This is a genomic window from Bacillus sp. REN3 (genome assembly GCF_017912555.1).
Taxonomy (GTDB): Bacteria; Bacillota; Bacilli; order Bacillales; family Cytobacillaceae; genus Mesobacillus.
In genome coordinates this window covers 115,344-173,014 of record NZ_JAERSD010000005.1, presented here as the reverse complement: position 1 = coordinate 173,014, position 57,671 = coordinate 115,344, and the positions used below count along the sequence as shown (strand labels likewise).

Sequence of the window (57,671 nt, the reverse complement as noted above, 5' to 3'; positions counted from 1 at the left end):
ACTTGCGGCCTTCCTTGATCGCATAGTTGATCGCTGAACGTACAAGGCGTTCTGTTCCTTCCTTGGAAACCGGCTTGATTCCGATACCTGATGTTTCTGGGAAGCGGATTTTTTTGACACCCATTTCTTTCTGAAGAAAATCAATGACTTTCTTGACTTCTTCAGAACCGCTCGCATACTCGATACCCGCATAAATATCTTCTGTATTTTCACGGAAAATAACCATGTCAGTATCCTGAGGACGCTTTACTGGAGAAGGCACTCCTTCGAACCAGCGTACTGGACGCAGGCAGACAAACAGGTCAAGTTCCTGGCGCAGTGCCACGTTCAGGGATCTGATACCGCCGCCAACCGGTGTGGTCAGAGGCCCTTTGATCGCGATCAGGTATTCATTGATCAAATCAAGTGTTTCACTTGGAAGCCATTCGCCAGTCTTGTTGAACGCTTTTTCGCCGGCAAGGACTTCCTTCCAGACAATCTTGCGCTCTCCCTTGTAAGCTTTCTCCACTGCAGCATCCAGGACGCGGACAGCTGCTGCCCAAATATCAGGGCCTGTTCCGTCACCTTCGATAAACGGGACGACCGGATTGTTTGGTACATTCAATACTCCATTTTTAACCGTGATTTTTTCACCTTGCATTTTTTTCTCTCCCTCCAATATCATTCGCCTAACATTCGACACAATCAAAGGTTAGCAGGCGATGTGCCACTAACCTTTGATAGCCGGAAATCCGGCCGCTTCCTTACATGGATTTCACCAGCAGGGGAAGCAGGCCGAACTTTCTCCACTCTTCTATTACAGCAATTTTTTACCGAAAAGTAAAATCTGCTCTCTTTTTTTATCTAATCCCTTGCCTCAATTGCCACATATTCCTGTTTTCCAGGGCCAATATACTCGGCACGAGGACGGATGAGGCGGTTGTTGTCATACTGCTCCAGGATATGGGCAAGCCAGCCTGACACACGGCTCACAGCGAAGATCGGCGTGAATAAATCATGGTCGATTCCAAGGCTGTGATACACAGAAGCAGAGTAGAAGTCGACATTCGGCGGCAATTTTTTCTCGCCGGTTACGATTTCTTCGATCCTGGTGGACATTTCATACCAGTGAGGCTCCCCAGTAAGTTCGGTCAGCTTCTTGGACATCTCCCTCAAATGCTTGGCGCGAGGGTCTCCCTGGCGATATACGCGGTGTCCAAAGCCCATGATCTTTTCTTTGTTCGCCAGCTTGTTGCGGACAAACGGCTCGACATTTTCAAGTGAACCGATTTCAGTAAGCATCTTCATAACCGCTTCATTCGCACCGCCATGAAGTGGGCCTTTAAGCGCGCCAATCGCTGCAGTCACCCCGGAATAGACATCCGAAAGAGTCGCGACACAAACTCGGGCGGTGAATGTGGATGCGTTCAGCTCGTGATCAGCGTGCAAGACGAGCGCCTTATTCATCGCTTCTACGGCGATTTCATCCGGCTCTTCGCCTGTCAGCATATAAAGGAAATTAGCTGCGAAGCTGAGGTCTTCCCTCGGCGCGACAGGTTCAAGGCCTTTCCTGACCCTTGCGAACGCGGTTACAATGGATGGCATTTTCGCCTGGAGGCGAATGGCTTTTTCATAGTTCGCTGATTGTTCCATTACGTCTGCTTCATCATCATATAATCCTAAAAGAGATACAGCCGAGCGAAGTGCAGCCATAGGATGGACTTTATCGATCGGGTACATCTTGAAATGATCAAGAACTTCTTTTGGCAGTGCAGAGTTTTGTGCAAGCTGCTGCTTCAACTCTTCCAATTCCGCTTTATTAGGAAGTTTTCGATGCCATAGAAGATAGATAACTTCTTCAAAACTTGCATTTTCAGCGAGGTCATCGATATCATAGCCAACATAAGTCAGCGTATCATCGATGATTGAGCTGATGGAAGAGGTTGTAGCGACTACCCCTTCAAGTCCCCGTGTTACTGTCATACAAAATCTCTCCTTTGTAGTTAATTTTCCCCTATCCCATTTGTCTGCTTTTTATAGAGCTGTTGTTCAACAGCAATCAGAAAAAAATTCTGACAGATTATTAGCCCGGAGGCTGTACAAAGCTGGATGGCTCCCCAGCGACAGACCAATCATCAATGGATGCTTCCTGCCCAGTTGCCGTTCATCGAGCGCTTGCTCAGACAAATGGCAAAAAGAAAATGCTTACATTTCACTATAAGGAAAAAACAACCGCAGACTCCTGTCCGCCCATCCTGTAAAAGGATGGGAACAGTTACATGTCCTATTATAAACAATTATCAGACTTTTGTGAACGAAAAGAACTTAAAACAGGGGAAAATATTATTTTAAAAAAAGGCTACTTGAACAATTCGAATATTTTCATTGCTGCAAAAGCGATTCCCGCGCCAATCAGGGGGCCTACAGCAACCCCTTTGAACAGAGAGACGGCAAGGATGGTCCCTAATACAAGCGCCGTCGTGATATGCGGATCTTCAGCAAGCAATGTCACCCCGCCTTTCGCAAGCAATGCGACTGCCATGCCTGATATTAAGGCAATCCAGGCATATGGCGACTTAAAAGCCCCTGACAAATCTTTGAAGCCGATATCCCCACTGGCAATCGGGGCAAGGACTGCGATCGTTATGATTGTCACGCCCCAATTGATCCCCTTTCCCTGGATGAATGAAAAGGTCTTCGCTTCAAAGCCCGCCAGTTTCATCACAAGCAAAACGAGCACGGCAATGATCAGTGATTGGTTCTTTGCCACGAAGGCAATTCCCAACAGGATAAACAGAAACAATAAAGGTTCAAGCATTCATCTTCCATCCTTCCACGGTCAAAGCTATTTTAACATAATGAAAACCCATCTCCAAATCAGGATGCTCCCTACCAATCCTTCTCCCTCTTGACTGAAATATCGAAGTCATGAATGAAGCTGTCATGAACATTTCCTCCTTAAAAAGGATTTTTAAGATTGCCAGTCGAATCTTTTTTATAAATGCTCCGTATATTACTGTAAGCTTTCGGAGACGTCTGCCAGCTGGTATGATATAAAAATATGGCCCTTCCAGCCGGTCAAGATTAAAAGGAGGAAATTTGCTTGAATCACGTATACATTAACAGGGCATTAAGATTCATCCTGGTCATCGGCTCTGTCATAGCCGGGGCACTGGCTTTGTTTTATGTTTCAAAGGTTACATACCCATTCATCATCGGCTTCATCATTGCATTCATGATGAATCCCCTCGTCAATTTCCTTGTTGCCAAAGCAAAGATGCCTCGGGCCCTTGCTGTAATTGTAGGCTTGACCCTGATCTTCTCGGTCTTTGCAGGGTTGATCACTTTGCTTGTAGTAGAAATTGCTTCAGGAGCCGAATACCTCGCCCGTGTCGTTCCTGAACATCTCGTCACCTTGATCGATTATATCGAGCATTTATTCGCCGCGCAGATCATCCCGCTCTACAACCAGCTGACCGGGCTATTTCAGAACCTTGAAACAGGCCAGCAGGATACGATTGTGGAAAACATCCAGAACGTCGGGGCGACCATCGGAGCGACTGCCGGAAATTTCATCAAGAATTTTTTTGAAAAAATCCCCAATATCCTGTCATGGTTCCCGAATGCGGCAACCGTCCTGATCTTCTCCCTTCTCGGGACATTCTTCATCAGCAAAGATTGGTACCGGCTGTCGGCATTGGGGACCAGGCTGTTGCCAGCAAAAGCGAAGCACAGCAGCAAAACTGTATTCGCAGATTTGAAGAAAGCACTTTTCGGATTCGTCAAAGCCCAGGCAACCTTGATTTCGCTTACGACCGTAATCATCCTGATCGGCCTTTTGATCCTGAGGGTCGACTACGCTATTACAATCGCACTTATAACTGGGATTGTTGATATCATTCCATACCTCGGGACTGGAGCAGTTTTCGTTCCTTGGATTATTTATGAAGCGATTGCCGGGGAAATGAGCATGGCGATCGGACTTGGGATCCTTTACATAGTTGTCCTGGTCCAGCGGCAGGTGATGGAGCCGAAAATCCTGTCATCCAGCATCGGGCTTGATCCGCTTGCAACGCTGATTGCTCTTTTTGTCGGCTTCAAGACGATTGGATTCCTTGGGCTCATTGCCGGCCCTGTCACTCTCGTCATTTTCAAAACCCTGCAGCGCGCGAATGTCTTCCGCGATCTGTGGGCCTTCATCAAAGGAAATAATCAGCCTGTCATAAAGTAGAAAAACGCCAATCCATGTTGGCGTTTTTCTAACGAATGACTTTGATTGTTCCTTTGTTGATCCAATTCCGGAACAGCTTCAGCATCAAAGCCTTGAAGAATTTCCTCGTTGGCGGAGCGAGCAGCAGGAAACCGGTGGTATCGGTCACAAAGCCAGGCGTCAATAGCAAAGTGCCGCCAACCAGGACACTTATGCCATCAAGAATCGCATCCCCAGGCATCATTCCTCTTCGTAATTGCTCCTGTGCCCTCCTGATTGTCTCCAGCCCCTGCTGCTTCGCAAGGTAAGCTCCAAGGACACCAGTGAAGATGATGAGAAGGATGGTCGGCCAAACACCGATCAGCTGGCCGGAAACAAGCAGGATGCCAATTTCGGCAGCTGGAACTATGATTATTAACAGAAAAAGATACTTCATGCTACACCTCTTATTATCTGCCTGTCACTTTTAATTATATTTGCGGTTTTCAGCCGAAACAAATTTTTGGTCCAAGAAAAAGCTCTTTGAAGAAGGTGCATATGCCACTGCGACATCCCTGCGGCAAGTCTGGGGGATGAAACCAGCAGCGATCTTGCCGTCTCGGATAGGGCCTGCCCAGGAATCCCCCCTGGATGCTTTGCGGATGCAGGCGGCGCAGGGCAGAATCACCCCCTGCTTCAAAGCTTCAATACCGGCTTCTCTAACTATATTTTCCCCTCAAGGGCACCTCCTGGAAGCGCAACAAGGGTTGAAGCGGATGAATGTTTGAACTGGAAGAGGCGCCCGTGTGCAATAACCAGTTGAAAAGAAGGATGGGATTGCCCCACCCTTCTTATATTTTTCTGTTAAAGAACACTTGCATGCCCGTTATAGATGACACCTCTGGCAGAATCAACAGTGATTTCCTGCCCATCGCGGAACAGTTTCATCGCATTTTCGACACCAACGATGACGGGGATGCCAAGATTCAGGCCGACAACAGCCGCATGGCTTGTCAATCCGCCTTCCTCTGTGATCAGTGCGCTGCACTTCTCGAGGGCTGGCACCATTTCACGGTCAGAGCCTATCGTCACCAGGATGCTGCCTTCCTTGACTTTGTCCAATGCTTCCTGGGCATCCTTGGCAATGACGACCTTCCCATATGCTGATTTCCTGCCGATTCCTTGTGCTTTCGCAAGGATATCACCAACTACGTGGATCTTCATCAGGTTCGTTGTTCCGGCTTCACCGACAGGGACTCCGGCTGTGATGACAACCAGATCGCCATGTGAAACAAGACCGCTGTTCACACTGACATCAACTGCCAGATCCAGCATTTCATCCGTTGTTTCAGCCTTCTGGCCAAGAAGCGGATAAACGCCCCAGACAAGCGCAAGCCGGCGGACTACATGATCGTTAGATGTGGAGGCAACGATTGGCGCCTTAGGACGATATTTAGAAATCATCCGGGCTGTATGCCCGCTCTCTGTCGGAGTGATGATTGCATTGACGTCAAGGTTCAACGCTGTATGCGCAACCGATTGTCCGATCGCATCGGTCATATTGTGATCTGATTCCTTGCTTCTCGCTGATAATAACTCTTTGTGGTCAAGCGCCTGTTCTGCCCTTGAAGCAATGCTATGCATTGTCTGTACAGCTTCAACAGGATACAGGCCTGCTGCCGTCTCACCTGAAAGCATGATTGCATCAGTACCATCGAAGATTGCATTTGCAACATCGCTTGCTTCCGCACGGGTAGGTCGTGGATTGCGCTGCATGGAGTCTAGCATTTGCGTTGCCGTAATGACCGGCTTGCCTAGTGCGTTACATTTTTTGATCAATTCTTTTTGGACAAGAGGTACTTCTTCTGCAGGAATTTCAACTCCAAGGTCCCCACGCGCTACCATAAGTCCATCGGAAACTTCAAGAATTTCATCAATGTTGTCTACGCCTTCCTGATTCTCAATCTTTGGGATAATCTGGATATGAGTGCCGTCATGCTCTTCAAGCAACTGGCGGATTTCAAGGACATCCGAAGCCCTGCGGACAAATGATGCCGCAACGAAATCAATCCCCTGTTCTATTCCGAAAAGGATATCCTGGGCATCCTTTTCGGTGATGCCTGGAAGCTTGACTGAAACACCAGGAACGTTGACACCCTTCTTATTTTTTAACGTCCCGCTGTTCAAGACCTTTGTTCTAATTTCATTATTCGCTTTATCAATACTAGTCACTTCAAGACCGATCAAGCCGTCATCGAGGAGGATTTTTGCACCGGTATGGACATCTTCAATCAGACGATCATATGTTACAGAGAATTTTTCTGCTGTCCCGAGTACTTGTTCCATGGAAACGATGGTTTCCTGTCCTGTCTTAAGCTCGATAGCTCCGTTTTCCATTTCGTGTGTACGGATTTCTGGCCCTTTTGTGTCCAGCAGGATCCCGATGCTTTTTCCTGTCTTTTCGGCAGCTTCCCTGATGTTCTTGATACGGGCTGCATGCTCCTCGTGGTTTCCATGCGAAAAATTCAGGCGGGAAACATTCATGCCTGCTTCCATTAATTGAATTAGTTTTTCTACATTTTCACTTGCAGGGCCAATCGTACAAACAATCTTCGTTTTGCGCATAGCTCGCAACCTCCTGGTTCACTATAAAGAAATTATATCGATAATTCTTTCGATAATTTATATAAGTTAATATCAACAGTATGTTCTTTTGACAAAGCTTCGATGATGTCATAATCAACCAATTCATTTTTCTCGATGCCTACGGCCCGTCCGCCTCTGCCATCAATCAAAAGTTCAACCGCCCTCGCTCCAAGCCGGCTTGCCAGTACGCGGTCAAATGCTGTTGGAGAACCTCCACGCTGCACATGCCCCAGAACGGTGACCCTGGTATCGAAGTCTGTAGCTTCCTTAAGTTGTTTCCCGAATTCATATCCACTCATTACACCTTCGGCAACAATGATGATACTGTGCTTCTTGCCACGCTCATGGCCTTTTTTCAGCCTATTTGCAATATCCTCCATATCAGGATTGTCCTCAGGAATCAAAATTGTTTCCGCTCCACCGGCTAGTCCTGCCCACAGGGCTAGATCACCTGCATCGCGGCCCATCACTTCAATGATGAATGTCCTTTCATGTGAAGAAGCGGTATCACGGATTTTGTCGACGGCATCGATCACAGTATTCAGCGCGGTATCAAAGCCGATTGTGAACTCTGTTCCAGGAATATCGTTATCGATGGTTCCCGGAACGCTGACACACGGAAAGCCCTGTTCGGTCAGCGCCTTGGCTCCTCGGTATGAACCATCACCGCCGATGACGACCAGACCATCAATGTCAAGCTTTTTAAGCTGTTCGATTCCTTTTTGCTGCCCGTCTTTTGTTTTGAATTCGTCACAGCGCGCGGAATAAAGGAACGTGCCTCCACGGTGGATGATATCACCAACTGAACCTAATTCAAGCTTCTTGATATTGCCGTTGATGAGTCCTGCATAACCGCCGAAAACTCCATACACTTCCATCTCATGATAGATTGCCTTCCTAACGACCGCGCGAATTGCCGCATTCATGCCAGGGGCGTCGCCTCCGCTTGTCAAAACCCCAATCCTTTTCATAACCATCACCTCATTCAATTTCATCTATGTACATTTAAAAAATAATTCTCTTATGCTGGATAACCTGCCATCCTCCAGACGGGAACAGATTACCGTGAGTAGTTCTAAAATAACATGTACCCTCTAGTATCTCAACTGAATCCTCCATATTGACATAAAGACGGAATTATCGTATAACTGGAAGCGCTTTTAACCCTTTTTCCAGTTGAGGAAATGAATCAATGTCGTTCATTTCCTTGAAAGACGCTTCCCTTGCTTCCCTTCTGGAAGGAGCTGGGGCTCCCTGTCATGGAGCCGAAGCCGTCCCAAGAATGTCCACGATTCTCTATAAAAAATAAAACGTGCAATCATGCACGCCCTATTTTACTCCTATAAATTCGTTAGGAACCGAGTACTCGCCAATTCGTTTGTATTTTTGATATCTTTGTTCGATTATATCTTCTTCATTCATCGACAGTAAACTGGTCAATGATTCTTTTAGAATCTTATCCATATATTTGGCTTGCTGGGCCACATCTTTATGTGCGCCTCCTTTGACTTCGGGGATGATCTCATCGATGATTCCCAGCTCCTTTAAGTCAGGGGCAGTGATTTTCATTGTTTCTGCAGCTTTTTTCGCCTGTGATGCATCCTTCCAGAGAATGGCGGCGGCACCTTCTGGTGAGATGACGGAGTAGGTCGAGTTTTCCAGCATATGAATGTGATTTCCAACACCGAGCGCAAGGGCACCACCGCTTCCGCCTTCCCCGATGACGACGCAAACGACTGGTACCTTCAGCCCCGCCATTTCAAACAGGTTGCGGGCAATAGCCTCGCTCTGTCCGCGTTCTTCTGCCGCCTTTCCTGGATAGGCACCCTTTGTATCGATGAAGCATAGGATCGGACGCTTGAATTTCTCAGCCTGCTTCATCAGCCTCAAGGCTTTCCGGTATCCTTCCGGATGCGGCATCCCGAAGTTCCTGCGAATATTCTCCTTCGTATCCTTTCCCCTTTGATGGCCAATCACGGTCACCGGCACTCCATGGTATTTCGCAATCCCGCCTACGATGGCCTCATCGTCGGCAAATAGCCTGTCCCCATGGCATTCGAAAAAATCAGTGAAAAGCAGGGAAATATACTCAAGAGTCGTAGGCCTGCTTGGATGGCGGGCAATCTGTACACGGTCCCATGGTTTCATGTTATGGTATATTTCTGCCTCAAGCTTCTCCAGCCTGGCTTCCAGTTTGTTGATTTCAGCTGACAAATCGACATCTGTATTCTTCGTGAATTCTTTCAGTTCGCTGATTTTCTTGCGAAGCTCAATTACTGGTTTCTCAAATTCTAGTTCTCCTGCCATGCGAATCTCCCTCCTGGCTGATGGATTTCAAGGATCCCTGCGACCTTTTCCTTTAAATCAACCCTGGAAATGACCGCATCCAGCTGTCCGTGTTTCAGAAGGAACTCAGATGTCTGGAAATCTTCAGGCAGTTCCTCACGAATTGTCTGTTCAATGATCCTTCGGCCTGCAAAACCAATCAACGCTCCCGGCTCCGCGAGATTATAATCACCAAGCGAAGCAAAGCTCGCAGATACCCCACCGGTAGTTGGATGGGTCATGATCGATATGATCAAACCTCGATTGTCACTTAACCTTTTGAGAGCAACACTTGTTTTCGCCATTTGCATAAGGCTCAGAACGCCTTCCTGCATTCTTGCCCCGCCTGAAGCTGTGAAGATGATAAAAGGGATTGAAAGCTCATCGGCTTTTTCAATCGCTCTTGCTATTTTTTCACCAACAACAGAGCCCATGCTTCCCATCCTGAAGTTTGCATCCATGACCGCGATGACGACATCGTGGCCATTGACACTGCCAACCCCAGTCACGACAGCCTCATTCAGCTTTGTTTTCCGGCGATCCTTCTCAAGTTTTTCGGCGTATTCCGGGAAGCCCAATGGGTTGCCGGAGACAAGTTCATGGTCAAACTCCCTGAAGCTTCCTTCATCAAGGAAGCTTTTGATCCGTTCGGCTGAATCCATCTGGTGATGATACCCGCACTGGATACATACCTTGTTATTCTTATTCAATTCTTTTGTATACATAATCTTCTTGCAGCTCGGGCATTTTGTCATGATTCCTTCTGGGACATCCTGCTTCGCTGCTTCAGATGGGATCGTAGCGTATTTCTTCTTTTTTGTCTTAGTAAAAAGTTCTTTCAGCAAACAAAAACCCCCTCCGTCTTTTTGCTTATCTTATCCATAACCCTTTTAGTCCTATCAGACTAGTGGCCAGACCACTTAAGTGAAAAAGAAAGACCTGCAGCCTTCTAAGTTTTTGCCGGGCATGTCCTAAACTATATAACATCCTTTTTGCAAAAGATGCTGGATGCTGTCATCCATTCGCCGACATTTTCCGCAGCTTTCGATACTTTTCCAGGATCAGCTCTTCTTTTTTGCTTTCAAGCGCCTCAGCAAGATGATAATAATCTTCCTTTGCCGCAGGCGAGATTTTCAAATTAAGTGATTTATAATAATCATTCAGTATGTTCCATATCCGGTAAAAAAGATGATTATCCGCATATCTGGCAATTTTTTTGAAAAATTCCTCATCCTCAAAATGTTCCCCTTTTATCCAGTCCTTTAGAAGCTGGCATTCGCCTTCATGCATTTTAGCAGCAGAAAGGTATAAGCAATCTATTTCAATCATGTATTTTGTTTCGACCACGTCCAACTTTGCTTTTTCATCCTGCAGGATGAAGGTGCTTAATAATTGGACAAGCTGATTTCCCCGAAAATCCCTGATGAAGGTCCCTTCTCCCCTCCTAGTTTCAATCAGTCCGAGGAGTTCCAGCGCCCGCAGGGCCTCCCGAACGGAGGAGCGCCCTGCATTGAGGCGCTCTGAAAGTTCACGTTCCGAAGGAATCTTATCTCCGATTTTCAATCCATCTTTTTCAATTATTTTTCTTAGCTGCCTGACAATCTCCACGTATACCTTTGTGTTCTTTTTAGGTTGGACCACTCAGCGTTCACTCACCTTTTCCAATGGCCGCCAATCGCCTTGTACGTTCTTTTACTTCGTTGGGATCCACTTTAATCCGTGCAACTCCTGTTTCCATAGCTGCTTTTGCCACAGCGGCTGCCACTTCAGGCGCCACTCTTGGATCAAATGGACCCGGGATGACATAATCGCTTGATAGCTCCGAATCATGGATCAGGCCGGCAATTGCGTTAACGGCCGCAACCTTCATTTTCTCATTGATATGGGTTGCCCTTGCGTCAAGTGCGCCGCGGAAAATGCCCGGGAATGCCAGAACATTATTTACCTGGTTAGGGAAGTCGGAACGGCCTGTTCCTATCACCTTCGCACCTGCCGCCTTCGCTTCATCGGGCATGATTTCCGGAATTGGATTGGCCATCGCGAAAATGACCGGATCACGATTCATTGTCTGGATCATTTCTGTTGTCAGCGCCCCTGCGACTGATACGCCAATGAAGACATCAGCGCCTTTGATTGCTTCAACGAGGCTGCCTTTTACACTATCCCTATTTGTGAATTTAGCGACTTCATCCTTGATAGCGTTCATGCCGTTCGGCCGGCCTTCATAAATGGCGCCCTTCGTATCGCACATGATGATATCACGGACACCATAAGAATATAGAAGCTTGATGATGGCAATTCCTGCCGCACCTGCACCATTGGCCACCACTTTGATTTCATTCATTTTCTTCCCTGTAATCTTAAGGGCATTCACAAGCCCGGCCACTGTCACGATTGCCGTTCCATGCTGGTCATCATGGAAAACCGGGATATTCGTTTCCTTTTTCAGCCTTTCCTCGATCGCGAAGCAGCTTGGAGCCGCGATATCCTCCAAGTTGACGCCTCCAAAAGTAGGTTCAAGAAGCTTGACAGTATCAACAATCTTATCGATATCCGTCGTATTCAGGCAAATCGGGAATGCGTCAACCCCTGCAAAGCTCTTGAACAGTACGGCTTTTCCTTCCATTACAGGAAGTGCGGCCTCAGGTCCGATGTTCCCAAGGCCCAGGACAGCAGTTCCATCCGAAACAACCGCGACCATATTGCCTTTCATTGTATAATCATAAACAGTTTCCGGTTTATCATAAATTTCCTTGCATGGCTCTGCAACCCCAGGGGAGTAGGCAAGGCTTAAATCCCTGGCGTTCGTTACAGGCACTTTTGATTTTGACTCTAATTTCCCTTTATTTATGAGGTGCATGTGTAAAGCTTCTTCACGTAAAGTCAAGTTAGGTCCACTCCTTAATTTTGAAAAGTCGCCGTTTAAAGTGGTCTGACCACACATATTCTTTTCCAATATAACACAATTCTTTCCTTTGTAAAGGACTAATTTTTCAGGACTACATTGTTTTCGCCTAATTTCTTTCTAAGCATTTCCATGCTGCTGTCCGCTGCATCTGCCATGGACTCCCTGCCGAGAAAGAGCGTCTTTCCCGCTCCTTCATGATAGACAATGACAGGTATGTCGCCTGGATGCTTTTGTAAAAAAGCTTTAAGTTCATTCATCTTTTCCGCAAAATCCGCTTCCTTCTCGATCCTTACATAGAGAGCCGGCCTTTTCCCCTGAGATTTTGCTGCTTCTTTTTTCAGGTCCGGCACAGCGCGGACAATGAATTGGCTGTTTCCCTCCCTCGTTTCAAACCGGCCTTCGACAAGCGTGATTGTTCCTTTAGTCAATAAATGGCCAACCTGTTTGAAAACAGTCGGGAAAACGACCCCCTCAATCTCTCCGCTCGCATCACTTAAGGTTAGGAAAGCCATGGCTTCGCCCTTCTTCGTACGGATTTTCTTCTGCTCGGTTATGTAGACCCCGAGCCTTGCCCTTTGGCCTGCAGTGTGCGATGCGACCGGTTTTACGCCTGCAGCTTTGAATTCCTGTTCAAAGATAGATGCCGGGTGTTTCGATAAATATACTCCAAGCACTTCTTTTTCCATAGAGAGCTTATCTTCTATCCTCATTGGATCGACTTCCGTATATTTTGGCTTGAGTGAAAATTCGTCATCCTCAAACATATCGATTTGACCAGAACCCTCAGGAGCGACAAGCTGGGCGTGTTCAATCGCAACATCGATTGTCGCTAGCAGGACAGCGCGATCTTTGCCGAATTCATCAAAGGCGCCGGAATACACAAGGGCTTCAAGGACTTTTCTGGATGCTGCTTTATGCGGCACGCGGATGCAAAAGTCGAACACATCTTTAAACGGATGGTTCCTTCTTGCCTGGAATATCTCTTTAAGGGCTGCGATGCCGACACCTTTGATACCAGCAAGGCTGTAACGGACCCCGCCTCCTTCAGGAAGGAAGCTGAACGCACTTTTGTTGATTGATGGCGGGAAGAGTTTAATGTCCATTTGCTGCAATTCCCTGGCATATTGGGCGATTTTCGAATCGTTCCCGATTGCGGATGTAAGGAGTGCCGCCATGAAATATAGCGGATAATTAGCCTTCAAGTATGCAAGCTGATAGGCAATCATGCTATAGGCCACGGCATGGCTGCGGTTAAATCCATAATTCGCGAACCGGACGATCAGGTCATAGATTTTATTCGCCGTTCCCTCGTCATATCCTTTATTAAGCGCACCATTGATAAAATGGTCCCTTTCCTGTGACAGGACTTCCTTTTTCTTCTTGGAGACAGCCCTGCGGAGCAGGTCAGCTTCACCGAGCGAGAAGCCTGCCATGACAGATGCGATTTGCATGATTTGCTCCTGATAGACAATCACGCCATAGGTATTGGCCAAGACGGATTCCAGGTCTTTATGGTAGTAATCGATTGGTTCATTTCCATGCTTTCGGTTAATGAACAACGGGATATTTTCCATCGGCCCAGGGCGATAGAGTGCGTTGACTGCCACGATATCCTCGAAGCGGGTCGGCTTCAGTCTTGTCAGCACTTTTCTCATTCCCTCGGATTCAAGCTGGAAAATCCCGCTTGTCTCACCCCTGCTCAGGAGGCGAAACGTTTTTTCATCATTGAACGGAATATCATGGATATCGAACTTCCTTCCCGTCTTTTTATAAATCGAGGTAAGGATTGAGTCAATCAGGGTCAGGTTCCTCAATCCAAGAAAGTCCATTTTAAGCAGCCCGATTTCCTCAAGATGGTCCATTGAATATTGGGTCAGAAAGACATTGGACTGCCCTGACTGGATTGGAACGACATTCGTCAGCGGTTCCTCACTGATCACCACACCAGCGGCGTGCGTCGATGTATGGCGCGGCAGCCCTTCAATCTTGAGGGCAGTTTCGAGAATCCTTCTGTTTGAAAGGGATTCCTCCATGAAATTCCTGAGACCTTCCGATTCGGCAATCGCATCTTTGAGGGTGATGCCAAGCCGTGACGGCACAAGCCTGGAGAGACGGTCAAGCTCCTTTGGATTCAATCCGAAGGCTCGTCCGACATCCCTGACGGCTGCTTTGGCCGCAAGTGTCCCAAATGTGACAATCTGGGCGACGTGAAGCTCCCCATATTTCCCGGCGACATATTCAATCACCTCGTCCCTTCGATTGTCGGGGAAGTCGATATCAATGTCCGGCATCGATATGCGCTCTGGGTTGAGGAAGCGCTCAAACAGCAAACCATGTTTGATGGGATCGACATCCGTTATGAACAATACAAATGATACGATCGACCCAGCAGCCGAACCTCGTCCCGGTCCTGTGAGGATGCCTTTTTCCCTTGCGTATTTCATAAAGTCCCATACAATGAGAAAGTAATCACTGAAGCCCATTCTTTTGATGATCGACAGCTCATACTTTAGCCTGCCGATGTGTTCTTTGGAGGGTGATCCATAGCGCTCCCTAAGACCCTTGAAGCATAGGTCCTCCAATAATTCCCCTGCCTGTTTGCCTTGTCCTGCAGGATATTTTGGGAGATGCCTCGTTTCAAAGTCGAGCATGACATTGCAGCGTTCCGCGATGTCCAGCGTATTTTCGAGAGCTTCAGGATAATCTGAAAATAACTCGCACATTTCGGCGCTCGTCTTTAGGTAAAATTGGTCGCTTCCTAGCATTTCTCTTCCATCATCGCTGAGTTTATCTCCATTTTTGATCGCCAGCAGGCATTCCTGAGCGAACGAATCATCCCTTTTCAAATAATGGACCTGGTTTGCAGCCACGAGCGGTGTATCCGTCTCCGTTCCCAGCCGGGCAAGGCTCTCCATTAATTCCTGCTGCCCTGCAAGTCCGTGGTCCTGCAAGGACAGATAGAAATTCTCCCTTCCGAACATCTTCTTATACAATTCTACTGCCGCAGCGGCATTTCCTGTTTGGCCAGTTGATAAATAATACTCTATTTCCCCTTCGTTTCCTGGGGTTAAAGCAATAAGTCCTTCTGCATAATGCTTTAGCCATTTGATCGGGATTCCATCCGGAGATTTCGTCTGTACTGCACTCGAAATCTTGATCAGGTTTTGAAACCCCTGGTTATCCCTTGCGAGGAGGACAAGCGGAAACGAATCTCCTGCTGAAATATCGCTGATAATATCCGCAGTCAGTCCCATCAAAGGCTTGATCGAGTTCTTCAAGCACTCTTTATAAAACGCCACAGCCCCATGCATGACATTCCTGTCGGTCAGCGCCAGAGCGGGAAATCCTTTTTCCCTGGCATCGCGGACGAGCTGCCCGACTGTGGCAGTGCTTGTCAGGAGGCTATAGGCACTATAAACATGAAGGTGAATAAATGGCATCTTTCTCACACCCTTATGGTTTCTACTAGTATTATAGGCTGTAAGACAGCAAAAAGAAAATACGTTCTCATCCAATCCGCAACTTTAAACATATTGAAGGCAGGATGTCCATATGATGGAATTACAAGGGCATCAGACTTTTATCCAGAGGGTGGTTTCGATGAATCAGCCATTTGTTTCCCATCTTTTCGAAAGCTATTTCATTGCGCTTGGCGTTTTACTTGGCGGTTCTCTGGTTGGAGCGATCGCTTCCTTCCTGACAGGCCAGCCATTGCTGACAGAAATCAGCCGACTGTCGAACTCCATCCGGATCTGGGCGATCATCGCTGCGATTGGGGGCACGTTCGATACAGTCTACAGCTTTGAAAGAGGACTGCTCAATGGGGAAACGAAGGATATCTTCAAGCAATTTTTACTGATCCTGACCGCAATGGGAGGCGCGCAAACTGGAGCGCTCCTCATCAGTTGGCTGACACAGGAGCATGTCTGAAATGAGGATTCCTGCTTATTACCGCAAGCCTGCATGGCAGCGTTTCTTTTCCGGTATGGCTGTCGGTGCGATCTTGAGCTGGGTCTTGTTTTTATATATCAATGGCGTATGGATGGAAAAGAATGCGAAGAAGATCCATGAACAACAGGATAAAATCGCTGAACTCGAAAGCGATATAAAAATCTGGCAGGAAGATTATGCGGAACTGAACAAAAAAAACGAGGAAAAGCTGACTGTCCAGGAGATAAAAGTCAAAATCGCGAATGATAAAAAATACAAGCAGTACCTCGATGCGTTAAGCATCTATGAGATTGAAGAACAGACAAAAACCCAGCTGAATATGCTGCTTGCCAAAGACCTGGATTCCGTTTTCAAGAGCCGGGAGCTGATCACGAAGCTGATTGAAAGCCAGTCGATCCCTGTCAATGACAAACGATTCAAGCTGAAAATAAAATCGATGGTCATCTACACATCTGTCAGCATCCAGGTTGAAATCATGCTGGATTGAAATATGGATGGCCCTGCCTGACGGCGAGGGCCATTCGTTATTCTTTGCAAGCTTCGATCAGGTCGAATAGAACCTGGCCAACTTGTTCCCATGAATGGATCGAAGCGCCCGCAGCCAAGGGATGCCCGCCTCCGTTGTATTTCCTGGCAACACCGTTGATGACAGGCCCTTTTGAACGCAGGCGCACCCTTATTTGGTCTTCCTCTTCAATAAAAAACACCCATGCCTTGATTCCCGATACATTTCCCAGCTCGCTCACAAGCAGAGATGCTTCAGAGGGAATCACCGAATATCTCTTTAACAATTCTTGCTTCATCATGACGCTTGCCACGCCACTTTCATGCATTTCAAAATTCTGGAGGACATATCCATTTAATTTCACAACGTCTGCCGGCAGTTCATACATGCTATTATATAGCTCTGTCCGCGAAAAATCATAATGGATCAGTTCCCCTGCGTAAGCAAATGTTTTGTTCGTAGTGCTCGGGTACAGGAACCGCCCCGTATCGCCAACAATCCCGGCATACAGCAGTCTCGCTGCCTCGTCGTTCATCCTCAATCCTTCTTCCTTGGATGATAGATAAAGCTCATAGATCATTTCACTCGTCGAGCTTGCCGTTGTATCCACCCACTGAAGGTCCCCATATGGATCCTCATTCGGGTGATGGTCGATTTTAACGAGCATTTCCCCGCGTCGATAGCGGCCATCACAAATACGTTCAGCGTTTGCAGTGTCACATACGATCACAAGTGCACCTGCGAAAGCTTCATCAGGAACTGTGTCCAAACGCCTCAAATAATGGAGGGACCGCTCTTCCTGCCCAACTGTATAAATATTTTTCCCAGGATAGGATTCTTTAAGGATCTCTGCCAAGCCTCCTTGCGAACCGTAAGCATCAGGATCCGGACGGACATGGCGGTGGATGATGATTGTTTGATACTTTTTGATAGCTTCCAAAATTTGCGCTTTCATCTGTTTGCTCCTTCATCAAGTTCATATATTGATTATGACCATTTTTCCTGAAAAAGAAAAGAAAGATACATAGAAGGTGATGTTAGGGGACCCAGGGATGGAAATCATTCAGGATTAACGTTAAAATGGAATTGATTTTGAATTTGGGGGAAATGAAATGCCAATACTCGCAGCACTGATAGTCATATCTTTTGTATTTTATATTTACTATAAGGTGAAATATGTCCGCAGCCGTCGCCCGGCGGAACGCAAATGGCTTTCGGCAAAATCAAGCATCGCGCTTGGCCTGTTTGTAGCTCTGTTCGGCGTGAATCAGCTGTTCCTGTTCCATACAACCGTCACTTACATCGTGGCATCGATTTTCATCATCATCGGTTCAATGAGTGCGTGGGCCGGATTCAAGGCCTATAAATACTTTTTGCCAATCGCCGCAAAAGAGGCTGAAGAAGCAAAATGACGTGAAAACGGAAAGGCTGGTCACCAGGTCTATTTTCATATGCAGAAACGAAAAAGGCAGTCCAAGTGAATTTGGACTGCTCAGACTGTAGACAAACTCGATGAAAATCGTGTTTGTTTACAGTTTTTTTGTTGGTGCTGGAATGGGGCTGTTGATTTCCGTTCCAGGCGCTTCGCTTTCCGCGGGGCTGGCGGTGAGCCTCCTCACCGCCGTTGGCGTCTGCGGGGTCTCACCTGTCCAGCTGAGCCCGCAGGAGTCTACGCGCCTTCCACTCTAATCAACAGGACTTCCAAACTTAGCGTGGAACTAAACATAAGTCTATTTTAAAATAGATACATATAACGCTTGAGGGTTCGGAATGAAAACATTCCGAACCCCTTTTGTCTACAAACTGGGCAGTCCAAGTGAATTTGGACTGCTTTTTTTCTAGGTTAATTAGGTTTTTGATCAGCGTGTAAAGAGATCATCATTCCTTTGCTGGATGGATTCACGCCAACGACTCCTCTACTGCCTTACAAAATCCCCGTAAGACAAAAAAGCCCTACGTAATCCTTATTGCCTGTCAATGAGCTGGCACATCATCATCGCCTTTCCGACTAGGACACCATCATTATAGGCTTCGATGTCGACCTTCCCAAATTTCCTTCCGACTTCAAGAACGTTAGGATAAATTTCAATGATACTGTCAATCTGGACGGGCTTCATGAAATAAATCGTCATGTTCTCGACGACAAGGTCTCCTTTTTTATAGCCTCTTAACACTCTGTTCGCAGCTTCAGTCACGACTGTCGTAAACACCCCATAGGAAATCGTTCCGAGATGATTGGTCATTTGCGGGGTGACCTGGCAGCGGAATATGTCTTCATCCTTCGTTTTTCCCCTGGTGATCACAATCTGGCTGGTGATTGTATCATCTATTGTTTCCCCTACTTGGGGCTGGCGCTGAATCATTTGCAGGGCTTTCAGGACGTCCTGCCTGCTTACGATCCCAAGCAGCCTGTTCGAATCATCGACGACCGGCAGGACCTCGATTCCTTCCCAGACCATCATATGGGCTGAAGAAGCAACGCTTGTCTTTCCGCTGACAGTCATCGGATTTTTCGTCATGGTTTTTTCAATTGGTGTATCGAAATCGTGACCCATGGCATCCTTCGGAGTAACCATGCCGATCACCTTCATGCCGTGATCGACGACTGGAAAACGGCTGTGCAAAGTCTCCTCCTTATAACGGTACCAATCGGAGACTTTCTCATCGTTTCTCAGGAAGATGGTCTCGGAAACTGGTGTCAGGATATCCTCGACAAGGATGATTTCCTTTTTGATCAACTGATCATAAATCGCGCGATTGATCATGGTGGCAACTGTAAAGGTGTCATAGCTGCTTGATATGATTGGAAGCTGCAATTCATCTGCCAGCTTCTTGACATGGTCCTCAGCATCGAAGCCGCCTGTGACAAGGACGGCCGCCCCGGCTTTCAAGGCCTGCTCATGCGCCTTGTCGCGGTTTCCTACAATCAGCAGGTTCCCAGCACCTGTATAACGCATCATCGCCTCCAGCTTCATTGCGCCGATGACGAATTTATTGAGGGTTTTATGTAGACCGGCCTTCCCGCCGAGGACTTGACCATCAACGATATTGACAACCTCGGCAAAAGTGAGTCTCTCGATATTCTCTTTCTTCTTCCTCTCGATCCTGATTGTGCCGACACGTTCAATCGTGCTGACGTATCCCTTTACCTCGGCATCCTTGATGGCTCTGTAAGCAGTCCCCTCGCTCACATTCAGCGCCTTGGCGATCTGGCGGACCGAAATCTTTTCTCCTATTGGCAATTGATCTATATATTGAAGTATTTGTTCATGCTTTGTTGCCAAGTCTTTCACCCTTTATTTTAAATTTCCGATCTCTTAGTATATCTATCCATTTTCATTATAAAGTGAAAGAAGCCCTGATTCAATCGTACCAACAGGTTTATTATTAAATCGCGGTCCGCATTCCCTTCCAGCCGGATGGAACATCAGATTACCAAATAAAAAATGGCTGAATGATCAGCCAGCAAACAGACGAGCCTTTTTCTTTTTTCCAGGTCCGGTTATTGTTCTTCCGGAAATCCTGCTTTTCCTTGGCGAATACAGATAGGCTGCCAGGTTCCCCGCAAACACGAGCAGGCCGAAAAAAAGCCAGGAAGCGGCATAAATCCCTTCCATCCTTCCCTGCGCAAAGCTTAGCTCAGGAATCGCGATATAGAACATCAGCCCGCACAATAAAAGATACAATAAATAGCGGTTTTTCTTCATTTTCACCCTCCTAAGGTTGTCTCAATTAAATATCTATGCCAGCGGAAGAAAAAATAGCATCCCTGTAAAAGAAAAATACAAGCAGCCTGTCAATCGGACGGTTCACGCCTATGCCCCGTACGGTGCGATTGAACCGATTGCCTAGCGTTACGGCATTGAAAAAGGAATAGCCGTGCCTGCTGGTTGAAGACGGATCGTTAAGAGAAAGCGGATCCTACATTCAAAATATCCGAGGCTGTGCCGGATCATCACTTTGTTTCCAATTCGCCAACTCCACTCCCTTGATAAGGGAAAAGCTGCACAAGTAAAGGCTTGTGCAGCGATAGATTACAAAACGATGGATTCCCCGGCCTCTAGGACCTTTCCATTCTTTTTCTTAAGAGATTTTACAAAGGCATGCGGATCCTGCTTGATCGGCGGGAACGTATTGAAGTGGATCGGCACGATCACCTTTGCGCCAAGAAATTCAGCCGCCAGGGCTGCATCTTCCGGTCCCATCGTAAAATTATCGCCGATTGGCAGGAAGGCAAGGTCGATCGGATGCCTCTCCCCAATGAGCTTCATATCCGAAAATAGTGCCGTATCTCCTGCATGGAGCAAGGTTTTCCCTTCCGCCATGACAAGGACGCCAGCCGGCATTCCGCCATAAAGGATTTCGTTATTTTCCGTCTCAATGCCTGAACCGTGGAAGGCCGGAGTGAATTTCACTTTTCCAAAATCAAACTCATAGGCCCCGCCAATGCTCATTGGGTGCGTCTTGAGACCCTTCCGTCCCAAATATGTAGCCAATTCGTAATTTGCAATGACAAGTGAATCGTGCTTTTTCGCCAATTCCAGTGTGTCCCCTAGATGATCTTCATGGGCGTGGGTCAAGATGATCACATCAGCCTTGACGTCTTCCACTTTTAAGTCAGTCAGCCCGTTGCCAGTAATGAATGGATCAATGAAAATCGTTGTCCCGCCTGTTTCAATTTTAACAACAGAATGGCCATGATAAGATACTTTCATTCCAATCTCTCCTTTTAAAACGTCCTTAATTGTTATTTCAACGCAGCAGTGTAAAATCCTTCCCACATTTGTTATACCCGGTTTTTGAACAGATAAAAGTTTTACTTTTCCCGCCTGAATTGCTAATGTGATAATTGGAGATACATAACGAAGGAGTGGTTTCAATGACAGATCGACTGTCAGCATTATCAGGGTGGATGAGAGAAAAAGATATCGATGTTGTTTTCATCTCCTCTCCCGATAATGTCTTCTACTTAAGCGGGTTCCTAAGCGACCCTCATGAACGCCTGCTCGCGATAGCAGTTTTCAAGGATGCCGAACCTTTCATGATTTGCCCTGCGATGGACAAGGAAAATGCAAAGAACGCAGGATGGAGCCTGGAACTTATTGGCTACAGCGATACGGATGATGCGATGGAGCTAGCCTATAACGCAATCAGGAAGCGCGCCCCTTCAATCAAGCGGACAGCGATTGAAAAAGAACAATTGAATGTCGATCGCTATGAAAAACTTGTTTCATTGTTCCCTGATTCACAATTTGTCTCAGCTGAAGAAAAACTCCACCTAATGCGGATGGTGAAATCGGACGACGAACTGGCTAAAATCAAGAAGGCATGCGAGTTTGCCGATTTCGCAATCGAAACAGGGGTCAGTGAGATCAAGGAAGGGAAAACAGAACTCGAAATCCTTGCCGCCATTGAATATGAACTGAAGAAAAAAGGCGTCACTGAGATGTCGTTCTCCACAATGGTACTCACCGGCAAGAACGCTGCATCCCCTCACGGGACTCCAGGCCTGACGAAAATCAAGAAGGGGGACCTTGTCCTGTTCGATCTCGGGGTCATATGGGAGGGTTATTGTTCCGATATTACCAGGACCGTTGCATATGGCGATTTGAACGAAAAGCAGGAAGAGATTTACACTACTGTGCTGAAAGCCCAGTTGGCTGCGCTTGATAAAGCACGTGCGGGAGTGAAAAGCTCGGATGTCGACCTTGCAGCCAGGAATGTGATCGAGAGCGCAAGCTATGGTGATTACTTCCCGCACCGGCTTGGCCACGGACTTGGAATCAGTGTCCATGAATTCCCATCGATGACAAACACGAACAATCTTCCGCTTGAAAAAGGAATGGTCTTCACAATTGAACCAGGCATTTATGTTCCTGGCGTGGCAGGAGTAAGGATTGAAGATGATGTCGTCGTTACAGACGAAGGGATTGAAATCCTGACGAAATATCCGAAGGAACTGGTATATGTACGATAGGCAAAGATTTTTCGTCCTGAAAAATCACTAAAAAAGGAGCTTCCCGGACTTGTCCAGGGCAGCTCCTTTTTCATCCAACAACGTATAGCTTTCGCTTTGGTATAATTCGATGAATTCCAGGCAATACAAAAATAACAGAGTAGTTTCAGCGATTATCGACTTTTTCGGGGTACATATCATGGTTCATCAGCCTGTACTCAGCCATGTTTTCATATTTTGTTCCGGGCTTGCCATAGTTCGTGTACGGATCGATCGAAATCCCGCCCCTTGGCGTAAATTTGCCCCACACCTCAATGTACTTGGGATCCATCAACTTGATCAGATCATTCATGATAATGTTAATGCAATCCTCATGGAAATCCCCATGATTCCTGAAGCTGAACAAATACAGCTTCAATGACTTGCTTTCAACCATCAGTTCATCGGGAATGTAACTGATATAGAGAGAAGCAAAATCAGGCTGTCCGGTGATTGGGCATAGGCTTGTGAATTCCGGAGTATTGAATTTCACGAAATAATCGCGGTATGGATGTTTGTTGTCGAATGTCTCAAGAATTTCCGGGCTGTATTCAAACAAATATTTCGTTCCCTGATTCCCAAGCAAAGTTAAATCTTTCATTTCCTCTTCTTTTCTACCTGCCATTTTAAAAGCCCTCCTAGTATTTCTGCATGCGCAAGCAGAGGTCCTGCTTCCTGATCAGCCCTGGAAAAAATAAAAAACCATATCCTCCTGGATATGGTTGATGTCCATCAAAGCCATAGTTTTTTATAGAGGGTGTCTGCTATGAACCTCTCCCGCTATGCAGGAAATGATATTTCATTATACTGCAACTATAATGAAATAGCTCCTAATTGTCAAAAGGATTTATCCGGCACCTTTGACTCTTGTTTACTTCTTTAATTGTGACATATCTATGTATTTTCACTCAAGTTTTTACATATGTTCATTTACTTATTTACAAATGTTCAATCGCCTGATATAGTGATTATGTAAGATTTCCCTAAAAAATACAGCCTTAAAATTTTTTATTCTTTTTGAAAGCGTTTCAACATACTTTGGATACGAAAGGGTTTGATTTAGGTGACAAACGAATTAAACAGGATGATCGACCACACTTTGCTAAAGGCAGAGGCTACGGAAACACAAATCGTTAAATTGGCTGAAGAGGCAAAAGAATATAAATTCGCGTCTGTATGCGTGAACCCGACCTGGGTTAAGACAGCTGCAGAGGTATTGAAAGATACAGAGGAAGTGAAGGTCTGTACGGTCATCGGTTTTCCGCTTGGCGCTTCCACTTCGGAAGTAAAAGCATTCGAAACAAAGAACGCCATCGAAAACGGAGCGACTGAAGTTGATATGGTCATTAATATCGGCGCTTTAAAAGACAAGCAGTACGATGCAGTCGAAAAGGATATCAAAGCAGTTGTAGAAGCAGCAAAAGGCAAAGCTTTAACAAAAGTCATCATAGAAACCTGCCTGTTGACAGACGAAGAAAAAACCATGGCTTGCAAGCTATCTGTAAATGCCGGTGCTGATTTCGTCAAGACTTCCACTGGGTTCTCAACAGGCGGAGCAACCGCTGAAGATGTAGCGTTGATGAGGAAGACAGTAGGTCCAGACATTGGAGTAAAAGCTTCCGGCGGTGTCAGAAGCCTGGAGGATGCACAGAAGATGATCGAAGCAGGCGCAACAAGAATTGGAGCAAGCTCAGGTGTGGCAATCATGAATGGGCTGGCCTCTGATTCTTCATACTGATCTTCAAAAATTATCTTAGGAATGGGGAATGCTCCGATGGATAAAAACATCCTGATTGAAAAAGCGATTGAAGCTAGAAGCAAAGCATACGTTCCATATTCTGATTTTCAAGTCGGCGCCGCTATCATCACCGGCAATGACAACCTTTATCTTGGCTGCAATATTGAAAACGCTTCTTATGGCCTGACGAACTGTGCTGAAAGGACCGCCATTTTCAAGGCTGTATCTGAAGGGGAAAAGGAAATCAAGGCAATCGCAGTAGTCGGGGACACGGAAGGTCCGATTTCTCCATGCGGTGCCTGCCGCCAGGTAATCGCTGAATTCGCGACAGACGAAACAAAGATTTATCTTGCCAACTTGAATGGCGATGTCAAGGAAACAACGATTGATGAAATCCTTCCGGGCTATTTTTCGTCGAAAGATATGGAAAAATGAAGATAGATTAGAAGAAGGGCAATTCCTTCCAAAGGAGTTGCCTTTTCTTTTGGCAGACTGTCTGGATTGGGAAGTTGGACCCATTCCCGGCCGCTCGCTTTGCTGCGGAGCCATCATTTCCAGTGAAGCGATTCCCCTAAACCACCAATGGTTTCAAACAGCTTATAGAAAAAGGAGGAAAGGCCGTAGGACGATTGGGTGTTACGGCCAAACATCATGGGAGATGCAGGTTTATTGCTGTCAGGCGCAGCATTGTTCTTGAATGGCTTGATGCTTATGGGGAAGGCAGATGCGAAAAGCGCTGCTGTCTTCAATCTTTTTATCGGTGCACTCCAGGTGATCGTCCCATTATATCTCATTATCGTGTCAGACCAGAGCAATTGGACGATCTTCAGCCTCGCGAGCATTTTTTTGTTCGGCTTCACTTATTTATATGTGGGTGTAACTATATTGAAAGACCTTAATGGAAGCGGCCTTGGCTGGTATTCCCTTTGGGTGGCAGTGGTTGCAGTCATTTATGCAGTTGCAGCTTATCTCCATTTCGAGGATATCGTCAGCACACTGACATGGCTGATGTGGGCATATCTCTGGTTCCTGTTCTTTTTATTGAACAGCCTGGGCAAAAAAATCGATGCCTATGTCGGCAAGGTTGCCCTCATCCAATCATGGCTTACCCTGACTTTCCCCTCCCTGCTATCAATGGCTGGTTTGTGGAGAAATCCGCAAGTCGTTGAAGCATGGATTTACATTTCGCTCGCAACATTCGTTTATTTCGCAGCGATTACAATCAAAATCAGGGTTTCCATCCTAAAAGCGAAAACGGCATGATGGGAAGAAAAAGCCTGGCGGAACCCGCCGGGCTTTTAAATGTCTTTATAATAATTCGAAAAATGTTCACAGATATGGTTCCTGGTTTGTGGTTTACGAAGGCGACCGGCTGAGAACACTTTCCGGCAACGAAATAAAAGCCCCCCTCCCCCAGCTGAAACGAAGCGAGTCCCTCTTAAGGCAAATCTTGAAAAACCTTGGCTACAACCTCCCCGTAGAAGCTTATCTCATTTTTTTCCATCATGATTTTACACTTTACCGAACTCCCCTTGACAAGCCGATTATTTTTCATAGTCAAATGCATCATTTTATGAAAAAGTTAAATAAGAAAACATCCAAGTTTAAATGGGAGACTTCATAAACTGGCAGATCAACTGTTGAAATCGTATGTATTAAGATTCCTTACACCCGATTAATGGGGTAGTGACTAAAAAGGTTATAAGAAGAGTCTTAACAAAGAATTTAAAAAGAAATACTGAAACGAAAACGCATTATTACGATTTGGCACTAAACATTTATGCTTAAGGGAGCTAACTGAAATAGTCTGTACCTTTTACAGCTGGTCGGTCGTGGCTTAGTGCATCATTTGATTATAATCGTCCACATCCTCCCTCCGCTAGAGGTTCATAGTGTATTATTTAACAAAGATCGATCCCATTTTTCATTGGAGTAGCCGTTTTGGGAAAAGTCTTTTGAGGATCGTTCCCATTTTCCTTTTTCAGCTACCGATTGGGCACGATCTTCCGCGGATCGTTCCACTTTCGTGTTTCCGGGAATCCGTTTGGGCACGATCTTCCGCGGATCGTTCCACTTTCGTGTTTCCGGGAATCCGTTTGGGCACGATCTTCCCCCAATCGTTCCCATTTTCTCCAATCCCCTTTGTGCACTAATCACAGCCTTGATCCCGGCGCCACTTGCGTACTAATAACTGCAAAGCTTATATTATCCATCAAATAATAGTGCTGAAAAAAAACCGCTATGCCAGGAAAGCAAAGCGGTTTTTTCATTTTCTTATTTTCTTGCCGCAAGTACGTTAGTCAGGACAGGCACAACTTGTTTCTTGCGGGAAACGACACCTTTCAATGTCGCAGTATTGTTCTCCAGTGTGACATCGAAGGCTTCCTCGACAGCAGAAGCTTCTTTTCCAAGGGCAAGTGCTGCAGAGTCGTTCTTCAGGATATCCGTGATGACAAGGACGAATAAATCAAGGTTTTTTCGATCAATCGTCTTTAAGAGTTCTTCTTCCAGCACGGCCTGGCGTTCAAGGACTTCATTTACATCGACTGTATTTACCTGGGCAATTTCAACCTTCGCCTCGCCCATCTGGAACTCTTTTGCATCAAGAGAGATCAGTTCTTCAATTGTTTTGCTGCTTAAATCAGCCCCTGCCTTCAGCATTTCAAGGCCATACTGCTCAGCATCAACGCCGGCAATCGCAGCCAATTCATGGGCTGCTGCTACATCTTGCTCTGTGCATGTCGGGGATTTGAACAGCAAAGAATCGGAAATGATCGCTGAAAGCATCAGTCCTGCAATATTCTTATCGATTTCGATATTGTTTTCTTTGTACATTTTATTCAGGATTGTTGCTGTACAGCCGACTGGCTCCACACGGAAATAAAGCGGGTCGCTTGTTTCGAAATTAGCGACACGGTGGTGGTCGATGACCTCGGTGATTTTTACCTTATCAATATCATCCGCGCTCTGCTGGCGCTCATTGTGGTCAACAAGAATGACTTCATCAGCTTCAGAAGCGACCTCTCCAACGAAGCGCGGCGATTCTGCATTAAAATAATCCAGCGCATATTGCGTTTCTCCATTGACCTGCCCTAAGCGTACAGCTTCAGCATCGACTCCAAGCTTCTGCTTCAGATTCGCATAGGCAATCGAAGAACAAATTGTATCCGTATCAGGATTTTTATGTCCGAAAACAAGTACTTTTCCCATCTTGCCACTCCTCAATTACATTTTATCACGGCGGCCAGGCGCAACTGGACTGGCACCGTATACTCATAAATAAATATACGCTAAAATTCGAGGAATTTAAACAGCTTTGCGCTATTTTACCTCGTCATTCATGATTCGGCAGATAAAAATAAAAGGATCCGGATGCTTGTCCGGACCCCTGGGAATTCAGTTTTGTTCAAGCAATGATCTTGTTTCAGAGTAAACAAGATCATGCGCTTCCGCTACAGCTTTGTATGTGACATAGCCATTGAGCGTATTGATTCCCTTTAGCAGAGCTTCATTTTCAAGGCACGCTTGCTTATAGCCCTTATTCGCAATTTGCAGTGCGTAAGGGACGGTGACATTTGTCAAGGCTATCGTTGATGTTCTCGGCACTGCGCCTGGCATATTTGCTACGGCATAGTGGACAACCCCATGTTTTTCATAAGTTGGATTATCATGTGTCGTGATCCTGTCCGTCGTTTCAAAAATTCCGCCTTGGTCGATAGCGATATCGACAACAACTGATCCAGGATTCATGGATTTGATCATTTCCTCTGTCACGAGCTTAGGAGCTTTCGCACCAGGAATTAGCACCGCACCTATTACCAAATCCGATCTTTTGACTGCCTCTGCAATATTCAACGGGTTGGACATAAGCGTTGTGATATCTGCTCCGAAAATATCGTCAAGCTGGCGCAGACGGTCTGGATTCAGGTCGATCATGGTCACTTCTGCTCCAAGTCCGACAGCCATTTTCGCTGCATTCGTTCCAGCTACTCCGCCGCCGATGATTGTGACCTTCCCTCTTTGGACTCCTGGAACTCCGCCAAGCAGGATCCCTTTTCCTCCATGCACCTTCTCAAGGAATTGGGCACCGATTTGTGGAGCCATCCTTCCGGCAACTTCACTCATCGGAGTGAGCAATGGTAAGGAATTGTTAGGCAGCTGTACTGTTTCATAGGCAATTGCAACAACCTTGTTCTCGATCAATGCCTTTGTAAGCTCAGGCTCTGGCGCCAAGTGTAAGTATGTAAATAAAATCAGTCCTTCACGGAAGTACACGTATTCCTCCGGCAGGGGCTCTTTGACCTTCATGACCATATCCTGGTCCCATGCTTCTTCCGCGCTTTCAACGATATGAGCTCCAGCTTCTTTGTAATCTTCATCCATAAAGCTTGAACCGATTCCTGCCCCTGTTTCAATAAACACTTCATGGCCGTTGTGAACAAGGTTCACGACACCGGCAGGAGTCATTGCCACGCGATTCTCATTGTTTTTTATTTCTTTAGGTACACCAATACGCATTCTTGCATACCTCCTATGTAAATTTTGCCCTTCCATTCATGGCCGCCATCATTACATCAATCCTATACCCATAAGAAAAATCCTTATTCATGAATGGACGGGATGAAAACACTTTCATTTTATTAGAAAAAAGACCTTTTGGCAAAACAATTCGTTCAAAAATTAAATAAAGTGAATCCTTTTTTATATTTTCTGATTCTCCGAATATGTACAGAATTAAAACAAGCTGCCTCAGGTGGCAGCCTGTCCTCGATGCTTACCTTTGCTCTTCTTCCGTTTCAATGATAGATCCTTTTTGCTCCTGGCCGATCACTCCACTGTTGTATGAGTCCATGATTTGCTGGCTGACCTCCGTGATCCCCTTTTCCAATTCTAATTGCCGAGCTGGCTTCTGTTTGCGTTTTTCCATCCATGATCCTCCTTGATTTTTCGGCTTGCATTTTTATTGTTCGTTCGATTGTCACCCATATACAGATGAAAATAATGTATAATATAGTTAAGGAGGCGAGGGCGATGGCACTATACTATAAAAACATATTAGTAGCCGTTGATGGTTCTAAAGAAGCAGCATGGGCTTTCAAAAAAGCAATTGAAATTGCAAAAAGGAATGACGCAAGGCTTGTCATGACCCACATCATCGATTTACGCACCTTTGCAACTGTGGAGGCATATGACCGCACGATTTCAGAACGTGCGAACAAATTTGCCACCGAACTCCTTGAGAGTTATAAACAGCAAGCAATCGATGCCGGTCTCAAAGATGTAAGCTATGAAATCGATTACGGATCTCCGAAAGTCAAAATCGCCAAAGATGTTGCTAAAAAATACAACGTCGACTTGATTATCTGTGGAGCGACTGGTATGAACGCAATGGAGCGCTTCTTCATCGGCAGTGTGTCCGAGCATATCACCCGCTATGCTTCATGCGATGTCTTGGTCGTCCGGACGGAGAAAGACAACTGACGCCTCATTCAACCAGAATAGCCTAACGGCGATAAGCAAATGCGTACCTTCCTGAAGGATTAGCTTTTGCCCTCGCTTCGATGGGGCCTGATGATGAACATTTAAAAAACCACTAAATAAAAAGTACGCAGCCAGGCTGCGTACTTTTTATATTGCGGCTTTTGCCTTTGCGATTTGGGATTCAACCTGGGAAAAACCTGTGCCTCCTGAGCTATTTCTCCGTTCAACCGCTTTGTATGGATTCAATGCCGTATAAATGTCTTCCTCGAATAAAGGATTCATCTTTTTGTATTCGTCCAATGGCAGATCTGAAAGGAAGCAGTTTTTATGGATGCAGGCAAGGACTAGTTTCCCGACAATTTCATGGGCTTCGCGGAATGGCACTCCTTTGGCAGCAAGATAGTCAGCGAGTTCAGTCGCGTTCGAAAAATCGTTTTTCACGGCCTTTTCCATTTTTTCCGCCTTTACTTTCATTGTCCTGATCATACCGGAGAATATTTTCAGTGAACCTTTAACGGTTTTCACTGTATCGAACATCCCTTCCTTATCCTCTTGCATGTCTTTATTGTACGCAAGCGGAAGTCCCTTGAGGACTGTAAGCAGGGAGAACAGGCTCCCGTATACGCGGCCAGTTTTCCCGCGGATCAATTCAGCCATGTCCGGATTTTTCTTTTGCGGCATGATGCTGCTGCCTGTCGTGAAGGTATCCGAAAGCTCGATGAACTGGAATTCCTGGCTTGACCAGAGGATGATTTCTTCGCAAAGCCTTGACAGGTGCATCATCAGGATTGAGCTATCTGACAGGAACTCCAGGATGAAGTCACGGTCGCTGACAGCATCTAAACTGTTTTCATAAATTCCGTCAAAACCAAGCATTTCCGCTGTAAAATGGCGGTCAATCGGAAAAGTCGTCCCTGCCAGTGCGCCTGCTCCCAGCGGTGATAGATTGGTCCTTTTCAGGCTGTCAGCATACCTCTGTTTATCCCTGTCAAGCATCCAATAATATGCCAGCAGATGGTGGGCAAAAGAAATTGGCTGTGCTCTTTGCAGATGCGTATACCCCGGAACAATCGTTTCGATATGCTGCTCGGCCTGTTCGATGATCGCTTTTTGGAAGTCCTTGATCAGTTCGATGATTTCTCCTGCCTGTTCTCGCAAATACAGATGCATATCTGTGGCAACCTGGTCATTCCTGCTGCGCGCAGTATGAAGCTTGCCGCCAACAGGACCAATCAATTCTGTCAGCTGATGCTCAATGTTCAAGTGGATATCTTCAAGCTTTGCTGAGTATTCAAGGTCATTGCTTTCGGCTTTTTGCTTCAACTGCTTCAACCCGCCGATAATTTCGTCTGCTTCTTCTCGTGTAACGATGCCAGACTTGGCAAGCATTGTGGCATGGGCGATACTGCCTTCAATGTCCTGCTGGACTAATTCCTGGTCGAAAGCGATGGAAGCGCCAAATTCATCGACCCAGTCTTCTGCCGTTGCGGTAAATCTGCCGCCCCATAATTTTTTCACACTGTCACCTTCTTGCCCTGGACCATGCTGTGGACGACTGTAGGAAGTCCCCACAGATTGATGAAACCAACCGCTGCTCCATGGTCGAACTCGTCTTCGGCTGTATAAGTAGCCAGTTTTTCATTATAAAGGGAGTATGGCGACTTTCTTCCTTCGACGATTGCATGCCCCTTGAATAATTTGACTCTAACAGTGCCTGTCACATGCCTCTGGGTTTCCTTCAGGAATCCCGCAAGTGCTTGCTGAAGAGGAGAAAACCATAAGCCTTCATAAATCAATTCAGTGATTTTCTTTTCAATGACAGGCTTGAAATGGGCAACTTCCTTCACAAGCGTGATATCTTCCAATTCTTTATGGGCTTTGATTAGCGTCATGGCAGCTGGAGCTTCATATACCTCACGGGACTTTATGCCGACAAGGCGATTCTCTACGTGGTCAATTCTTCCGACCCCATGTTTTCCGGCAATGAAGTTCAGTTCAAGGATCAATTGGGACAATGAGTATGATTTTCCATTGATTGCCACGGGAACTCCTTGATAAAACTCGATTTCAACTATATCCGGTGCATCCGGTGTATCTTCAAGTGCTGCCGTCAGCTCATATGCTTCCTCTGGCGGAGATTGCCAAGGGTCTTCAAGAATGCCGCATTCATTGCTTCTTCCCCAGAGATTCTGATCAATCGAAAATGGACTGTCCAGATTGACAGGAATCGGGATGCCGTTCTTTGCCGCATAAGCGATTTCCTCCTCACGCGACCATTTCCACTCACGTACCGGGGCAATCACCTTAAGATCCGGATTCAACGCCTTGATTGAAACTTCGAATCTTACCTGGTCATTCCCTTTTCCGGTACAGCCGTGTGCAACTGCCACCGCTCCTTCCTTCTCGGCGATCTCAACCAGCTTTTTGGAAATCAGCGGGCGGGAAAGAGCCGAAATTAGCGGATATTTTCCTTCGTAAAGCGCATGAGCCTGAAGGGCAAACAGCGCGTAATCATTCGCGAATTCCTCCTTGACATCCAGTACATAGGATTGTACGGCACCGACTTTCAATGCCTTTTCCTTTATAAATTGCAAATCCTTTCCTTCCCCAACATCGAGACAGCAGGCTACTACGGAATACCCTTGCTCCTTAAGCCATTTAATTGCGACCGATGTATCGAGCCCGCCTGAATAGGCAAGAATCACTTTATTTTGAGTCATTTTGCATTCTCCTTTATGCCGAATATTTATTCATCGCTATAAATTTTTATTCATGAATATTAAATTAACAGGTTTTCCTGAATATTTCAAGATAAAACTTCAAATTCCCTGAAAATTTTTCCCGTGTGCTTTTGGATTGTGGTAGCAGATTTAGAAGTATAGTAAAATGGAAGCAATGATTCGCGATTGGGGGAACCATCAGAAATGGAGCATTTTTTTCTTTTTAACAGCCGACTGGGCATACCCCTTCCTGCTCTTAGAGAAAATTGGGAAGACTATAGCCTTGAAAAACAGCACGCAATTCTCCTTCACTGGGAAAAAATCCGCGGAAGCATCCCTGATCGAATTGCCGAGCTTGAGGAAACGATCAACTTTAAACAAGCACAACTGGGAGACGAAAGCAACTTCCTCCGTTCCTGCGAGTTGAACAGCGAGATTGCCGAGCTAGCTTCAATCATCAATGACCTTTGGTTGTGGTACAGGACACAACAGGACATCAGTGCCGATAAACTCCACCAATAACAAAGGACGCTTCAACCAATATATGACAAGAAGGCTTTAAAAAAGTTCTTCCGCTGTTTGAATGGATAGAATATTCATCTTGCCGCGTGGCGACTGGGCATTTTCAGGATTGCTGAAATGAAATTTGGCAGAACATGGGTAAGCACCTCATTCATCCCTGACAAGTGCTGGCTGAATAAGATTGCAACATCCTATGGCAAACATCGGCACCAGTGCATCCGTGTCCATTGAGGTCCTGCCAGTGAAGTCAAAGAAACGACTTCTGTGGCAGGACCGAAGCGTTTCGCGGGGGCTAAGCTCTGGAGCTGGATTTTGAATACTGCATTTAGTAATCCACCCCTAAAGAATTTTATATTTTTCCAATAAAAAATCCCTTCATTCGTTGAAGGGATTTTCCTATTACAGATCCTTTGTAAGCTCTCTTACAACATGTCCAATTTCGGGAATGATCAGCTTTTCCATCGCCAGGCGGACAGCTCCGCTCGATCCAGGAGTTGAAAAGACAGCCCGGTCATTCACAACGCCCGCTGCAGCCCTGGACAGGATCGCAGCTGAGCCAATGTCCTCCTGATAGCTAAGCATACGGAAGATTTCGCCAAATCCCGGCAATTCTTTTTCATATAGGCTCTGGACGGTTTCAATCGTGACATCCCGCCTTGCTACACCTGTCCCTCCATTTGTGAGGACGACATCTACCTGAGGATTTCTGCAGCCTTTCAAAACTGCGTTTTTAATTGATTCTCCTTCGTCTTTGACAATTTCATAGTCTGCAATGATATGTCCTGCCTCTGTCAGCATTTCCTTCATGAGCCTGCCGCTCTTGTCTGTTTCTTCATTCCTTGTATCACTGACGGTGATCACCATACAGCGGACCTGCCTTGGGGCGGCCTGTTTGTGTTCATGGGTACTCATAGATCAAGCGCTCCTTTTTCCAAAAAAAATCGCATCTGATAATACTTATGGGCGAATTCAGTAACCCTCCGTGTCAGCTGATAGTTCGTACCAGCCCCGATGGCTATGCTGATGACTGGCAGCCCCTGCAGTTTCCTTCTGCGGAACATCAAGATGGCCATTGCTTTGAATAACTGCTTGATAGGCTGTTCAAGCCAGGTCACATCTGCGAGTTCATCGTTTCCTTCGTAGAAATAATAATCCCCCTCTTGCTCAAGGTCACCCTTCAGTTCGGCCCAGCCGGTGCTTTGGAGCCTCGATGGCATTGTCGCCGTACGGAACACCTTCAGCGCTACCATCATTTCAAAAGGGGTGTTGACTTCAAATCCGTAGGTCATCGCAATCAATTGGACAACCCTCAGGTTAATGACTGCCATCGCAGGAATATCAGCTCCCAGCACGAGACTGCCACCGCTCCCGGAGAGGCCCCCCTGTGCCAGGGAATAAAGCCTGTGGCGGGCAATCTGCTGCCCGGCAATGAACTCAAGTTTTTCAAGCGGAAGCTGCCTAAGATCGTAAATTGTCTCAAGCCCCGGCTCGAACACCCTGCCAGCCTCCAGTATCCGTTCCTTCGCATCCATCTGGAGCTGGGAACCTTGAATCAATGAATGGAGATGGAAGAGCCAGCTGTCAAACACAGTGAAGAACTTCTCCTGGGTCTCTTCGGGCAGCAGCGAGAAGGATTTCTCGAGATACCGGTCATACGCAAGCTCAAAGTCATTCGGTTCATAGCTGTACAGCTCGTTTTCCCACTCCTTTAAATCTTCCAGAACCTTCTTTTCCCGTTCAGTCAAAGGCATTGAAAAACCCCCAGCAATCGATTTTCTTCCAGTATAGCACAAAGGAAAACATTCATGAAAAATGAAAAGGCAGAAACAGGGTTATACCGTTTCTGCCTTTTAATCAATTACTTTGTCAGGCGGACAACATCGCGGGCAATCATTACTTCTTCATCGGTTGGAATAACCAGGACTTTAACCGGGGAATGCGGATAGCTGATGAAAGCTTCCTCGCCCCGCACTTTGTTTAGTGCAGGATCCCAGTATACTCCCATGAACTCAAGTCCCTGCAGCACACGCGCACGGATAGCAGTGCTGTTCTCACCTATGCCGGCTGTAAAGACAATGGCATCTACACCGCACATACGAGCTGCATAGGAACCGATGTATTTGTGAATACGGTCCGCAAAGACCTTCAAAGCAAGCTCTGCACGCTCATTGCCTTTTTCCGCTTCTTCCTCGATGTCGCGAAGGTCGCTAGAGAAGCCGGAAACGCCTAGCATGCCGCTTTCCTTGTTCAAAACATGCAGAACTTCATCCGCACTCTTGTTTGTTTTTTCCATGATATATGGAATTAGGGCAGGGTCAATGTTGCCTGAGCGTGTACCCATTGTCACACCGGCTAGCGGAGTGAAGCCCATGGACGTATCAATGGACTTCCCGCCTTCGATCGCCGCGATGCTCGCACCATTCCCAAGGTGGCAGGAAATAAGGCGCAGTTGTTCAACGGGGCGGCCTAGCATTTCTGCGGCCCGCAGTGAGACATACTTATGTGAAGTGCCATGGAAACCATATTTGCGGATGCCATAGTTCTTATAGTAGTCATATGGAAGACTGTACAGGAATGAGTTTTCCGGCATTGTCTGATGGAAAGCGGTATCGAAAACTGCCACTGCAGGAACATTTGGCAGCACATGCTGGAATGCACGGATTCCGATAGCATTAGCTGGATTATGCAGCGGAGCCAGTTCGGACAGTTCTTCAATCTTCTGCAATGTTTCGTCCGTAATCAAAACCGAATCGGTGAAGGTCTCTCCTCCATGTACAACACGGTGTCCGCTTCCTTCGATCTCATCAAGCGACTTGATGATTCCCATTGAGGTCAGTTTATCGAGAAGAATCTTCACAGCTACTTCATGGTTTGGAATCTCTGTGATTTCCTTGATTCTTTCGTCATTTACAGAGATTGTGAAAATGGAATCCTTTAGGCCGATCCTCTCAACAATCCCCTTTGTGATGACTTCCTCGCTCGGCATTTCAAACAACTGAAACTTCAGTGAGGAACTGCCGGCATTGATTGCAATGATTTTTGCCATTTTTGTACCGCTCCTTTTATATAACAGCTTGGTTAAATATACAACAAAAACTGATACAGTTAATGTTTGCGCAGGCTGTAAATACATCTCTTATTTTCTCATTTAAACACTGTCCCATCCACTTTTCAAGCAAAGCCATCATATTGTCGAAATGAGTTTTTATTCAGATACTTCGAATGATTGGAAAAGCGGTTATTGCAAGCCTTTCCTTTCTTATTTCTGGGTCATATTGGAAAAATAAATATGTAAAGATAATTATCTTTACACACAAGAATAAATGGTAAAAAAAACTGGTTTGAAGAAAGGGGAGGAGGGGGCAATAGCTTCGGGTGAACATTGCCGGATGCCAAAACGGAGGAGTGCTCTCAGCATAGAAGTTTCTGTGTTGAGGGGCCATCACCAGCTTCAAGCCAGCTGCTGAGTATCGGCGTGCACTGCACAGACTAGGCTTATGACAGTCAAAGGATTGCCTGTGCAAGCATTAAAAAAAGGGAACCGGAATCAAATCCCGGTCCTCCTTCATTTATTGGCAAACCGTTTATTTTCAGTAAACCATCCATCGATTTTCCCAAGCATCCGGTTTACTGCAGGTCCATCCGAAAGCTTGGGCAGTTCAGCTAACAACACCTGTTTCGGCGCTTTTACCCCTTCTCCCTTTCTTTGAAGGATCAAAATGCTTTTCGCCGCATTCTTGGTCTTGAATAACGATTGAGGCAGCTGCAGGATTCCCTGGATCAAGATATTCTCCTTTATGAATTCGTGGAGAAGGGGCGCCTGCTCGCTCTCAAATAGGCCATTTGGAATCACGAAAAACATATAGCCTCCTTCTTTCACATACCTGGTACTCTGTTCGATGAACAAATGGTGGGAATAGGTATGCCCTTCGCTCGCTTTCACTTGATATTCCTGTGCCCTGAGGTCATTTGGATAATAGCCGACAGGCAAGTCGCAAATCACTGCATCCGCAGGATCAACAAACAGCGGTTCAAGGCTATCCTGATTGAATAACTCGACTGAATGCCTTTGCAAATTGGCATTCACATATGCCAATCGGATCAGCACCTCATTAATTTCGATGCCAATGGAATCAATGTCCCTGCTTTCGAGCTGGTTCAGTACTGTGGAAAGGAGATTACCGGTCCCGACAGCAGGATCAAGCAGCCTGAAACTCTTATCCTCAACAAATTTACTGACCAAATATCCAATGAACATCCCTATCGAATCGGGTGTCATCTGGTGATTTGGCTGGACATGCTTCTGCATGCCTTTTAAAATAGCCAGTTGGAATCCCTTACGGATTTCTTCTTTGGAGAACTCTTCCAGCCTGATTCCTCGATAAGCCTTATCGAGTTTTTTCCTTGAGAATTCAGTGACTTCATCCTGGAGGACTGCCCCATGGAATAAATTTTCCCCTGTCTCGGCTAACGCCTCAAGATATGTAGACGATAGCTCATCCTTTAAAAGATCAGCTGTCGTATTGAATAAAGTAAATAATTTTTCTACCGGAGTCATGCTCAATCCTACTTCCTCCTGATCAATAAAAGTATCTTTTTATTTTATCGTTGATTGAACAAGGGTTCAAGCCTGCGGCACCATCCGTATAAGGTTTCTGCCACGCATCAAACAAAAGAATGGCTATTTCTCAAGCTCCCGGAAAGGGAAGGGCACGAACCTAGTATCACAACTCACATCACTATAAAGGCGTTGCGGTAAGGAACAGAGGGGAACACCTAAGCCTATGAATCGCGTACATCACAAAACACTCGGTATCCATTTGCTGGGTGTTTACTTTTTCTGCGATACAATCATAAGCGTAGGAAAAATCAGCTTTTCTTATGTCGGAATTTGCTTAGCGTTGTTTTCCGCGTTTTGTTGGTGGGACCCCATTTTCAGGAGATGATTCCTGAATGGATTCCCTATTCTAATGATTATTAAAGTTTCTGGTGTAAACTCTTTTGGATAAAAAACAAGCCGCAGGATCCTGCGGCTTGTTTCTGTAATGCTTTAGTTCGCTTGCTTTGCAGCTTCCACTGCTCCCTCATAGTCCGGATGGTCTGTCGCTTCGCTGACATACTGGACATATGTTACCTTATCGTTGGAATCAACGACGAAAACCGCACGTGCCAGCAGGCGAAGTTCTTTGATCGCTACCCCGTATGCTTCACCGAAAGAAAGATCGCGATGATCGGAAAGTGTCTGGACGTTCTCGATTCCGTTCGCTCCACACCAGCGTTTTTGCGCGAAAGGAAGGTCAACACTTACTGTCAATACCTTCACATTACCCAATTTAGCTGCCTCTTCATTGAAACGGCGTGTCTGGGCATCGCATACACCAGTATCGATTGAAGGAACGACACTGATCAGCCTAACCTGTCCTTTTGAATCCTGGAGCGCCACTTCGGATAAATCGTTAGCGAGCACTTTGAAATCCGGTGCCTTGTCTCCAACCTTCACTTCATTGCCAAGCAATGTAACCGGGTTTCCCTTAAATGTAACAGATGCCATACCTGATCATCCTCCTTGTCCATATTATGTACAGTGTTACTATATCTTTTCATTACTGTTTTTGCAATTATTTTACCACTTCACCAAAATACAAAGCTGCCCCCCAGGTGTGGAAGGCAGCAATCATTTTTAGAATTCAAGATCTGTTTTTGGCCCGTTATATGCGGATGGGTTCCCTTGCTGCTGGCTGCTCTGGCTATCCTTCTTTCCCATCATTTGCTGAATCTTATCCACTGCCTGCGGAGCGAGGTCCAGGATCTTCTCATACAGATGGGTGCTTTCATCGAGATGGAGCATTTTGACGCCCTTTGAGCCAACGATCAGGAAAGCGATTGGTGTAATGGAAACTCCTCCGCCACTTCCTCCGCCAAATGGATGCTGCGATCCTCCTGACTGGCCGTTTGAGGCATTTTGTCCCCCGGACCCATTAGAGTTTTCGAGAATGAATTCACTGCCTCCTGCAGCGAAGCCGAAACCTACCTTTGAAACTGTCAGGATTACACTTCCATCCGGTGTTTCCACAGGGTCTCCAATGATTGTGTTGACATCAATCATTTCTTTCAGGCTTTCCATGGCAGTCGTCATTAGTCCTTGAATTGGATGGTCGGACATTCCTGTTTTCCTCCTTGTTTAAACGGATTTAGTCTTATCACCAGAAAGGGCGGACAATGGCTTCCTCTTAAATTCCGGCATGCCGCCTTTCCAATATTTAACCATTTTTATTCCTGCTAAAATAGCATGCCCGACTCTGACTTGAATCATACATTTAAATCTAGTTTGTGAAATCGCCTGCTGGAAATTTGGCGTCACCGTCATTACAGGCATGTCTTTCATTTTCATATAACGGCTAAGGATCCCGACTATCCCGCCTTTTACTGCCCAAAACGCGCCAGTGACCGTACCGGTAGCCGCAGCATCTCCAACGCCGATGACCGTATGCCATTCCAGCTGGGAAAGCGATACTTTCTTCAGGAAATTCCGGACAATTTTATGGAACCCGACAACATGGGCAAGCAGGGTCTTAAAATCTTTTATGCTATTCAGAAGATCGGTCTTATCCAGCTGGTCCGTTTTTTGTTTTTTCTTGCTTCCTTTCGGCCCTGCTTCTACTTTTTCTTCTGCTATCAGTGTTGGTGAATCATCATCGATCTTAATGACCGGAATTTCAACCTTGTACCTTAGGATGCCGCCCCAGGCCTTCATAAGGATTTTGAGATGGTCATTGTCTTTTGCATGGTAATAGTCGACATAGACCTTCAATTTTGTAATGAGGAGAGTGAGCACGAATAAAGCTATGAGCATGATGGTCAGCAGCAGCCATTTCATTGTCCTCCACAACCTTTCAGCCCACCATTATCGACATAAAACAAAAAAAATAAACCCGCCTTTGCTAAATCGCTGAAAACGAAAAGCCGACCCTGACTCCAGGAATCTGGAACAGGGCCGGCTTTTTTGATCACTCAACAAAATCAGCCTGAGAAACGAACAGATTTTCAGCGGCTCGCCTTAAGAGCTCTTCACTTTAGCGTGGCTCGATAATGACAGTAGTATCCGCAAACAGGTCATGGAGCCCCTGTTTCTTTTTCGTAAACGCTACGACGACATAAAGGATGAAAATAGTGGATGAAATGAAGCGGCCAATCCATTCACGGAACAGAACAGTTCCCCATGAAAGCCTCCCTCCATCCAGTTCGACAACCTTGAGGCCGAAGACCATTTTCCCGATTGTCTGTCCGTAAAACTTTGTCATTAGCACAAAGTATAAATAAAACACAATAGCGGTGGAAACCGAGATTGCCGAAAAAATTCCTTCCTCGATAAGAGAAATGTCCAATGCGCGGAAGACGGGATAGACTATCAGTCTCTGTATGCTTCCAATCACGATCAAATCAAGCAGATAGGCCCAGAAGCGCATCCAGAAGCCGGCGTACAGCCTCTCCAGTCTTGCATCCCCGTCTGGGTACTCTTCCGTTTCATCGTATACCTCGCTATGCCCCCCGAGTGGGCCGCCTGAGTACACGATTCCTTCAGCTTGGTCAGGAGAACGATGCACCTCCCCTTTCTCCTCTGCGTCCACCGTTCCCTGTCCATCCCTTTGAGGGACTTCATGTACCATTCCATGGTCCAAGTTTGTCTGCTCTTCCCGATTCTCATTTGAATTCATATCTGTCCCCTCCTTACTCCGCATACAGGTACATCAGACGCGGTGAATTGGGCTGGGACAGCAATTTCATCAATCCTGCCATTTCGGCGTCCTTGCTGATCAGCTTTTGGGCATTCATAGTGAAAAATGATCCAAAACCGAGGTTTTCGCTATACTTGACGACCATCGCATCTTCCAGCTTTTCATCCTTCCTCACCTTCTGGATGACATCATCAAGATAACCAAAACCATCAATTAAATTGAGTTCCTTTGCCTGCCGCCCATCATAAATCCTGCCATCCGCAATCTTTTTGACTTCATCGGCAGACATCCCACGCCCATCAGAAATGACTTTCACAAATCCTTCATAGGAATTATTGATCATCGATTGAAGGATTTTTCGCTCTTCTTCTGTCATCTCCCTCGCCGGGCTCATGATGTCCTTATACGGACCGCTCTTGATCGTGACGAAATCGACTCCGTATTTTTCGGCAAGGCCTGCATAATTGATGCCCTGCATAATGACGCCGAGCGAGCCTGTCAGCGTTTCTGGACTGGCGAAAATTTTATCCGCAGGGGCAGAAACATAATAGCCTCCGGAAGCAGCCATCGAGCCCATTGATACATAAACAGGCTTTTTAGTTTCTTTTTGGATTTCCTTGATTTTATCGTGGACCTCTGCGCTTTCGACAACACCGCCACCAGGTGAATTCACCCTAAGAACGATCGCCTTCACATCATCTGATTCTTTTACATAATCAAGCTGTTCCATGAACGTTCTGTGGTTATAGAGCGGGCTTTCAAAAAAAGACCCCGCGTCCCCCGTATCCTGGATGACACCATCAATGGACAGGACCGCGATTTTGCTCATCATGTCCCCTTCCTCGATGATTTCTTCTGTAATATTCCCTCCAGCCATCGCGAATAAATCCGTGAACGCATTCTCTTCGTCACTGAAAGCAAAAGCGGAAAGAAAATTAATGACTGTCGAAGCAATCAATAAACCAGCAGCGACCCCTAAGGCCGCCCATCTTTTACCATTCATCTTGAAGCCTCCCTAACCTTGTCATTTCAAAAATAATGAGAAAATGATAAACTTATTTCCATACCATCCATTTTAACAAAAGTTATTCCGATGTGAATAAAGATATGGAAAATAATACATAAGTTTGGAGGAATCACTCATGCCAAATCGTCGTAACATATATTTTTATCATACACCAGATTCCATAATGGTGGAAAAAGTCGAGCCTTTATTCGAATTGGCCAAGCAATACGATTTCAATATCGTAAGCGACCACCGAAAAGCCAACATCATCATCAGCATTGGCAGTGACGGGACGTTCCTGCAGGCAGTAAGGAAAACGGGATTCCGCGACGATTGCCTTTATGCCGGTATTTCCAGCACTGGTTCATTGAATATGTATTGTGATTTCCATCTTGATGACACATCGAAAATGATTGAAGCAGTCACGAATGCGCAAATTGAAGTAAGGAGATACCCGACAATCGAAGTGACCATCGACAAAGAGACTTCTTTCGTCTGCCTGAATGAGTTCAGTGTCCGCTCGGCGATCATTAAGGCATTCGTGATGGATATTTTTATCGATGACATCCACTTCGAAAGGTTCCGGGGCGATGGCATGATTGTCGCCACCCCTACAGGAAGTACAGCGTACAATAAATCCGTCAACGGTGCCATCGTCGATCCGCTGCTTCCGTGCATGCAAGTCAGCGAGCTTGCTTCAGTGAACAACAACCACTACCGAACACTCGGGTCTTCGTTCATTTTGAGCGGCGACCGGAAACTGACTTTCAGGGTAGTCCAGGCTGGGAATGATTATCCAATCATGGGCATGGATAACGAGGCACTCAGCATCCAGCATGTTGAAAGGTTCGATGTGAAGCTTAGCAACAAAATCATCAAAACAGTCAAACTAAAAGACAATTCATTTTGGGAAAAGGTCAAGAGGACATTCCTGTAAAAAGGATGGAAAGAGCTGCAGAAGGTTTTCCGCAGCTCTTTTGTCATAAGTGGATTCCTTTTTCCTTTTTCATTCTCAGCGCCAAGGCTGTCATCCCCTTGGTCCTTGAAAAAGAATAAAGAATCAGCGCTGACCAGATAAAGGTGAAAGCCAGCAAATGGACCGCTGAAAATGTCTCATCATAAATAAAGATTCCAAGTAGCAATGTAAGGGTCGGAGCGATATACTGCAGGATTCCCAACGTAGAAAGCGGGATTCTTTGCGCCCCTTTCGCAAAGTATAGGAGCGGTACAGCGGTAGCGGCTCCTGCTCCAGCAAGCAGCGCGCTCGTCAGCCAGGAACCGGAGAACAGCGAATTTGTCCCATCCAGGAACAAATAGGCAATGTAGATTCCGGCAATTGGCATTACAACCAGTGTTTCAAGTGCCAGCCCAACCGTAGAATCAACTTTTATCAACTTCTTTGCCAGACCATAGAGCCCGAATGACACGGCTAACGAAACAGCAATCCAGGGGAACTGCCCGTATGTAACTGTCATGATCAGCACGCCAATTCCAGCGAGGAGAAAGGATACATACTGGATTGCGGAAAGGCGCTCTTTCAGGAATACCATCCCAAGCAGGACGCTGACTAGCGGATTGATATAATAACCTAGGCTTGCTTCGACCATCTGGTTCGAATTGACCGCCCATATATAGATGAACCAGTTCATGCTGATCAGCATCGAGGCTGCGGCAAGGGCTGCGATTTGTTTTTTATTCTTCGCATAGCCCCGCAAAGTAGTAGTGAACATCTTCGATTTCCCGTTAAAGAATAGTACAGCGGCTATGAAAAAAAACGACCAAAACACCCTGTTGGCAAGGATTTCATCCGCACTTACATCGTCAAGAAGCTTCCAATAGATTGGCAGGATTCCCCAAAGTATGTAGGAAAATGCTGCATACAAAACTCCGGATTGCAATTCTGTCCTCTTGTGCAATAGCGGCACCCCCTAATCTTTCTGAATACGAAATAACATCATTATAAGCGGGAACAACCTATCCTGACAATCCTTTCAATCTCTGGGAACCATTTTCGAACTATACTGTGATGATTATACCGGAAACCCGATTTCCTTCCCCTTATCATGGGATCCTCCGCCCCATTTTTTGTATACCATATGAAAACAGCTAAAAGCAGGCGATCTGAATCGCCTGCTTCCACAGCCTTGATCATTTTGCTCCTTCGAGTTCACGCTTCCTTAATTCTATACGGCGGATTTTTCCGGAAGTTGTTTTTGGGAGTTCGTCAAGGAATTCGATTTTCCTCGGATACTTATATGGCGCAGTCAATTCCTTGACATGCTCCTGCAGCTCAGGCACAAGGCTGTCCTTATCTTTGTCGACTCCTTCCCTAAGGACCACAAAAGCCTTTACGATATGGCCGCGGATTTCATCAGGTGAAGCGACCACGGCACATTCCCTAACGTAAGGATGCTTAACGAGTGCGTCCTCGACTTCAAAAGGCCCAATGGTATAGCCGGAACTGATGATGATATCATCTCCGCGGCCCTCGAACCAGAAATAGCCATCTTCATCCTTGCTTGCTTTGTCTCCTGTCACATAATAATCCCCCCTGAACTGCATGGAAGTCCTTTCCGGATCTTTGTAATAGTTTTTGAACAGGGCGGGGGTCTCGATATGGACAGCGATGTCCCCTACTTCACCAGGAGCACACGGTTCACCATTTTCATTGATGATTTCCACCTTATTTCCGGGAGTCGGTTTGCCCATCGATCCAGGCCTCAATTCCATTCCTTTCGTGACACCGACGAGTAATGTATTTTCTGTCTGGCCATAGCCATCGCGGACTTCTATATTGAAATGCTTCTTGAACGTATCGATGACTTCGCGATTGAGGGGTTCTCCTGCCGATACCGCACTGTGTAGTCCCGGAAGTTTATAATCGCCGATGTTTTTTACCTTGGCCATCAATCGGTATTCGGTAGGTGTGCAGCAAAGCACATTCACATCATAATCTTGCAAAAGAGACAAGTATTTCTCCGGCTCGAATTTTCCATGATAAACAAAACCGGTCGCTCCTGATCCTATGACTGAGAGGAACGGACTCCATATCCATTTTTGCCAGCCTGGTCCTGCTGTTGCCCAGACTGTGTCGCCTTCCTCAATTCCCAGCCAGTTCTTGGCCGCTGTGCGCAAGTGGGCATATGCCCAGCCATGGGTATGGACGACCCCCTTTGGATTTCCTGTGGTCCCTGATGTATAGCTTAGGAACGCCATATCATCCCTGTCCGTATCCGCTATTACCAATTCATCTGAGGCAGTTTCCATTTCGGCCCCAAGACTGATCCACCCATCCTTCAGTCCGCCAACAACAAATTTAGGCAATTCCTCAATTCCTTCTATATCTTCAAACTGGCTTGTAAAAGGAGCAAAGCTCACTATCGCTTTTACATCTCCATGCGAGATCCGGTACTGGAAATCTTTTGTCCTTAGCAGTTCAGAGCTTGGTATGACGACAAGCCCGGCTTTAAGTGCTGCAATGTATACTTGGTAGGCTTCGATCAATCTTGGGACTACGACAAGAACAACATCGCCTTTTGCCAGGCCGTTCTCCAATAAAACGTTTCCAATTTTATTGGCATTGTCAAGCAGGCCACGATATGTAATTTCCTTTTTGTCTCCCGCCTCATTTTCCCATAATATTGCTTTCCTTGTTTCGCTAGCAAATTTCTCCATTTCAGAAACAAGGTTGTACTTTTGTGGCGCAATCAATTGCTGCGTGTTCATATAACTCCCCCTTTTAGATATTTTAAAAACCCCCGCTTTTATATTATACAAAATTATTCAAAAATTATAAATTATAAGATAACATTTTTTCGCAATAATAAAGGAGCGGGACATTGCGCCCTGCTCCTTGTAGCCATATTTATCAACTTTTTTAATTAGCGAGAGAATCCGCCACCAAGGTGTTGTTCAGCCATTTGAACCAAACGCTTAGTGATTTCTCCTCCAACAGAACCGTTAGCGCGTGAAGTAGTATCAGCACCAAGGTTTACGCCAAATTCAGTAGCGATTTCGTACTTCATTTGGTCAAGAGCTTGTTGTACACCAGGAACTAGAAGTTGATTTGAGTTGTTGTTTGCCATGTGATTTCACCTCCTTGTGAGTATAGAGTGTGTAGAATCACATGGCTTAATGCAGGGGGCATGCTGGTAATTGTTCACATATTTTGAAATACCCAAACCCCTTTATCAACAGGGATTCCCCTGATGCCCATTCAGGAAAAACATAAGGCCCACAGGCAAATGAAAGGCAAGGATTACCTCAAAGGACGGCTTTTTAGTTCATGATGGCTCGTCCGGAGGCGCCAGGTAACTCACTACCAAGGAGGTTCCACATATTGGTTGGTTCCAATCAAAAAAGGTCATCGCCATCCTTATTTTGTTGCTGAGATGCTGGCTTGATAACCATCGATTCTGTCCCTTTCACTGCTTTGTCGATTAGTTCATCAAAATCGAAAAAACTTTCAAAGTTTTTGACCTTGTCTAGCCTCGGTTTTGTTTTTGGCGAAGAAGGGACGAAGACGGTACAGCAATCCTCAAATGGACGATTGGAAATATCAAGAGTGTCAATTCCCTGGGCAATGTCCATGATCTGATGCTTGTCCATCGCAACCAACGGCCGAAGGATCGGGGTCGATGTCACATCGTTAATCGCAAACATACTTTCAAGAGTCTGGCTCGCGACTTGGCCAAGACTTTCACCTGTGATGATGGCAAGCCCATTTTCCTTTTCCCTGAGTGCATCAGTAATCCGGAGCATCAGCCTTCTAGTGGTCGTCATCGTATAATTCTCAGGCACCTGTTTGTGGATGGCTTGCTGGATTTCTGTGAACGGGACAATATGAAGAGCAAAGTATCCATTTACTTCTGCAAGCTTTTCCGAAAGGTCGATTACTTTCTGCTTCGCCCGTTCGCTCGTGAATGGAGGGCTGAAGAAGTGGACCCCTTCCACCTCAACCCCTCTTTTCATTGAAAGATAACCTGCTACAGGACTGTCTATGCCCCCTGATAGCATCAGCATTGCTTTCCCGCTGGAACCCGCCGGTAATCCCCCCGCACCTTTGATGGTTTCAGCTGAAAGGTAGGCAGCTTCTTTCCTGATTTCGATCACCAGGTTGATATCCGGGTTGCGCACATCCACTTTCAACCCTTCGACATTCCTTAAAATATGCCCTCCAAAGGTTGAATTAATTCCGTTCGTATCAAGCTCGAACGTTTTATCCGATCTTTTCGCGGTAATTTTGAAAGTATTTCCTGGCTTATATATATTCTGGAACAGTTCGAGTGCGGCATCTTTCATCTGCTCAATGTCTTTTTCCACTTTGACCGCGGGGCTGAATGACTGAATGCCAAAGATCTTCCTGAGACGGCTGCTGATTTCCTTGCCATCCTCTCCATTCAGGAGAATGAACATGCGGTCGCGATCCGCTTTGATAACGGCATCAGGAAAATCACTGATGGAGCTTTTGATATTTTTCCTCAGGCGGTCTATGAACTTGTTCCTGTTCCTGCCTTTTGTCGATAGTTCCCCATATCGGACAAGAATACGGTCATACATCATCTTTTTACTACCTCTCTTAAATGGTTTACAGTCTTTTCAATCACTTCTGCTGCCGTTTCAGCTTCTTTTTCCGTATTGCTATACGAGAGACTGATGCGGATCGCGCTTTCAGCTTCTTTACGCTGGACACCCATTGCCAATAAAGTTCTGCTCGCAGCCTTCCTCTTGGATGAGCAGGCACTTGTGGTGGAAACAATTAGATCCTTTTCTTCAAGAGCGTGCACAAGTGTTTCCGCCTTCAAGCCTGGGACAGAAAAGTTCAAGATATGCGGCGCACAGCCGTCCTCCGGGGTATGCACCGTTATATCCTTTATTTTTTCAATGCCTGCCCTCAGGCGTGACATCACAATCCCCATTTCGCGCTTCTTCTGTTTTTCCAGCTCCTTGGTCATCCTCAAAGCTTTGGCCATTGCCACCACACCTGCGACATTTTCCGTTCCACTTCGCTGTCTCCATTCCTGATTCCCTCCAGACAATAGAGGCGACAGACGGACTCCTTCTTTTACAAATAAGGCGCCCGTCCCTTTCAATCCATGAAATTTATGTCCGGAAATCGTAGATAGATGAACCCCTGCCTGATAAAAATCAAGCGGGACCTTCCCAACTCCCTGTACATGGTCAACATGGAAGATCACTTTTGGAAAATCCTTGAGCATTCTGCCGGTCGCGGAGACTGGCTGGATGGTACCCACTTCGTTATTCACATGAATGACTGAAACAAGGATCGTATCTTTCCTTAAAGCGCTGCGGATTTTTTCAGCGCTGATGAAGCCATTCTGATCCGGGTCAATGTAGGTAACTTCGAATCCAAGCGTTTCAAGCTGCTGCATCGGACTTTGCACTGATGCATGCTCAAGGGATGTTGTGATGATATGCCTGCCCCTGTCCCGATGTGCCATTGCAACACCTTTGATTGCAAGGTTATTGCTCTCAGTGCCGCCCGAAGTGAAAATGACTTCAGAAGGCTTCACACCGAGAAGGTTAGCTGTTTGATTCCGGGCCTGATGAAGGAGCTTCTCAGCTTGGCCCCCGATTTTATGAAGCGAAGATGGATTGCCGAAATAGTCTTCAGCCACCTTCATAAAAGAATTCAGGACTTCTTTGTAAGGTTTGGTTGTTGCGCTGTTGTCAAAGTAAATCACGGTTTTCCCCCCCTGGTCCAAAACCTTTGCTGCTAACTAAAAATAATATCATAACACGTTTCCTTTGAAAAACAATCGAAGTTACTCTCCTCCCTTCGTTTGTTTCCCGTTACTATTCCATAAAAAAAAAGCCTCCATTTCCTTCTGGAGGCCTTTGTGCTTCATGATTGTTCTTCAGAGAGCATTTTCTCGATCTTCTTCAATGCGCCTGGCTCTACTTCTTCAATCGAAGTAGCCGCCTGTTCAAGCGACTGTCGATAGTCATAGTTCCTGAAGCTTTCCTCCGCTTCCCGGAGGCCTTTGTCTACCGAAGGATAGCGGCTTCGGTATCTGTTTCCGTATTGGATGACTTTTTCGGCAAGCGCAACAATTTCAACGATATCCTCAGTCGATGACTCAAGCTTGCCAACAGTAAGAACTGCTATTTCCAGGTGCTGTTGGACAGCTTGGATATCAAGCGGCTTCTCCTCGAGTTTCTCTGTAACTTTTTTGATGCTCTCATGTGCATCTTCAAGAAGGTATTTGTATTCCAGAGATAGTCCAGGCATATTGCTTTTTGAAATCTGACGAATCATTTCCCCTACTTTCCGGGAAAGTTCCTTGACCTTATCCCTTGCTGAAATTTCATCTTTTCTTAGCGCATTCAGCTTTTCCTTGAGTGCCTTCTGATCTTCTACAAGAGCGTCAAGCTGCTGTTTCGCTTCATCGAGTTCTGTTTTAATCAGGCTTTGCGCTAGGCTGTTTTCAGTGATCGTATGGTCAATGATTTCGAAACGCTTGATCAATGCCTTCAACTGGCGCTCAACATTTGTCTGTGCCGCAAGTTCCTTATCGGAAAGATGATACGTTTCCTGGATATGCTTCGTCTCTTCCTTCAAGGTTTTGCTCTCGGTAATAGCCTTGATCAGCAGCTCTTTGGCCGCAGGTTCAGTTTCCGTTATATATTGCTTGGACAAGACTTCTGCCTCAAGCTGGTCGAAAATGGCCTCAACCCTTCCTTTAAGGCTGAGGATTTCTTCTTCTGCTTCTCCAACGTCCCCTATCTCGAGTGAAGAAATGTACTTTTCAAGCTCTTTTTCGATCTCCTTGATCTCCTTTTCGGCATTCAGGTGGTCAAGGACATATCCCTGGTCAGCCATTTCTTTCAAGCCTTCCTTGACTTCGCTGACAGATCCCGGAATCGCTGTATGGCACTCATGAAGCAATCCAGGTAAAGCTTCCATTTTCCTTGAAACTTGATCGAGCGTCGCCTGGATGGATAGAACCACTTCCCTTGCCTCAAGATAATCTCCACTTCCCGTTTTCTCATCGAATTCCACAAACTGCGCCTCGATTTCTTCAAGAAGGGTTTCTAGGTTCGCTTCTGCTTTCCCAAAACTATGGCGATGGGTCAGCAGGTTCCTTTTGTTTTCGCGGTATTGCTCCCTGAGGATTTCGATCTCTTCCCGGTTTTTCTCTTCACTGCCAACTAGTTCATTCAGTTCATCCAATATTTTCTTAATCTTGTTTTCTGTTTCTGTCAGCTTTTGTTCAATGGCAGCGAAGGTTTCTTTTGCTTTCTTGAACCTGTACTTGTCTATATATTCTTCTGCATCGAACAAATAATCCTCAATGCCTGGCAGCTTGGATGTCACAAGTTCATCCCACTCCTGGCGCCAGTGTTCAAAGAGTTCTTCCGTCTGCCCGGTCATATTCAACTGCTTCACTTTCGACATTTCATCAAGGACCGGCCGGTTCATGATATCGATTTTCCATGCTTCATACCGATCTACTTCGCTGAAATATTTTCTTTTCATTATGTATCCTGTTAAAAAAAGGATGAATAAGATAGCAATCCCGCCAATTATGTATTCCATTGTTATCCTCCTGGCCTCACAAATTCCAAGATCAAAAACGTTATATATAAAATGGTTTTATAATCCGTGTATAATGTATTTATATTACCATGTTACCGACATTTTTTGACTATTAATTTCAATTTTTTTGTTGAAATTATCCGAATTCATACGTTTTCTCTCTAAATAAGCTTAAAACATTCCCGGGATATTATCCAACAGTTTACTTAAAGGATGTGTTTTTATGAAAGATGGCCATGTCCATACACCATTCTGTCCGCATGGGACAGGGGATCCTATCAGCGCATATGTGGAAAGGGCACTTGAACTGGGCTATTCGGAAATCACCTTTGCCGAGCACGCACCTCTCCCAAAGGGATTCACCGATCCGACACCATCGATGGATAGTGCAATGAGACTGGAAGACCTCGAAGGCTATTTTGCTGCACTTGAAGAAGTTAAGCGGAGCTATAAAGGACGAATCAAAATCAATCTTGGGCTTGAAGTGGATTTCATCGAGGGCTTCGAGAGCGAAACAAAAGCGTTCCTTGATGAATATGGCCGCCACCTTGATGATTCCATTTTGTCTGTCCACTTTTTGAAACTTCCCAATGGGAGATATGACTGTCTTGATTACAGCCCCGGGACATTTGGGGCAATGTTGGAGCAATACGGTTCAGTCAAGAATCTCCATTTACATTATTACTTGACAGTGCTGAAATCAGTACAGTCCGATCTCGGAACCTTCAAACCAGGAAGGATTGGCCACATCACGCTAGCAAATAAGTTTCAGCTGAAATATCCATTAATGGAAAGCTTGGGTGAAGAAGTCTCAGAAATATTAACGGAAATAGCAAGGAGGGAATATGAACTTGATTACAACGGGGCAGGCACCGCAAAACCGCTTTGCCGTGAACCATATCCGCCTGATTGGATAGCGGGCAAGGCAAAGCTGCTCGGAATTCAGCTCGTATACGGCTCTGACGCACATCAGGTCAAGGAACTTGGCCAGGGATTAGATAGGATGCAAATCCGGAAAAAACATGAGGAAGCCTAAGCGAAGCAGGCTTCCTCATGTTTTCATCAGCAGGTTTTCCTGCGGATGGCACAGTGTCCCTTTTATCCATAGCGAAATTTCTTTGCTGTACTTTGCAGCAAAATACTTTTCATGCGGGAGAACATGCAGTACCTCAGTTACATAATGCATGTTCAAGAATGGCATCGACAACAAGGCCTTCAGCTGCAAAATGGCATATTGGATCGATATGTTCCTGAACTCCCCTGACTGAATCCCTGCATCAAGCACTTTTTTAAAAAAATAGCGTTCCTTAACATGATAGGTTGACATGATTTCTCTCACGACCTGTGAATCGATCGTCATTTCCCTTAAGATGAATCTCGTCAATTGGGTATTTTCGCACTGATACCTCAATACATTGTCGACCATCGCCTTCAAGCAGATTTCAGCACCACATTCCAGCAGCGAAAAACCATGCTCAATTTCTTCAAGATAACGTTCAAAATAATCGGTGAAGCAGTTTTCCAAGAGACCATTCTTGTTTTGGAAATAGTAAGCGATATTGGCTGCGTTCACATCTGCTTTTGCCGCGATGTCCCTGATAGAAGTTCCGCTGAAGCCTTTTGTATTGAATAAATATATGGCTGCCTCGATGATTGCGGCTTTTGAATTTTTCTTCACTCCCTGTCCCTCGCTTTCCGATTACGTTCCTTTCTAAATTATCTTCTGGAAAGCATCCTGATTCCCTCCACAAAAAGCTCGACAAAGTTATCCTCTATTCCGCTTTTTTTGATACAATGAATTGTAAAACTCCAGGATGAAAGGGGAAAAACCTTGTTTATAGTCGAAAAATACAATGAGAGCCGCGATAAAAATTACGATTTGCTGATCAAGCAGCTGAAGGCACTGATTGAGGATGAAAAGAATAGAATCGCGAACCTTAGCAACGCATCCGCACTTTTGAACCAATTTCTTGACCGGGTCAATTGGGTTGGATTTTATTTGCATGAGGATGGCGAACTTGTACTGGGACCGTTCCAGGGTCTTCCTGCCTGTGTCAGGATCCCCCTTGGGAAAGGGGTATGCGGGACAGCTGCTTTTAAAAGGGAAACTGCCAGGGTCGAAGATGTCCACCAATTCCCGGGCCATATCGCATGTGACGCAGCATCACAATCCGAAATTGTTGTCCCAATTGTAAAAGAAGGGGAATTAATAGGCGTACTGGACATCGATTCACCGGAAAAAAACCGCTTTGACGAACTGGACCAGCAAAAACTCGAAGAATTTGTCTCCGTTTTAGTGAAATTTCTATAAAAAATGCTAAGCGGCTATCACAATCGATAGCCGCTTTTCGATACTTATCTTACCATTCCTGTTTCCTGCCTGTTTTCCTTCCTGACGGACTCGAAGGCCGCTTCCAAATCGTCCTTCAGATCTTCCCATGCCTCAAGCCCGACAGATAACCTGAGCATATTTTCCTTGATCCCCATCTTCTCCCTGGCTTCCTTAGGCACCACCGCATGGGTCATGGTTGCCGGGTGCTGGATCAAAGTCTCGGCATCGCCAAGGCTCACAGCGATTTTGATCAGCTTCAATTTATTCATGAAGGTTTGTGCTGTCTTCTGGTCCCCTTTCAACGTAAAGGCAATCAGCCCTCCTGGTTTACGCATTTGTTTCTTTGCGATGCTGTAATCCGGATTGTTCGGATCTCCCGGGTAGAAAATTTCGTCGACCTCCGAATGGCCAGACAGATAGTTCGCAAGTTTTTCAGCATTCTCGCAATGGCGGTCCATCCTGACTGGCAGGGTTTTCAGTCCGCGCAACAAAAGCCAGGCGTCAAACGGAGAAATGATCCCTCCGATATCCTTTTGTGTATGCATCGCAATTTCTGACATCACATCTTTTCTCCCAATCGCAATGCCTGCGATCACATCTCCATGCCCGCAAATATATTTCGTCGCACTATGGATGACGAAATCGCAGCCCAGCTCAAGCGGATTCTGCAGGTAGGGCGAACTGAAGGTATTATCGACAACCACCGGAATGCCCTTCTCCTTCGCTACTTCGGCTACCATCTTGAGGTCCACTAACCTCATCGTAGGATTGATTGGAGTTTCAATGTAGATGCAAGCCGTTTGAGGGGTAATTGCAGCCAATAGTTCTTCTTTGGACGCCATCATCGAAAAATCATGGCTGATATTGTATTTATCTTTCATTAACTGGAGCAAACCAAATGTACATCCATAAACACCTTGTGAGCAAAGGATATGGTCACCAGCTTTTGTCAAATGGACAAGGACCGCCGATACCGCGGCCATTCCCGATCCGAACGCGAGTGCTTTTTCCCCTTTCTCAATTGCTGCCATCCGTTCTTCCAGTATGGAGACAGTCGGGTTTCCAAGACGCGAATAAATGAACCCTTCCTCTTCTCCGGCAAAGCGCCGCGCCCCCTGCTCTGCACTGTCAAAAGTAAATGTACTTGTCTGGAATAACGGTGGAGCAAGGCTTCCTCTGAATTCTTCGGGGCTGTACCCCGAATGGATCACTTCTGTCTCAAATCTCTTTTCTCCCATACGATTCCTCCCGTTTTGTTGTAAACGCTTACAATAACCCCATTATCAGCATATGATATTTTTGGAAAATAGGAAAGTCTTTTTGCTATCCAAAAAGAAAAAGCACTCATTCCTGAGTGCTGCTAAAGTGGAAACTTTCAGTCTGGACAACAACTTTATTCTTGCCTGAGCTTTTTGCAAGGTAAAGTGCCTGATCAGCCCGTTTGAACAGTGTTTTCACTGTATCTTCCTGGCCTTTTGCCCAAGCGGAAACCCCACAGGAAATCGTAATGCTAGGAGCAGTCTGTTCTTCGACATGATCGACTAGCCTGTTGGCTATTAAGACACCGGTCTCAAGAGGCGCCCCCGGCAAATATACAGCAATTTCTTCCCCGCCCCATCTCGCGCCGATATCGGTTCCACGAATGTTCCGGGAAACATGCCTGGCCAGCTGGACAAGCACCTCGTCCCCTGCCTGATGCCCGTATTTATCGTTCACTCCTTTGAAATCGTCGATATCGATCAAGATGAACGCGCCCTGCGAATCTTCAAGCATGGACTGGCTCATCCTCTCATCCAGGTAACTCCTGGCATAAAGCTTTGTCAAATGGTCCGTGATGACCATTTTTTCAAGTTCCTCACGGAGGATGGAGTTTGTAAAGGCAAGCGTCGAATGATGGATGAGCGATTGCAGCAATTTAAAGGTCTCAAAGGTGAAATGATAAGGATCCCTGTGCAATATGAGCGCGAACCCCTTCAAAATGCCGCTTTGAATCATCGGGACCCCCATAACGGACCGAAAATGCACAGATCCCTCCGCGTTTCCGGCGTTATAATCGCCAATGAACAGCGGTTCCTGATCCTGCTGTATGCGCATGCCAATCTCCTTGATGCAGTCAGAACCTTCCTTTGAAAAGAAATAATCCGTGCTGCCCTGAAGAACGGTGAATGGTTCATTCCCTGAATCAAGTACAATGAAGCCCACTTCCTGGGCTGCAAAAGAATCCATGATCTGCCTGCAAATAAAATTCATCGTGTCAGACAGGCGCAAATTGGAATTGAGCTGATGGGAGGTTTCGTTGATCAGGCGCAGATCGCTGACCAGCCTTCTTGACTGCTCATAGAGCTTTGCATTCTCAAGGGCACCCCCGGCTGTGTTCGCAAGAAGCTTGATAAACTCGACTTCATTCTGCGGAAAGACAAGCACATCGGTCGCAATGACCTGTAGGACACCATAAACACCCTGTTTCCCTTTGAGCGGAGCATACATGATTGAATTTTTTTCAACAATTGAATCCTCGAACTGGACTTGTCCGCTGACATAGGATTGCATCGCTGTAATATTATCCCCGCCGTAGTCAAGTTCTTTCACCGGCAGGTTTCCATACCCCTTGTGATCGTGGGAAAGCAATAAATAATAGATAAAAGATGGATATACTTCTTTTAATGTCGCGATGATTTCTTCAAGCACGGCATCCATATCCATTGTCGAATGAAACTTTTCCGTCACCCTGTACAGCAGCCGGTATCGTTTTTCCTCCGACAGTGTATGGGAAAGGCTGCGGATCTTCCCGATGAAAGACAGGCATTCATGAGCAACCATTTCAAGCAGCAAATCTGATGCCATTCGGCTGGGTTGCCCTTCATTCAGTTCAAAGCCAATCAAGCCCATGAAACGGCCGTCATCCATGAACACGAATAAGAAGTCATAATGCTCAAGTCCCGGGATGGTGTGGGGCTTCTTAATGAAAGAACGACCTTTTGCTTCCTGTTGGATGGCCATACAAACCTTGTTCAAGATAGAACCAGCTCCGGACGTCCGGGTCGTAGCCTCGATGGTCAGCCCTTCCTTCCACTCGACACAGCCATAAAAGTCGGCTTCTTGTATATCCAGATAAGATCTCAAGGTAAAAAGCATTTTTGTTATCAGTTTTCGATAGGAGAAAATATGGCGATCCGTGCAAATCAAATCGAGCAGGCTGGCTTTGATTTCAAGCAATGTATCTCGTTCTGGGATTTTTTCCATTATGTATCACCTATTATCAGCGCCTATGTCCAGCAAATTCCCGACAGCGCTTTCATATATAATTGAGTTCGAATAGATTGGAGAAAATACAACAATTACCATTATTATACCATAGACCTATGACATTAGTATGATATATGTTCCTGTATCCTCAAAAATAAAAATAGTTGACGGGATAGCCTTGACTTATGATAACGAAAAATTATATAATACACTTTGTGTAAAATAATATCGCAGCCTATGTGATCGACTTTATGGATGTATTTTGTTCCTCAAATTCATTTTGATGGTGTATCTCGTAACCCGCTGCTGCTAGGGCGAAGGTACATGAAAACAAAATACTCATATTCGTGAATCACAATCTGTTTTTATTTTACAAAATAAAAACTAAGGAGGAGTCATTCATGGCTCGTTATACCGGCCCAAGCTGGAAACTATCCCGCCGTCTTGGAATTTCACTGAGCGGCACAGGAAAAGAATTAGAAAAACGCCCTTACGCTCCAGGTCCACATGGTCCTAACCAGCGTAAAAAACTATCCGAGTACGGATTGCAGTTACAGGAGAAGCAAAAGCTTCGCCACATGTATGGAGTGAACGAGCGCCAGTTCCGCAACCTGTTTGACAGAGCAGGTAAAATGCCTGGCATCCACGGCGAAAACTTCATGATTCTTCTTGAATCACGCCTTGATAACCTTGTTTACCGCCTTGGCCTTGCACGTACTCGTCGTGCAGCTCGCCAGCTGGTGAACCACGGTCACGTCCTTGTTGACGGATCTCGTGTGGATATCCCGTCTTACCGATTAGCTCCGGGACAAACAATCAGCCTTCGTGAAAAGTCACGTAACCTTGATGTTGTGAAGGAAGCAATTGAAGTGAACAACTTCGTGCCTGACTTCCTGACTTTCGATGCTGACAAGCTAGAAGGAACTTTCACCCGCCTTCCTGAGCGTTCTGACCTTCCAGCTGAAATCAACGAATCTCTTATCGTTGAATTCTACTCACGTTAATAAAGCTGCTTGGAGAACAAAGCATCTTAAAAGCCCTGGAACCTTGATAAAACAAGGTTCCAGGGCTTTTTACTTTAGTTCGGATCTGGGAAATAACGTATCCTAACGTATTATATAGGATCAAGGCGAAACAAATGGCCAGAAATTAGCACAATAGCGAATTCGGGCCTTAACAGCTGCTTACTGAAAAAATCTGTCCGCCTTTTTGGTCGCTTCATTTGGAATAGCTGATTTTTTGCAGATTCTCTTCATCTACTTTCCAGAAAAGCGGTAATGTTCCTCCATCGTTTTTCCACTCTTAAATATTTTCGTTGCCCGCTCCACCCCAACATATCGAAAGTGCCAAGGCTCATACATGTATCCAGTCACCGATTCTTTCCCCTTTGGATAGCGCAAAATAAATCCGAAACGGTGCGCATTGGCGGCTAAATATTTTCCTTCCGCGGTCCTGTCAAACGACTCTTTCAGCCAGTATGAACGATTCGGTCCGCCAAAGTCAAACGACAGTCCAGTCTGGTGTTCACTGTGGCCGGGTCTTGCGCTAAATCTGGATGCTTCCCTTTCTCCGTATTGTTTAACATAACGATTATACAACCTTTCCTGATAGTCGTAGGTCCGATAGCCACTGATCACTTGGATGCTGGCTTTTTTCTTTTTTGCATCCGCAGCCATCCGGTTAATGGCGATCCGTGCTTCCTTGCTTTCTCCCGGGTTATATGTGGAAGGCAGGGCGTATCGTTTATTGACCACAATCACCCCATCTACATACACGATTCCGTTTTTAACGGTTAGGACTGGATTATCGCTCGTTAACAGTAGCAAATACCG

55 protein-coding genes (2 of these 55 cut by a window edge) are annotated in these 57,671 nt (G+C 45.9%); 14 read left to right on the top strand and 41 right to left on the bottom strand.

The features are described 5' to 3' along the window. From icd to JJQ88_RS21455, 4 genes are all read right to left on the bottom strand, one after another. On the bottom strand, positions 1-640 hold the 5' portion of the coding sequence (gene icd, locus JJQ88_RS06660; RefSeq protein WP_210364949.1) for an NADP-dependent isocitrate dehydrogenase. 629 nt of this gene lie to the left of the window's left edge; the window shows 640 of its 1,269 coding nt (coding positions 1-640); its start codon is at positions 638-640; its stop codon lies beyond the left edge, outside the window. Between the two features lie 203 nt (positions 641-843). Continuing rightward, complete coding sequence (citZ, locus tag JJQ88_RS06655; protein WP_210364948.1) at positions 844-1,962, bottom strand: citrate synthase; 1,119 nt, start codon at positions 1,960-1,962, stop codon at positions 844-846. A gap of 376 nt (positions 1,963-2,338) precedes the next feature. Beyond that, the gene (locus JJQ88_RS06650) at positions 2,339-2,797 is read right to left on the bottom strand and encodes a DUF441 domain-containing protein (RefSeq protein ID WP_210364947.1); all 459 of its coding nucleotides are present in this window, start codon (positions 2,795-2,797) and stop codon (positions 2,339-2,341) included. Then, on the bottom strand, positions 2,790-2,924 hold the full coding sequence (locus JJQ88_RS21455; RefSeq protein WP_282597669.1) for a hypothetical protein: 135 nt from the start codon (positions 2,922-2,924) through the stop codon (positions 2,790-2,792). Before JJQ88_RS21455 ends, JJQ88_RS06650 begins: the two co-directional genes overlap by 8 nt. A 158-nt stretch (positions 2,925-3,082) precedes the next feature. On the opposite strand from JJQ88_RS21455, the gene ytvI reads away from it, so the two are divergent. Next, on the top strand, positions 3,083-4,210 hold the full coding sequence (ytvI, locus tag JJQ88_RS06645) for a sporulation integral membrane protein YtvI (protein WP_210364946.1): 1,128 nt from the start codon (positions 3,083-3,085) through the stop codon (positions 4,208-4,210). Positions 4,211-4,238: 28 nt separating this feature from the next. On the opposite strand, the gene JJQ88_RS06640 is transcribed toward ytvI, so the two are convergent. The 8 genes from JJQ88_RS06640 to dnaE form a co-directional block, all read right to left on the bottom strand. Beyond that, on the bottom strand, positions 4,239-4,625 hold the full coding sequence (locus tag JJQ88_RS06640; RefSeq protein ID WP_210364945.1) for an FxsA family protein: 387 nt from the start codon (positions 4,623-4,625) through the stop codon (positions 4,239-4,241). Between the two features lie 407 nt (positions 4,626-5,032). Beyond that, positions 5,033-6,793 (bottom strand): pyruvate kinase, encoded by a 1,761-nt coding sequence (gene pyk / locus JJQ88_RS06635; protein ID WP_210364944.1) that lies wholly within the window; start codon positions 6,791-6,793, stop codon positions 5,033-5,035. Between the two features lie 32 nt (positions 6,794-6,825). Beyond that, positions 6,826-7,785, bottom strand: a complete 960-nt coding sequence (pfkA, locus tag JJQ88_RS06630) for a 6-phosphofructokinase (protein ID WP_210364943.1) — start codon at positions 7,783-7,785, stop codon at positions 6,826-6,828. A 358-nt stretch (positions 7,786-8,143) separates the two neighbouring features. Then, complete coding sequence (gene accA / locus JJQ88_RS06625) at positions 8,144-9,121, bottom strand: acetyl-CoA carboxylase carboxyl transferase subunit alpha (RefSeq protein WP_210364942.1); 978 nt, start codon at positions 9,119-9,121, stop codon at positions 8,144-8,146. After that, entirely contained in the window at positions 9,106-9,984 is an 879-nt protein-coding gene (gene accD / locus JJQ88_RS06620) for an acetyl-CoA carboxylase, carboxyltransferase subunit beta (protein ID WP_210364941.1), read from the bottom strand. The genes accA and accD overlap by 16 nt, the downstream gene beginning before the upstream one ends. Before the next feature lie 169 nt (positions 9,985-10,153). Next, positions 10,154-10,780 carry a FadR/GntR family transcriptional regulator gene (locus tag JJQ88_RS06615; RefSeq protein WP_210364940.1) on the bottom strand — a complete coding sequence of 209 codons (627 nt, stop codon included), beginning with the start codon at positions 10,778-10,780 and terminating at the stop codon, positions 10,154-10,156. A gap of 7 nt (positions 10,781-10,787) precedes the next feature. Next, positions 10,788-12,026, bottom strand: a complete 1,239-nt coding sequence (ystJ, locus tag JJQ88_RS06610) for an NADP-dependent malic enzyme (RefSeq protein ID WP_210364939.1) — start codon at positions 12,024-12,026, stop codon at positions 10,788-10,790. 98 nt (positions 12,027-12,124) lie between these two features. Next, the gene (gene dnaE, locus JJQ88_RS06605; protein WP_210364938.1) at positions 12,125-15,487 is read right to left on the bottom strand and encodes a DNA polymerase III subunit alpha; all 3,363 of its coding nucleotides are present in this window, start codon (positions 15,485-15,487) and stop codon (positions 12,125-12,127) included. Between the two features lie 160 nt (positions 15,488-15,647). Here dnaE and ytrH point away from each other — a divergent pair, with 160 nt between their 5' ends. Next, on the top strand, positions 15,648-15,977 hold the full coding sequence (gene ytrH, locus JJQ88_RS06600) for a sporulation membrane protein YtrH (protein WP_210365015.1): 330 nt from the start codon (positions 15,648-15,650) through the stop codon (positions 15,975-15,977). Between the two features lies 1 nt (position 15,978). Next, positions 15,979-16,485 carry a sporulation membrane protein YtrI gene (gene ytrI / locus JJQ88_RS06595; protein ID WP_210364937.1) on the top strand — a complete coding sequence of 169 codons (507 nt, stop codon included), beginning with the start codon at positions 15,979-15,981 and terminating at the stop codon, positions 16,483-16,485. 37 nt (positions 16,486-16,522) lie between these two features. Here ytrI and JJQ88_RS06590 read toward each other — a convergent pair whose 3' ends face one another. Beyond that, positions 16,523-17,458, bottom strand: coding sequence for a DHH family phosphoesterase (locus JJQ88_RS06590; RefSeq protein WP_210364936.1), 936 nt, complete (start codon positions 17,456-17,458; stop codon positions 16,523-16,525). 157 nt (positions 17,459-17,615) lie between these two features. On the opposite strand from JJQ88_RS06590, the gene JJQ88_RS06585 reads away from it, so the two are divergent. Next, positions 17,616-17,915: a YtpI family protein gene (locus tag JJQ88_RS06585; RefSeq protein ID WP_210364935.1), complete on the top strand. Its 300-nt coding sequence runs from the start codon at positions 17,616-17,618 to the stop codon at positions 17,913-17,915. 552 nt (positions 17,916-18,467) lie between these two features. Here JJQ88_RS06585 and JJQ88_RS06580 read toward each other — a convergent pair. The 3 genes from JJQ88_RS06580 to JJQ88_RS06570 all read right to left on the bottom strand — a co-directional run bounded on the left by JJQ88_RS06580 (position 18,468) and on the right by JJQ88_RS06570 (position 21,218). Then, positions 18,468-19,787, bottom strand: coding sequence for a CBS domain-containing protein (locus JJQ88_RS06580; protein ID WP_210364934.1), 1,320 nt, complete (start codon positions 19,785-19,787; stop codon positions 18,468-18,470). A 174-nt stretch (positions 19,788-19,961) separates the two neighbouring features. Beyond that, positions 19,962-20,210 carry a hypothetical protein gene (locus tag JJQ88_RS06575; protein WP_210364933.1) on the bottom strand — a complete coding sequence of 83 codons (249 nt, stop codon included), beginning with the start codon at positions 20,208-20,210 and terminating at the stop codon, positions 19,962-19,964. Between the two features lie 327 nt (positions 20,211-20,537). Further along, the gene (locus JJQ88_RS06570; RefSeq protein ID WP_210364932.1) at positions 20,538-21,218 is read right to left on the bottom strand and encodes a metal-dependent hydrolase; all 681 of its coding nucleotides are present in this window, start codon (positions 21,216-21,218) and stop codon (positions 20,538-20,540) included. Positions 21,219-21,382: 164 nt separating this feature from the next. Between JJQ88_RS06570 and JJQ88_RS06565 the strand changes: the two genes are divergently transcribed. Next, positions 21,383-22,480, top strand: coding sequence for a M24 family metallopeptidase (locus JJQ88_RS06565; RefSeq protein ID WP_210364931.1), 1,098 nt, complete (start codon positions 21,383-21,385; stop codon positions 22,478-22,480). Between the two features lie 145 nt (positions 22,481-22,625). Here JJQ88_RS06565 and queF read toward each other — a convergent pair whose 3' ends face one another. After that, entirely contained in the window at positions 22,626-23,123 is a 498-nt protein-coding gene (gene queF / locus JJQ88_RS06560; protein WP_210364930.1) for a preQ(1) synthase, read from the bottom strand. Positions 23,124-23,582: 459 nt separating this feature from the next. Between queF and deoC the strand changes: the two genes are divergently transcribed. The 3 genes from deoC (at position 23,583) to JJQ88_RS06545 (ending at position 25,499) form a co-directional block, all read left to right on the top strand. Next, on the top strand, positions 23,583-24,236 hold the full coding sequence (deoC, locus tag JJQ88_RS06555; RefSeq protein ID WP_210365014.1) for a deoxyribose-phosphate aldolase: 654 nt from the start codon (positions 23,583-23,585) through the stop codon (positions 24,234-24,236). A 36-nt stretch (positions 24,237-24,272) separates the two neighbouring features. Further along, positions 24,273-24,671 carry a cytidine deaminase gene (locus JJQ88_RS06550; RefSeq protein ID WP_210364929.1) on the top strand — a complete coding sequence of 133 codons (399 nt, stop codon included), beginning with the start codon at positions 24,273-24,275 and terminating at the stop codon, positions 24,669-24,671. A 216-nt stretch (positions 24,672-24,887) separates the two neighbouring features. After that, a complete protein-coding gene (locus tag JJQ88_RS06545) occupies positions 24,888-25,499 on the top strand; it encodes an AmiS/UreI family transporter (RefSeq protein WP_210365013.1) in 612 nt (203 codons plus the stop codon). Positions 25,500-26,510: 1,011 nt separating this feature from the next. On the opposite strand, the gene JJQ88_RS06540 is transcribed toward JJQ88_RS06545, so the two are convergent. The 3 genes from JJQ88_RS06540 to JJQ88_RS06530 all read right to left on the bottom strand — a co-directional run bounded on the left by JJQ88_RS06540 (position 26,511) and on the right by JJQ88_RS06530 (position 29,163). Then, the gene (locus JJQ88_RS06540) at positions 26,511-27,446 is read right to left on the bottom strand and encodes a manganese-dependent inorganic pyrophosphatase (protein ID WP_210364928.1); all 936 of its coding nucleotides are present in this window, start codon (positions 27,444-27,446) and stop codon (positions 26,511-26,513) included. Between the two features lie 186 nt (positions 27,447-27,632). Beyond that, positions 27,633-28,754, bottom strand: a complete 1,122-nt coding sequence (gene ald / locus JJQ88_RS06535; protein WP_210364927.1) for an alanine dehydrogenase — start codon at positions 28,752-28,754, stop codon at positions 27,633-27,635. A 256-nt stretch (positions 28,755-29,010) separates the two neighbouring features. Continuing rightward, the gene (locus JJQ88_RS06530) at positions 29,011-29,163 is read right to left on the bottom strand and encodes a hypothetical protein (protein ID WP_210364926.1); all 153 of its coding nucleotides are present in this window, start codon (positions 29,161-29,163) and stop codon (positions 29,011-29,013) included. A gap of 104 nt (positions 29,164-29,267) precedes the next feature. On the opposite strand from JJQ88_RS06530, the gene JJQ88_RS06525 reads away from it, so the two are divergent. Beyond that, on the top strand, positions 29,268-29,717 hold the full coding sequence (locus JJQ88_RS06525) for a universal stress protein (protein ID WP_210364925.1): 450 nt from the start codon (positions 29,268-29,270) through the stop codon (positions 29,715-29,717). 147 nt (positions 29,718-29,864) lie between these two features. Here the strand turns inward: JJQ88_RS06525 and argH are convergent, their stop codons facing one another. Then, the gene (argH, locus tag JJQ88_RS06520; protein WP_210364924.1) at positions 29,865-31,235 is read right to left on the bottom strand and encodes an argininosuccinate lyase; all 1,371 of its coding nucleotides are present in this window, start codon (positions 31,233-31,235) and stop codon (positions 29,865-29,867) included. Further along, positions 31,232-32,437 (bottom strand): argininosuccinate synthase, encoded by a 1,206-nt coding sequence (locus JJQ88_RS06515; RefSeq protein ID WP_210364923.1) that lies wholly within the window; start codon positions 32,435-32,437, stop codon positions 31,232-31,234. Before JJQ88_RS06515 ends, argH begins: the two co-directional genes overlap by 4 nt. A gap of 204 nt (positions 32,438-32,641) precedes the next feature. Between JJQ88_RS06515 and JJQ88_RS06510 the strand changes: the two genes are divergently transcribed. Further along, positions 32,642-32,959 (top strand): hypothetical protein, encoded by a 318-nt coding sequence (locus JJQ88_RS06510; RefSeq protein ID WP_210364922.1) that lies wholly within the window; start codon positions 32,642-32,644, stop codon positions 32,957-32,959. A 399-nt stretch (positions 32,960-33,358) separates the two neighbouring features. On the opposite strand, the gene JJQ88_RS06505 is transcribed toward JJQ88_RS06510, so the two are convergent. The 9 genes from JJQ88_RS06505 to sppA all read right to left on the bottom strand — a co-directional run bounded on the left by JJQ88_RS06505 (position 33,359) and on the right by sppA (position 41,698). Continuing rightward, positions 33,359-33,871 carry a MogA/MoaB family molybdenum cofactor biosynthesis protein gene (locus tag JJQ88_RS06505; RefSeq protein WP_210364921.1) on the bottom strand — a complete coding sequence of 171 codons (513 nt, stop codon included), beginning with the start codon at positions 33,869-33,871 and terminating at the stop codon, positions 33,359-33,361. Further along, on the bottom strand, positions 33,868-34,710 hold the full coding sequence (locus tag JJQ88_RS06500; protein ID WP_210364920.1) for an EcsC family protein: 843 nt from the start codon (positions 34,708-34,710) through the stop codon (positions 33,868-33,870). The genes JJQ88_RS06505 and JJQ88_RS06500 overlap by 4 nt, the downstream gene beginning before the upstream one ends. 107 nt (positions 34,711-34,817) lie before the next feature. Next, positions 34,818-36,005, bottom strand: a complete 1,188-nt coding sequence (locus JJQ88_RS06495) for an acetate kinase (protein WP_210364919.1) — start codon at positions 36,003-36,005, stop codon at positions 34,818-34,820. Between the two features lie 519 nt (positions 36,006-36,524). Further along, entirely contained in the window at positions 36,525-37,517 is a 993-nt protein-coding gene (locus JJQ88_RS06490) for a class I SAM-dependent methyltransferase (RefSeq protein WP_210365012.1), read from the bottom strand. Positions 37,518-38,009: 492 nt separating this feature from the next. Beyond that, the gene (tpx, locus tag JJQ88_RS06485) at positions 38,010-38,510 is read right to left on the bottom strand and encodes a thiol peroxidase (protein ID WP_210364918.1); all 501 of its coding nucleotides are present in this window, start codon (positions 38,508-38,510) and stop codon (positions 38,010-38,012) included. Between the two features lie 129 nt (positions 38,511-38,639). After that, a complete protein-coding gene (gene ytfJ, locus JJQ88_RS06480) occupies positions 38,640-39,122 on the bottom strand; it encodes a GerW family sporulation protein (protein WP_210364917.1) in 483 nt (160 codons plus the stop codon). Between the two features lie 18 nt (positions 39,123-39,140). Beyond that, entirely contained in the window at positions 39,141-39,836 is a 696-nt protein-coding gene (locus JJQ88_RS06475) for a DUF2953 domain-containing protein (RefSeq protein WP_210364916.1), read from the bottom strand. A 196-nt stretch (positions 39,837-40,032) separates the two neighbouring features. Then, positions 40,033-40,452: an RDD family protein gene (locus tag JJQ88_RS06470; protein WP_246860969.1), complete on the bottom strand. Its 420-nt coding sequence runs from the start codon at positions 40,450-40,452 to the stop codon at positions 40,033-40,035. Between the two features lie 235 nt (positions 40,453-40,687). Continuing rightward, a complete protein-coding gene (gene sppA / locus JJQ88_RS06465) occupies positions 40,688-41,698 on the bottom strand; it encodes a signal peptide peptidase SppA (protein ID WP_210364915.1) in 1,011 nt (336 codons plus the stop codon). A gap of 139 nt (positions 41,699-41,837) precedes the next feature. On the opposite strand from sppA, the gene JJQ88_RS06460 reads away from it, so the two are divergent. Next, the gene (locus JJQ88_RS06460) at positions 41,838-42,638 is read left to right on the top strand and encodes an NAD kinase (RefSeq protein ID WP_210364914.1); all 801 of its coding nucleotides are present in this window, start codon (positions 41,838-41,840) and stop codon (positions 42,636-42,638) included. A 43-nt stretch (positions 42,639-42,681) separates the two neighbouring features. Here the strand turns inward: JJQ88_RS06460 and rarD are convergent, their stop codons facing one another. The 6 genes from rarD to ezrA all read right to left on the bottom strand — a co-directional run bounded on the left by rarD (position 42,682) and on the right by ezrA (position 50,261). Next, positions 42,682-43,617: an EamA family transporter RarD gene (rarD, locus tag JJQ88_RS06455; protein ID WP_210364913.1), complete on the bottom strand. Its 936-nt coding sequence runs from the start codon at positions 43,615-43,617 to the stop codon at positions 42,682-42,684. A 232-nt stretch (positions 43,618-43,849) separates the two neighbouring features. Further along, a complete protein-coding gene (gene mbcS, locus JJQ88_RS06450) occupies positions 43,850-45,427 on the bottom strand; it encodes an acyl-CoA synthetase MbcS (RefSeq protein WP_210364912.1) in 1,578 nt (525 codons plus the stop codon). 155 nt (positions 45,428-45,582) lie between these two features. Continuing rightward, positions 45,583-45,786: an alpha/beta-type small acid-soluble spore protein gene (locus JJQ88_RS06445; RefSeq protein WP_210364911.1), complete on the bottom strand. Its 204-nt coding sequence runs from the start codon at positions 45,784-45,786 to the stop codon at positions 45,583-45,585. Positions 45,787-46,054: 268 nt separating this feature from the next. Next, the gene (gene thiI, locus JJQ88_RS06440) at positions 46,055-47,263 is read right to left on the bottom strand and encodes a tRNA uracil 4-sulfurtransferase ThiI (protein ID WP_210364910.1); all 1,209 of its coding nucleotides are present in this window, start codon (positions 47,261-47,263) and stop codon (positions 46,055-46,057) included. After that, positions 47,260-48,405 carry a cysteine desulfurase family protein gene (locus JJQ88_RS06435; RefSeq protein ID WP_210364909.1) on the bottom strand — a complete coding sequence of 382 codons (1,146 nt, stop codon included), beginning with the start codon at positions 48,403-48,405 and terminating at the stop codon, positions 47,260-47,262. Before JJQ88_RS06435 ends, thiI begins: the two co-directional genes overlap by 4 nt. Positions 48,406-48,566: 161 nt before the next feature. Next, positions 48,567-50,261 carry a septation ring formation regulator EzrA gene (gene ezrA, locus JJQ88_RS06430; RefSeq protein WP_210364908.1) on the bottom strand — a complete coding sequence of 565 codons (1,695 nt, stop codon included), beginning with the start codon at positions 50,259-50,261 and terminating at the stop codon, positions 48,567-48,569. A 223-nt stretch (positions 50,262-50,484) separates the two neighbouring features. Between ezrA and hisJ the strand changes: the two genes are divergently transcribed. After that, complete coding sequence (gene hisJ, locus JJQ88_RS06425; RefSeq protein WP_210364907.1) at positions 50,485-51,297, top strand: histidinol-phosphatase HisJ; 813 nt, start codon at positions 50,485-50,487, stop codon at positions 51,295-51,297. A 15-nt stretch (positions 51,298-51,312) separates the two neighbouring features. Here hisJ and refZ read toward each other — a convergent pair whose 3' ends face one another. Next, positions 51,313-51,939, bottom strand: coding sequence for a forespore capture DNA-binding protein RefZ (refZ, locus tag JJQ88_RS06420; RefSeq protein WP_210364906.1), 627 nt, complete (start codon positions 51,937-51,939; stop codon positions 51,313-51,315). Positions 51,940-52,092: 153 nt separating this feature from the next. Here refZ and JJQ88_RS06415 point away from each other — a divergent pair, with 153 nt between their 5' ends. Beyond that, a complete protein-coding gene (locus JJQ88_RS06415) occupies positions 52,093-52,572 on the top strand; it encodes a GAF domain-containing protein (protein ID WP_210364905.1) in 480 nt (159 codons plus the stop codon). A 44-nt stretch (positions 52,573-52,616) separates the two neighbouring features. Here JJQ88_RS06415 and megL read toward each other — a convergent pair whose 3' ends face one another. Both megL and JJQ88_RS06405 read right to left on the bottom strand, forming a co-directional pair. Continuing rightward, positions 52,617-53,831: a methionine gamma-lyase gene (gene megL / locus JJQ88_RS06410; RefSeq protein WP_210364904.1), complete on the bottom strand. Its 1,215-nt coding sequence runs from the start codon at positions 53,829-53,831 to the stop codon at positions 52,617-52,619. A 106-nt stretch (positions 53,832-53,937) separates the two neighbouring features. Further along, positions 53,938-55,836, bottom strand: coding sequence for a sensor domain-containing diguanylate cyclase (locus tag JJQ88_RS06405; RefSeq protein WP_210364903.1), 1,899 nt, complete (start codon positions 55,834-55,836; stop codon positions 53,938-53,940). Positions 55,837-56,240: 404 nt separating this feature from the next. Here JJQ88_RS06405 and rpsD point away from each other — a divergent pair, with 404 nt between their 5' ends. After that, positions 56,241-56,843 (top strand): 30S ribosomal protein S4, encoded by a 603-nt coding sequence (gene rpsD, locus JJQ88_RS06400; RefSeq protein ID WP_210364902.1) that lies wholly within the window; start codon positions 56,241-56,243, stop codon positions 56,841-56,843. A gap of 252 nt (positions 56,844-57,095) precedes the next feature. On the opposite strand, the gene JJQ88_RS06395 is transcribed toward rpsD, so the two are convergent. Continuing rightward, positions 57,096-57,671, bottom strand: partial view of a D-alanyl-D-alanine carboxypeptidase family protein gene (locus JJQ88_RS06395; RefSeq protein WP_210364901.1) — the 3' portion only. It continues 495 nt past the right edge of the window; only the last 576 of its 1,071 coding nucleotides appear in the window; its start codon lies off the right edge, out of view; the stop codon is at positions 57,096-57,098.

What these genes read in the sequence shown, in the direction of transcription:
- rpsD (WP_210364902.1), top strand. Translation starts at nt 56,241, where the DNA reads ATGGCTCGTTATACCGGCCCAAGCTGGAAACTATCCCGCCGTCTTGGA.
- JJQ88_RS06505 (WP_210364921.1), bottom strand. Translation starts at nt 33,871, where the DNA reads ATGAGTACCCATGAACACAAACAGGCCGCCCCAAGGCAGGTCCGCTGT.
- dnaE (WP_210364938.1), bottom strand. Translation starts at nt 15,487, where the DNA reads ATGCCATTTATTCACCTTCATGTTTATAGTGCCTATAGCCTCCTGACA.
- ald (WP_210364927.1), bottom strand. Translation starts at nt 28,754, where the DNA reads ATGCGTATTGGTGTACCTAAAGAAATAAAAAACAATGAGAATCGCGTG.
- pyk (WP_210364944.1), bottom strand. Translation starts at nt 6,793, where the DNA reads ATGCGCAAAACGAAGATTGTTTGTACGATTGGCCCTGCAAGTGAAAAT.
- JJQ88_RS06530 (WP_210364926.1), bottom strand. Translation starts at nt 29,163, where the DNA reads ATGGAAAAACGCAAACAGAAGCCAGCTCGGCAATTAGAATTGGAAAAG.
- mbcS (WP_210364912.1), bottom strand. Translation starts at nt 45,427, where the DNA reads ATGAACACGCAGCAATTGATTGCGCCACAAAAGTACAACCTTGTTTCT.
- JJQ88_RS06640 (WP_210364945.1), bottom strand. Translation starts at nt 4,625, where the DNA reads ATGAAGTATCTTTTTCTGTTAATAATCATAGTTCCAGCTGCCGAAATT.
- JJQ88_RS21455 (WP_282597669.1), bottom strand. Translation starts at nt 2,924, where the DNA reads ATGACAGCTTCATTCATGACTTCGATATTTCAGTCAAGAGGGAGAAGG.
- thiI (WP_210364910.1), bottom strand. Translation starts at nt 47,263, where the DNA reads ATGATGTATGACCGTATTCTTGTCCGATATGGGGAACTATCGACAAAA.
- JJQ88_RS06650 (WP_210364947.1), bottom strand. Translation starts at nt 2,797, where the DNA reads ATGCTTGAACCTTTATTGTTTCTGTTTATCCTGTTGGGAATTGCCTTC.
- ytrI (WP_210364937.1), top strand. Translation starts at nt 15,979, where the DNA reads ATGAGGATTCCTGCTTATTACCGCAAGCCTGCATGGCAGCGTTTCTTT.
- JJQ88_RS06510 (WP_210364922.1), top strand. Translation starts at nt 32,642, where the DNA reads ATGGAGCATTTTTTTCTTTTTAACAGCCGACTGGGCATACCCCTTCCT.
- hisJ (WP_210364907.1), top strand. Translation starts at nt 50,485, where the DNA reads ATGAAAGATGGCCATGTCCATACACCATTCTGTCCGCATGGGACAGGG.
- citZ (WP_210364948.1), bottom strand. Translation starts at nt 1,962, where the DNA reads ATGACAGTAACACGGGGACTTGAAGGGGTAGTCGCTACAACCTCTTCC.
- JJQ88_RS06495 (WP_210364919.1), bottom strand. Translation starts at nt 36,005, where the DNA reads ATGGCAAAAATCATTGCAATCAATGCCGGCAGTTCCTCACTGAAGTTT.
- JJQ88_RS06515 (WP_210364923.1), bottom strand. Translation starts at nt 32,437, where the DNA reads ATGACTCAAAATAAAGTGATTCTTGCCTATTCAGGCGGGCTCGATACA.
- sppA (WP_210364915.1), bottom strand. Translation starts at nt 41,698, where the DNA reads ATGAATGGTAAAAGATGGGCGGCCTTAGGGGTCGCTGCTGGTTTATTG.
- queF (WP_210364930.1), bottom strand. Translation starts at nt 23,123, where the DNA reads ATGGCAGGTAGAAAAGAAGAGGAAATGAAAGATTTAACTTTGCTTGGG.
- deoC (WP_210365014.1), top strand. Translation starts at nt 23,583, where the DNA reads ATGATCGACCACACTTTGCTAAAGGCAGAGGCTACGGAAACACAAATC.
- JJQ88_RS06570 (WP_210364932.1), bottom strand. Translation starts at nt 21,218, where the DNA reads ATGAAAGTATCTTATCATGGCCATTCTGTTGTTAAAATTGAAACAGGC.
- JJQ88_RS06545 (WP_210365013.1), top strand. Translation starts at nt 24,888, where the DNA reads ATGGGAGATGCAGGTTTATTGCTGTCAGGCGCAGCATTGTTCTTGAAT.
- JJQ88_RS06565 (WP_210364931.1), top strand. Translation starts at nt 21,383, where the DNA reads ATGACAGATCGACTGTCAGCATTATCAGGGTGGATGAGAGAAAAAGAT.
- accA (WP_210364942.1), bottom strand. Translation starts at nt 9,121, where the DNA reads ATGGCAGGAGAACTAGAATTTGAGAAACCAGTAATTGAGCTTCGCAAG.
- tpx (WP_210364918.1), bottom strand. Translation starts at nt 38,510, where the DNA reads ATGGCATCTGTTACATTTAAGGGAAACCCGGTTACATTGCTTGGCAAT.
- JJQ88_RS06525 (WP_210364925.1), top strand. Translation starts at nt 29,268, where the DNA reads ATGGCACTATACTATAAAAACATATTAGTAGCCGTTGATGGTTCTAAA.
- JJQ88_RS06540 (WP_210364928.1), bottom strand. Translation starts at nt 27,446, where the DNA reads ATGGGAAAAGTACTTGTTTTCGGACATAAAAATCCTGATACGGATACA.
- ezrA (WP_210364908.1), bottom strand. Translation starts at nt 50,261, where the DNA reads ATGGAATACATAATTGGCGGGATTGCTATCTTATTCATCCTTTTTTTA.
- JJQ88_RS06575 (WP_210364933.1), bottom strand. Translation starts at nt 20,210, where the DNA reads ATGAAGAAAAACCGCTATTTATTGTATCTTTTATTGTGCGGGCTGATG.
- JJQ88_RS06585 (WP_210364935.1), top strand. Translation starts at nt 17,616, where the DNA reads ATGCCAATACTCGCAGCACTGATAGTCATATCTTTTGTATTTTATATT.
- JJQ88_RS06590 (WP_210364936.1), bottom strand. Translation starts at nt 17,458, where the DNA reads ATGAAAGCGCAAATTTTGGAAGCTATCAAAAAGTATCAAACAATCATC.
- JJQ88_RS06460 (WP_210364914.1), top strand. Translation starts at nt 41,838, where the DNA reads ATGCCAAATCGTCGTAACATATATTTTTATCATACACCAGATTCCATA.
- pfkA (WP_210364943.1), bottom strand. Translation starts at nt 7,785, where the DNA reads ATGAAAAGGATTGGGGTTTTGACAAGCGGAGGCGACGCCCCTGGCATG.
- JJQ88_RS06405 (WP_210364903.1), bottom strand. Translation starts at nt 55,836, where the DNA reads ATGGAAAAAATCCCAGAACGAGATACATTGCTTGAAATCAAAGCCAGC.
- megL (WP_210364904.1), bottom strand. Translation starts at nt 53,831, where the DNA reads ATGGGAGAAAAGAGATTTGAGACAGAAGTGATCCATTCGGGGTACAGC.
- JJQ88_RS06500 (WP_210364920.1), bottom strand. Translation starts at nt 34,710, where the DNA reads ATGCCTTTGACTGAACGGGAAAAGAAGGTTCTGGAAGATTTAAAGGAG.
- JJQ88_RS06475 (WP_210364916.1), bottom strand. Translation starts at nt 39,836, where the DNA reads ATGAAATGGCTGCTGCTGACCATCATGCTCATAGCTTTATTCGTGCTC.
- JJQ88_RS06490 (WP_210365012.1), bottom strand. Translation starts at nt 37,517, where the DNA reads ATGACTCCGGTAGAAAAATTATTTACTTTATTCAATACGACAGCTGAT.
- ytfJ (WP_210364917.1), bottom strand. Translation starts at nt 39,122, where the DNA reads ATGTCCGACCATCCAATTCAAGGACTAATGACGACTGCCATGGAAAGC.
- JJQ88_RS06550 (WP_210364929.1), top strand. Translation starts at nt 24,273, where the DNA reads ATGGATAAAAACATCCTGATTGAAAAAGCGATTGAAGCTAGAAGCAAA.
- JJQ88_RS06445 (WP_210364911.1), bottom strand. Translation starts at nt 45,786, where the DNA reads ATGGCAAACAACAACTCAAATCAACTTCTAGTTCCTGGTGTACAACAA.
- ytrH (WP_210365015.1), top strand. Translation starts at nt 15,648, where the DNA reads ATGAATCAGCCATTTGTTTCCCATCTTTTCGAAAGCTATTTCATTGCG.